This window comes from Bacillus sp. cl96 (assembly GCF_900100505.1).
In the GTDB taxonomy this organism is placed as follows: domain Bacteria; phylum Bacillota; class Bacilli; order Bacillales; family Bacillaceae_G; genus Bacillus_A; species Bacillus_A cereus.
The window spans coordinates 115,344-164,733 of sequence record NZ_FNDM01000002.1 but is presented as its reverse complement, the minus strand read 5'-3'; the positions used below and the strand labels follow the sequence as shown (position 1 = coordinate 164,733).

Below are 49,390 nucleotides of genomic sequence, written 5' to 3'. Positions count from 1 at the left end.
CAATATATCAACGATTTTTCAAATATATCTATCACAACTTACAATATATCAACGATTCAATAAAGGATATCGATTTAACGACAAAGATTGACAATAACATTCCTCCTTGTCATACAAGGAAACTCCTAAAACTGATTGGATATTTTTTACTAAAATGTCATTATAAACATATACCTTTAAAGGGAGATGGTTGCTATTTCATTAATAATCTTCAAAATAACTCTTGGCCTTCTCGTCCTAACTTTAGCTCTTTTCACCATTAACAGTCTAAAAAAGACATCCGCCTATAAATCAGATAAATATGATTATTGCTTACTAACCTTACTTACATTTGAACTAGTAGTGATGCAAATATTCATATTTCTTTAATACATATAAAAAAGCATATATCCAAAATGGATATATGCTTTTCTTTTATTCTTGCCCTACACGTTTCACTTCTACGTTTTTAATGCGTTCACGTACAACGTGACTTGCCATAATTAAGCCTGCCACAGATGGTACGAATGCATTTGATGAAGGCGGTAATTTCGCCTTACGAATTTTTGCATTCTCGTCTGGTACAATTTCTTTACGTACTTCTTCACGAATTACGATTGGGTTTTCGTCAGAGAAGACAACTTTTACACCTTTTTTAATACCCTCTTTACGAAGCTTCGTACGAATGACTTTCGCAATTGGATCTGTATGTGTTTTAGAGATGTCCGCAATACGGAAACGAGTTGGGTCCATTTTATTCGCTGCACCCATACTTGAGATAATTTTAATTTTACGACGTAAACATTGTTTAATTAAATGAATTTTGAACGTAATCGTATCAGATGCATCCACTACAAAGTCTAAACCGTACTTAAAGAACTCTTCATATGTTTCATCTGTATAAAACATTTCTAGTCCAATTACTTCACACTCTGGGTTAATGTCCGCGATACGCTCTTTCATTAATTCTACTTTTGAACGTCCTACAGTAGATACTAAAGCGTGAATTTGACGGTTTACGTTTGTAATATCTACAACGTCTTTATCAACTAATACGAGACGTCCTACGCCAGAACGTGCTAACGCTTCAGCTGCAAAAGAACCTACACCGCCAATTCCTAAAATACCGACTGTACTATTTTTTAATATTTCAAGTCCTTCTTTACCGAAGGCTAATTCATTACGTGAAAATTGATGTAACATTCAGCTCTACACTCCTATTACAAAAATGGTCTACCATGTATTCTAGCGTTTTTCCGACTATTTGTATAGAAAAAGTTATAGAATTCTTAAAAATACATATTTCGAGAATGAAAACATAGACCAGAATTTTATTTCTTCCTAAATACACGTTTAAAAAAGAGGATTTAGAGAACCGAGCAGATCGAGGCGCTGAAGCCAGGAGGAGCGCAGTGTAGAAACACTACTCGAGCACCGGACTGGCGAAGCAACGATGAGATGCGACAGTTATCTGAACCAGACTTTTTAAACTTCCTTTCAATACACGTTTAAAAAGGAGGATTTAGAGAACCGAGCAGATCGAGGCGCTGAAGCCAGGAGGAGCGCAGTGTAGAAACACTACTCGAGCACCGGACTGGCGAAGCAACGATGAGATGCGACAGTTATCTAAACCGGACTTTTTAAACAACCTCTCAAAAAAAGTCTAGACGGTTATAGTATAACCATCTAGACCCTATTCTTACTTCTCTTCTTTCAAGCTTAATTTTAAGTTCAGTTCTTCAAGCTGCGCTTCTGCAACTGGGCTTGGAGCTTCTGTTAATAAGCAGCTTGCGCTTGCTGTTTTCGGGAATGCAATTGTATCACGAAGGTTCGTACGGCCTGCAAGTAACATAACAAGACGATCTAAACCTAATGCGATTCCGCCGTGTGGTGGTGTACCGTATTCGAATGCTTCTAATAAGAATCCGAATTGCTCTTGCGCTTCTTCTTGTGAGAATCCAAGTGCTTTGAACATTTTTTCTTGTACGTCACGCTCGTAAATACGAAGTGATCCACCACCAAGCTCATAACCGTTTAATACAAGGTCATATGCTTGTGCACGTGCTTTTTCTGGTGCTGTTTCTAGTAACTCAACGTCTTCACGGAATGGCATTGTGAATGGGTGGTGAGCTGCGAAGTAACGATCTGCATCTTCATCGTACTCAAGTAGTGGCCAATCAGTTACCCATAGGAAGTTAAATTTACTTTCATCAATTAACTCAAGCTCTTTACCTAGACGTAAACGAAGTGCGCCTAAGCTATCTGCAACAACGCTCTTCTTATCTGCTACGAATAGTAATAAGTCGCCAGCAGTAGCTTCTAATGTGCTCATTAACACATTTGCATCTTCTTCACCGAAGAATTTCGCAATCGGTCCTTTTAGGCCGTCTTCTTCAACTTTAAGCCAAGCTAGACCTTTTGCACCGTATACTTTCACGAATTCAGTTAATGCATCGATGTCTTTACGAGAATATTTACTTGCAGCACCTTTTGCATTAATTGCTTTTACTTGTCCGCCGCTTTCTACAGCACTTGTAAACACTTTAAAGCCACAATCTGCTGCAAACTCAGATAAGTCTGTTAGTTCCATTTCAAAGCGTGTATCTGGCTTATCAGAACCGTAGCGAGCCATTGCATCAGCATATTTCATACGAGGGAATGGTGCACTCACTTCTACACCTTTTGCATCCTTCATAACTTTCGTCATCATACGCTCCATCATATCTAAAATTTCATCTTGTGTTAAGAATGAAGCTTCGATATCGATTTGCGTGAATTCTGGTTGACGATCCGCACGTAAATCTTCATCACGGAAACAACGTGCTACTTGATAGTAACGCTCAAATCCGCCGACCATAAGAAGCTGTTTAAATAACTGTGGTGACTGTGGTAATGCATAGAATTCACCATCATGTACACGACTTGGCACTAAATAGTCACGAGCTCCTTCTGGCGTGCTTTTCGTTAAAATTGGTGTTTCTACTTCTAAGAACTCTTCTGTATCTAAGAAGTTACGAATTGTTTTTGTTACATCGTGACGCATTTTGAATGTGTTGAACATTACAGGACGACGTAAGTCTAAATAACGATATTTTAAACGCACATCTTCTGATGCATCTGTATCATCAGCAATGATAATTGGCGTTGTTTTCGCTGCATTTAGTACATTTACTTTTGTTGCTTGTACTTCAATACGACCAGTTGCCATATTGTCATTAATTGCGCCTTCACCACGTTCAACAACTGTACCTTCTACGTGTAATACGTATTCGCTACGAATTGTTTCTGCTACTTCTAACGCTTCTTTTGATGTTTCTGGGTTAAATACAACTTGTACGATACCTGTACGGTCACGTAAATCGATAAAGATTAATCCACCTAAGTCACGGCGTTTTTGTACCCAACCTTTTAATTGAACTGTTTGTCCAACAGCTTCTACTGTTACTTTTCCACATGCATGTGTTCTTTCAGCCACTGTAAGTTCCCCCTATATTAATTTCTCTGCTACGTATGAAGCAAATACATCTAACGCTACTTCTTCTTGTTCACCTGTTGCCATATCTTTTAAGTTAATGATACCTTTATCTAGCTCATCTTCTCCTAATACAGCTACAAATTTCGCCTTTAGACGATCTGCTGATTTAAATTGTGCTTTCATTTTGCGATCTAAATAATCTTTTTCAACTGACAATCCAGCTTTACGAAGATCGAACGCAACTTTTGCAGCATGGTCTTTCGCTTTTTCGCCAAGCGCTACAACGTAACAATCAATGCTATGTTCAAGTGGTAATTCAATGTTTTCAGCTTTTAGCGCCATAATTAAACGTTCAATACTCATTGCAAAACCGATACCTGGCATTTCTGGTCCACCGATTTCTTGTACAAGTCCGTTATAACGGCCACCACCGCTTAATGTAGTGATCGCACCGAAACCTTCTGCCTCACTCATAATTTCAAAAACAGTGTGTTGATAGTAGTCTAAACCACGCACTAAGTTCGGATCTTTTTCAAATGGAACATCCATCATCGTTAATAGTTCTTGAACTTTGTCATAGTATACTGCTGAATCTTCGTTTAAGTATTCTGTAATAGATGGTGCTGTTCCCATTAATTCATGGTTACGGTCTTTCTTACAGTCTAAAATTCGAAGTGGGTTCTTTTCTAAGCGAGATTGACAGTCAGAACAGAATTCGCCGATACGTGGCTCAAAGTGTGCGATTAATGCATCACGGTGTGCTTGACGGCTCGCTGCGTCACCTAAACTGTTTAATACAACTTTAATATTTTTTAAGCCCATGCCGCGGTAAAATTCAACAGCAAGTGCAATTACTTCTGCATCAATTGCAGGGTCATTACTGCCGATTGCTTCGATACCGAATTGTACGAATTGACGATAGCGACCTGCTTGTGGTCTTTCATAACGGAACATTTGACCGATATAGTATAATTTCGTTGGTTGTGTCGCATCACCAAACATTTTATTTTCAACGTAAGAACGTACAACAGGTGCAGTACCTTCTGGACGTAATGTTAAGCTACGCTCTCCACGATCTTGGAATGAGTACATTTCTTTTTGTACGATATCTGTCGTATCACCAACACCGCGTAAAAATAGCTCAGTGTGTTCAAAAATTGGTGTACGAATTTCTTTATAATTGTAACGACGGCAAATTTCGCGTGCTTGCCCTTCGATATACTGCCATAACTCAACAGTGCCTGGAAGAATATCTTGCGTTCCGCGTGGGATTTGAATAGACATATTCAGTTCCTCCTCAAATTGTTTTAATCTTAATAAAAATAAAAAACTCCCGCCTCTACTGTTTTAAACAGTAGGGACGAGAGTATTATACCCGTGGTGCCACCCTAATTGAAGCACGTATGCTTCCACTTTTTTAATAACGCTTAAATATGCGTTCATCCCTACTAAGCATATATGCCGTTCAAGTTGAAACCTCTAGAGTGTCATTCAATCAGTCATCATGCAGAAATGTTTTCAGCCTAAGACATTCCTTCTCTTTCCATGTGTGTCTCATTTACTCTTCTCTATCAACGGTTATATTCATATGTAAATATAAAATTACTATACGTTTGTTAAGTAGGATTGTCAAGTGCTCTAAGAACGTTCAATCTGCTTCTTTAAACGCTTTACATCTTGAAGAGAAATCCCAAACTCCGAAGCAAGCTCCATTGAAGTATTGTTTTGCTCTTTTGAAATAAAATCATGAAAATTCACGTTAAACAGTTGATTTGCACCATTTGTAACAGAATGCCCTTTTTCATTCATACGCATACGTATATCCCTCACATTCAATATGGATGTTTTACTTTTTATTGTTCCATATTGATGAGAGAGTTATACATAACCGAAACTGCTATTGATTCCAAATAAATGAACAAAACATACAACAATGTATAAAAAAGAGAGGATTATATAACCCTCTCTTTTTTATGAACACTATTTACTTTCTACAATTAAGGTCACCGGACCATCATTGATTAAAGAAACGTCCATCATTGCTCCAAACTTCCCTGTTTCCACATGTAATCCTTGTTTACGAACTTCTTCATTAAAGAAATCGTATAAACGCTCTGCATAATCAGGTTTCGCAGCATCCATAAAGTTTGGACGTCTGCCCTTGCGGCAATCTCCGTATAATGTGAATTGCGAAATAGATAGAACTTGTCCTTCTACATCAAGTACAGAATGATTCATCTTTCCGCTCTCATCTTCAAAAATACGTAAGTTTGCAATTTTTTCCGCAATGTAAGTTGCATCTTTTTCTGTATCTTCGTGCGTAATGCCAACTAGTAATGTTAAACCGAACGGAATTTGTCCTACGATCTCACCGTCTACTGTGACAGACGCTTTCTTTGATCGTTGTAAAACAACTCTCATCTTTCTACACTCCCTATTAATGCATCATGCGTCGTACTGCATAAATTTCTGGAACGCGTTTAATGCGTTCTACTACTTTTTTCAAGTGTTGTAAGTTACGAATCGAGATTGACATATTAATTGTTGCCATCTTATTACGGTCACTTCTACCAGAAACAGCTGAAATGTATGTTTTCGTCTCTGTAACAGCTTGCAGTACTTCATTTAATAAACCGCGGCGATCGTAACCTGAAATTTCAATATCAACGTTATACTCAATTTCTTTTTCAGGGCTACCTTCCCACTCTACCTCTAATAATCGTTCTACAGCTTCTTCTGTATGAACATTTACACAATCACGGCGGTGAATTGATACACCTCGGCCTTTCGTAATATACCCAACGATATCATCGCCCGGAACTGGGTTACAGCATTTCGATAAACGGATTAATAAATTATCAGCACCGCTTACCTTTACACCAGAATCCCATTTTCGAATTTTCATCGGTTTACGGACTTCTTTAACTTCAACAATTTCTTCTTCTTCGCGTTGTTTGCGGAACTTGTCCGTTAGTCGCGTAACAATTTGCGAAGCTGTAATTCCGCTATATCCAACTGCTGCAAACATATCTTCTTCATTTGCAAAGTTAAATTTCTCAGCGACGCGTTTTAAGTTATCCGGCGCCAATACTTCTTTCATCTCATACTCTAGACCACGTACTTCCTTTTCAACAAGTTCACGGCCTTTTTCAATATTTTCGTCTCTACGTTGTTTCTTAAAGAATTGACGAATTTTATTTTTCGCATGAGATGTTTGAGCAAGTTTTACCCAATCCTGGCTTGGGCCATATGAATGTTTCGACGTTAAAATTTCAATGATGTCGCCTGTTTTTAATTTATAATCCAGCGTCACCATTTTCCCGTTTACTTTTGCACCAATTGTTTTATTCCCAATTTCCGAATGGACACGATACGCGAAATCAATCGGAACAGATCCAAGTGGTAATTCCATTACATCGCCTTTCGGTGTAAAGACGAATACCATGTCAGAGAATAAATCAATTTTTAATGACTCCATAAATTCTTCTGCATTAGAAGCTTCATTTTGCCATTCTAATATTTGACGGAACCATGTGAGTTTCTTCTCTAATGTACCTGTTGTTTCTGCTGTTTTTCCTTCTTTGTATGCCCAGTGTGCCGCGATCCCGAATTCTGCAATTTCGTGCATTTCTTTCGTACGAATTTGCACTTCAAGTGGATCACCATTCGGTCCAATTACAGTCGTATGAAGAGATTGATATAGATTTGCTTTTGGCATTGCAATATAATCTTTAAAACGACCTGGCATCGGCTTCCAGCACGTATGAATAATTCCAAGCACAGCATAACAATCTTTAATACTATTTACAACGACACGTACAGCTAATAAATCATAAATTTCATTGAACTGCTTATTTTGCAGTGCCATTTTACGATAAATACTGTAAATATGTTTCGGTCTTCCAGAAATCTCAGGTTGAATTGCAACTTCTTTTAATTTCTCACGAATACCAGTCATTACTTCGTCTAAATATTCTTCACGTTCTGCACGTTTACGCTTCATTAAATTTACAATACGATAATATTGTTGTGGATTTAAATAGCGAAGTGACGTATCCTCTAGCTCCCATTTAATAGTACTAATTCCGAGTCTATGTGCCAAAGGTGCAAAGATTTCTAACGTTTCATTCGCTATGCGACGCTGCTTCTCTTGAGGCAAATGTTTCAATGTACGCATGTTATGAAGACGATCAGCTAGTTTAATTAAAATAACTCGAATATCTTGAGCCATTGCAATAAACATTTTGCGATGGTTTTCTGCTTGTTGTTGTTCGTGAGATTTATATTTGATCTTCCCAAGCTTTGTAACGCCATCAACAAGCATAGCAATTTCTTTGTTAAATTCCCGTTCAATATCTTCTAATGTAATCTCTGTATCTTCCACTACATCATGTAAGAAACCTGCTGATACCGTAGCTGGATCCATGTGTAAATCAACTAAAATACCTGCAACTTGAATCGGATGAATAATATACGGTTCACCCGATTTTCTATATTGTTCGCTATGCGCATCACGTGCATATTCATAGGCACGTGCCACTAGCTCAATATCTTCATCCGCTAAATATTGACTTGCTTTCTCGAGTACCTGTTCAGCTGTTAGTACCTGCTCATTTGCCATCGAATCACCTTTTATTGAAAATTGACTTTATCTTTATTTAATAGAATAAATTATATTCTATCATTATAACCCAATGATTGTGAATTGTGAAAAGGAAAAGATTTTACTGACATTTCACCATAATTTTTTGTTCAATTATACAAAAGTACCCGCTCCTCTCCAAGAGATTCACGGGTACTTTTTATCACCGTAGTTTTACCTATATAGTGATTAGTATTTTTCTAATACTAATACATCGTAACCATCTAACATTTTACGACCATCTAAGTAAGTAAGTTCTACTAAGAATGCAATTCCTGCTACAACTCCGCCTAGCTCTTCAACTAACTTAATTGTCGCTTCGATTGTTCCACCTGTAGCTAATAGATCATCTGTAATTAATACGCGTTGACCTGGCTTAATTGCATCTTTATGGATTGTTAAAACGTCTTTACCATATTCTTTACCGTAGTCAACTGTAATTACTTCACGTGGTAATTTTCCTAATTTACGAACTGGCGCAAATCCTACTTCTAACGCATAAGAAACTGGGCAACCGATAATGAAACCACGAGCTTCTGGTCCTACTACAACATCGATATCTCTTTCTTTTGCGTACTCAACGATTGCATCTGTTGCTGCTTTGTATGCTTTACCGTCATTCATTAAAGGTGTAATGTCTTTAAACACAATACCTTCTTTCGGATAATCCGGTACAATTGCGATATGTTGCTTGAAATCCATATTTCTGAATCCTCCTCAGATCTAAAAGGTTTGTAAATACAAATCCTTTACCCTAACTGTTCTACTTCTTTATGATTACGAATCGTTTCAAACCATGTATATAGTTGCTGATATGTGCTATAAACCAATTCTTTTTCTAATTGTAAGTGGTTCATTTTCTCACGATATGTGTTCGATTCAATTAAATCACGCTTTTGTTTTTTGTCTGCCATAAAAATGACGCCATCTTTTATTGTAACAAATTCTAACTCAAAAAACACCTGTGTCATGAAATTTACTGTATCTTTTGACCAACCTTTATGACGACATAGTTGTTCTCCATATTGTCTTAAAGAAAATGGTGTTTTTTGGCTTAAGAAAGAATAGTACCATTTAAAGTGTTCTCTCGTCGGAACTGTACTAAATAAGTGGTTATTCTCTTGATAAAATAGCGTATAAATTCGCGCTGGGAATCCTACCTTAAATAGCTCACGTAATTCATCTGTTCCTTTTGGTAAATCAAGTAACACGATATATTGATCATCTAAATGCGTTACTTCTGAAGCATGCATGAGCTTTTCTTTATAGCTCTCTAAAGAAAATTTATTCAATACCTCTTCAGAAAAATACACCATTGTTATTTTTTCTTTCGGAAGTTCTGCTAAATTTGCTTCTGCATTACGCATACTACGCCAATCAAATAATTGCCACGCCTCTACAGCAATATCTTGTACCATTAGTTGTGGCTTCTTAAAGTTATTCCATTCATTAATAGACGCTTCTCCTATTACAGATACTTTTGCAACTGGAGAGATTTCTTTCGCATATGCACCAAAGCCAAATCCAATTGTATCCAGTGTTGCTTGTCCATCACGAAGAGCCATTTTTAAATGAGAGCCATCTGATCCGATTGCGCGAATGCTTTCTAACTCTGCATCTTTTACTGCAATACGTGGTTTCGGATTTCCAACACCAAACGGGGCTAGTTTTTGCATATCTTCAATTGCCGCTAGCGTTACATCCTCTACTTTACAAAAAACATCAACTGCTGTAATTGGAATAAAATCTTCTTCTGTTAAAATTGCATCTGCTTGTTCATTTAAGCGGCGACGTAATTCATCTACATCATTCATATGTAGCGTCATTCCCGCTGCCATCGGATGCCCTCCGAAGTGTGGTAATAACTCTCTACAATCTGATAAATTTGCAAACAAATCAAATCCTGCAATACTACGTGCTGAGCCTTTTGCTGTTTCTTTTATAGGATCAATGCTTAATACAATCGTCGGACGATAAAAACGTTCAACTAATTTCGAAGCAACAATTCCAATTACCCCTGGGTTCCAGCCTTCTTTCGCAAGTACTAATACTTTATTTTCTTCTGGTGGGAAGTTATTTTCCACTTCAGCGATAGCCTCTTCTGTAATTTGCTTTACAATATCTTTTCGCAGTTTGTTCAGCTCATCAATTTCTTCAGCTAGCTCTTTCGCTTCCTCTGGATCATCTGATAATAAAAGGTGTACAGCCGGCGCAGCATCTTCTAAACGCCCAACCGCATTAATACGAGGTGCAATTGAGAAACCAATACTCTCTTCGGTAATTTCACTTTGCGAAACGTTAGCAACTTTAAACAATGCCTTCAAACCAATATTTCTCGTCATACGCATATGTTTTAAACCGCGTTTCACTAGCAACCTATTTTCACCATGAAGTGATACTAAATCGGCTACTGTACCGATTACTGCGATCTCTAATAAATGTTCTGGTACACGGCCTAATAGTGCATGCGCAACTTTAAACGCAACACCTACACCAGCTAAATAGTGAAACGGATATACACCGCCATCTAATTTCGGATGTATAATCGCAAGTGCTTCTGGCAATTCTGGCGGTGGCTCATGGTGATCTGTAATAATTAGATCTATTCCAAGCTCTTTCGCTACATTCGCTTCATGTACCGCTGCAATACCAGTATCGACAGTAATAATTAGCGAGAACCCTGCGCTATGCGCCCAACGAAATGCTTCTTCGTTCGGTCCATACCCTTCTGTAAAACGATTTGGAATGTAAAATTCTACTTCTGCACCTAATTCTTGAAGAGCAAGATATAAAACTGTCGTACTACTTACTCCGTCCGCATCGTAATCACCAAATATTAATATTTGCTCTCCATTTTGAATCGCCTTATTTACACGTTCTACCGTTCTATCCATTCCTTCTAATAAAAATGGATCATGAAATTCTTGATTTTCTGTATTTAAAAAATCTAAAATCTTATCTTCTGTATCGAGTCCTCTACCGAGGAATAACGAAACGACAAGTGGCGATAACTGTAATTTACTTGCTAATTCACTCACTCGCTCGTCATTATATTCTTTTTCTTTCCAACGCGTCTTCGGTTGTAACACGAAATCACCCCTTAACCTGTTCATTATACAAGACAGATTAAGGGGTGACAATATAATGCAAACTACGATGCAATATCTATATACTAAAATGTTAATGATGTTTAATTTGGAGAATACGGATTTATATGTACGAATACATTTTGTACATTATCTTGTTTCATAAGTATTTCTTTCACATGTTTTCCAATACGGTGTCCTTCTTCTACAGTAATGTATGGATCTACGGACACTTTAATATCGACAATAACATAATGACCATGCTCCCGTGCATATAAAGAACCAATTTTTTTCACACCATCTACTTGAAGAACTGCTTCTCTAAGCGGAATAACATCCTCCTCATGAAGAACATGGTCAAGCGTTGCATGAATTGCTTCCGCTCCAATGCTCCATGCCATTTTTACAACAAGAAGTGAAACAACTAATCCCGCAATTGGATCAGCGTATACAAGCCAGTCTATACCAAGCTTACCACCTATTATAGCTGCACAAATACCGATTAAAGCTGCAATTGAAGAAAATACATCCGAACGGTGCTCATATGCATTTGCAATAATTGCATCACTGTTTACTCTTTTCCCTAATCGGAATTTATATTGAAACATTCCTTCTTTCACGACGATTGAAAGAACAACAGCAAATATCGTAATTCCTTTCGGCGGTTCTAGTTCTTGCGAAAAAGCTTTTATAGACGAAATCGCGATTTCAAGTCCCACAATAAATAATAATACCGCAACAATAATCGCTGAAATCGATTCCGCTTTACCATGACCATACGGATGATCCTCATCAGGTGGCTGCTTTGCCGCTCGCAATCCAAAAAGTACAGCTAGCGAACCTATTACATCTGATGCAGAATGCACGGCATCCGCTAATAGCGCTTTACTGTTCCCAATATAACCAATTACCGCCTTTACAATCGCTAATATAATATTACCAACGATCCCGACAATAGCACCAAACTCGGCCTGTTTAAAACGTTCATCTTTTTCCATAATTAAAATCCCTTCTTTTCTTAACCTATCTTTTTATTTTAACAAAAACAGCGATAACACCACCACTTTCTTCCATCTTCTTTCTGTTAAAAAGTTGCTATCTTATTGTATCCACAAACGAAAAAAGAGATGCCTCATAAAGAGACATCATCTTTTCTATACTTGCGGTTCAGATTCTACTTTCTCAACCTTCTTCTTGTTTTTTCCCTTTTTCAAACGACGGTTTTCAAGCATTAACCAAATTTGAGAGGCAACGAAAACAGAAGAGTACGTACCTACAATTAATCCAACAAGTAACGCAAACGAGAAGTTACGTAGTGACTCACTACCGAAGATAAGCAGTGCAATTACTGGGAATAACACTGTTAATACGGTGTTAATCGAACGACCAAGCGTTTGGCGAATACTTGCATTTACGATTTCTTCTAGATCTTTTATATCGCGCACTCGTTTTTTCTGTTTGTATAATTCACGGTTTCTATCAAATGTAACAATCGAGTCATTAATAGAATAACCGATGATTGTTAGTACTGCAGCAATAAACGTTAAGTCTACCTCTAGTTGGAAAATACTAAACATAACAATCATAACGAATGCGTCATGTAATAATGCAAGTACTGCAGATAACGCATACGTAAAGCGGAAACGAATACTTACGTATAAAATGATAACCGCAGAAGCAATCAGTACTGCGATAAATGCATTTCGTGCAATTTCTTTACCGATTGTCGGTGAAACTGTACTTACGTTTGGATCTGTACCATATTTATCGTGGAAGAATGTTTTTGTTTTCGCAATTTCATCTTTTGATAAAACACCTAATGTACGAACTGCGAAACCTTTATTGTCATCTCCAGTCGGTACAATATTTTCTTCCTTCACATCAATGTTCAATTCTTTAAAATCTTTATGAACATCAGACACAGTAACGGCTTGTTTTGATTGCAAGTCGATACGTGTACCACTCGCAAAGTCAATACCAAGATTCAATTTGAAAATTGGTAAGATAATTGCACCCGCAATTACAACTACAATCGAGAAGATAAGGAATTTATGACCGATATTTACGAAATTAATACGATCAAATCTCGTTGGCGGATGTACTACACCTTTTGTTAATGGAATAATATCCTTTTGTTTCACACCAAAATATCCTGGTTTTTTATCAAAGTAACGGCTCTTTACAAGTAGACCTAGTAAGAAACGAGTACCGAATACGTTCGTAATAAAACCAACTAAAATACTTACGATTAAACTTGTTGCAAATCCTTTTACAGAGCTATTACCATAAACGAATAACACACCAGCTGCTGCAAGAGTCGTAACGTTTGCATCTAGAATTGTTGCTAATGAACGATGGTTACCAGCACGGAATGCCGACATCATTGACTTACCAATTTTCAGCTCTTCTTTCAGTCTCTCGTACGTAATAATATTTGCATCAACTGCGATACCTACCCCGAGCACTAACGCTGCAATACCTGGCAACGTAAGAACTGCATGCATCCAGTTAAAGACAAGTAATGTAACGAAAATGTATAAACCTAACATAATAACCGCTACAAGTCCTGGTAAACGGTAGAATACAAGCATAAATAAGAAAATAAGAGCGATACCAATCGCACTAGCGAAAATCGTTTGCTCTAACGCTTGTTGACCAAATTTCGCTCCAACAGATGTTGAATACATTTCTTTTAAATCAACAGGAAGTGCACCTGCATTTAATAAAGATGAAAGTTGTTTCGCACTTTCAACTGTGAAGTTTCCACCTACGATAGATACTTCAGCTTGGTTAAATACTTGGTTTACTGTTGCTGCTGATAAGAACTTCGGATTCGGTTTTGCAGATTCTGCTTTGTACGAATCTTTTCCTTCTTCAAAATCAAGCCAAATTACCATTAAATTCGTTGGTGGTGGCATTTTTGAAATTTTTTCAGTTACTTCACGGAATTTTTCAGCGCTCTTTAGTGTAAGACCTACGCTCGCACGGCCTTGCTCATCAAATGTTTGCTTCGCTCCGCCGCCTTTTAAATCCGTTCCGTCCATAAGAAGATTATCATCTACATCACGGAATGTTAATTTCGCTTGTGTTGATAACATTTCACGTGCTTTTTGCTGATCTTGTACACCAGCAAGCTGTACACGAATTCGATCTTGCCCTTCGATTTGAATGTTCGGCTCACTTACACCGAGAACATTGACACGATTCTCAAGAGCACCTACTGTACTTACAAGTACGTCTCGATCGATTTTGTCACCTTTTTTGGCTGGTTTTACTTCATACAGAATTTCAAAACCACCGCGAAGGTCTAGTCCTAGACTAATTCCTTTTGCTATGTCTTTTCCTGCCGCACCAATTACTCCACCGATTAATAAAACGATGAGGAAAAAGGCGGCAATTCTCGTACCACGCTTTGCCATATGTACCCTCTTTCCGCTACTAACACTTTAAATAAATCTCTTACGATTCACTTTTACACGTGTGCATACGTCTAGTTAGTAGACTTCCTTTCTATAATTTTGCTAGCTCATCACTAGCTGTGCCGGTACGTTTTCACGATACCTGCACTTTCATTATTTGTTTTCTCTCTTCACTACCTCCTTTATATATGATCTTAGACATAATTATTTCCTGATTATCAATACCTATCATTATACTGCAAAAGGAAGAACAAACCAATTGCAGTCAGTTATTTATTTTCATATTCATCAAATGACCAAAGTGGCGCTTGATATGCTTCAACAGTTAAATATGTCATATATTCATTAGCACTTACTGTTAATACGTCATTAACTAATTCATACAATCTAACATCGCCGTCTATCTTCTTCCACTTTTTTACTTTAAGAAACTTCCAAATGTCATCATCTGTCACTCTGTCGTAGCCGAACATTTGAAACTCTTCTACTTTACTTTCTAAAACGACTTGTAACTGTCCGCGGTATGATTCTACCAAAGCCTCTCTATCTAACATCTATAACATCTCCTTCTTATTTCGCACGAAAAGTCGCTTTTATTCCCGCTCTAATGGACAGCAATAACTACTTTCAAGAGCACTATCATACTTCACTCTCTTAAATGCTTGTCATTCTTGTCTCGTACGTGCATATAAATTATTGTAAATCATTCCATTGATTTTGAGAAGGTAGGAGAAGAACATGACGAGACAAAGCTTTTTAAAAGGCGCATTTATTTTAATGATAGCCGGCTTTATTACAAAAATACTCGGCTTTATCAACCGCATAGTAATGGCACGTATTTTAGGAGAAGAAGGCGTTGGTCTTTATATGATGGCCGTTCCTACATTCATTTTAGCAATTACATTGACACAAATTGGTCTTCCTGTCGCAATCGCAAAATTTGTAGCAGAAGCGGAAGCTGTGAACGATAAACAAAGAGTTAAAAAAATATTAACCGTATCACTAGCTGTTACATCCGTTATTAGTATCATTTTAACAATCGGAATTATGTTCCTCACACCTATTTTAGCAAAAACATTATTAACCGACGAAAGAACCTACTATCCATTAATGGCCATTTTGCCCGTTGTTCCTGTTATTGCTGTTTCTTCTGTGTTGCGTGGTTACTTTCAAGGGAAACAAAACATGAAACCTAGCGCTTATGCGCAAGTTCTAGAACAAGTCGTCCGCATTACCATTATCGCTATATGCATTCAATTATTTTTACCTTACGGCATAGAATATGCTGCAGCCGGCGCTATGTTATCAGCTGTTCTCGGTGAAGTTGCATCCTTATTATTTTTACTCACGTTATTTCAGCGAGAAAAACATTTATCAATACGCTCTGGATTTTTCACTACTGTAAAGGAAAGCAAAGGGACATTTTATTCTCTGATGGATATTGCCCTTCCAACTACAGGAAGTCGTTTAATCGGCTCCGTTTCATATTTTTTTGAACCTATTGTCGTTATGCAAAGCTTAGCAATCGCTGGTGTCGCTGCTTCTGTTGCAACCCAGCAATACGGTATATTAAACGGTTATGCATTCCCGCTCCTATCACTACCTGCCTTTATTACATACGCTCTCTCTACAGCGCTCGTTCCTTCTATTAGTGAAGCAATGGCAAAAAGACAACATAAATTAGTAGAGCACCGTTTACAACAAGCACTTCGAATTTCATTAATTACCGGCGGATGGTCTGTCGTTATATTATACGTATTCGCTTCTCCTGTTTTAACTCTTATGTATGGATCAGACAGCGCAACAGCATTCATTCAACTTCTTGCGCCTTGCTTTTTATTTCATTATTTCCAAAGTCCACTTACCTCTGTTTTGCAAGCTTTAAACTTAGCAAGAGCCGCAATGATGAATACATTTATTGGTGCCATCGTGAAATTAATCGTTATTTTTGTACTAGCATCAAGGCCAGAGTTTCAAATGATGGGGGTTGCACTTGCTATTGCTGCAAATATTGTAACAGTAACATTTCTTCACTACGCTACTGTTTTAAAAAAGATTACATTTACCATTTACGCAAAAGACTATATTTTCGGCGGACTTGCCATCGGTATCGCAGGCGCCTTCGGTTTTTATCTTCATAAATATATTATTTTCTCTCATTCCCTTGGCATACAAACATTATGGGAAATCACTTTAACAACAATTGTTTATATCGTACTTCTCTTCACTTTCAAACTCATTCGAAAAGAAGAGTTAAGTCGTCTCCCTATCATTCGTAAGCTTTCATTTTTGAAATAAGGTGAAACTTTAATCAGTGGGGTAATCTCCACTGATTATTAGTTATACTAATCATCCTTACTCTTCCAAAGGATAAGTCTCTAATTTTCTTTTACATCAACAAAAAATTGTCCATTTTGAAAACTACAGTATAAAATTTGTGTTATATCGTTATAACCTAAGTTTTTTAATTTCTCAATAAGCCATTCATCTGTATGCTCAATCATTTGTAAATGACTAGATTGAATTTCTCCATCAATAATAAGAGGAAGCGTAAACTGCAATGTATCTTGTTTATTTTTTTGTTTTTGAAAGACAGATAACTTCCCAGACGGTTCCAAAATAGCATATTCTACATCCCGAATATCTCCAACTCCTTGTTCTCTTAATTGCATCATTAAATCATCAATATTATATCGTTGGTTTCTCATCTTTTTTTCATCAATCTTTCCCGCATTAATAATAATTGCTGGTTCACCTTCTATTAAATGCCGAAATCGTTGAAACTTTAATGAAATGACTGACAAAATGATTTGTATGCACATAAGAAAAGTCATCGGAACTAATTGATGCCAAAGTGATTTATCGGTATTTTCAATTGCTACTACAGCCATTTCTCCAAGCATAATAAATACGACTAAATCTAATACACTTAGCTCTCCTATCTCACGTTTACCCATAAGACGAAAAATAATTAAGATGATGATATACAAAAGCATTGTCCGTCCAATTACCGATATCCATTCCATTTCTACATCTCCTTTTTTACGTATAGACTCCCCTATAAAAAAGAAACTAGTCTAACTTGAGCAAAAGGAAAATATGCTTGTATTAAAAAGGGGGAATGCATAAATGGATGGAACGAAAAAATTATCAACTGCAATTGGCTTCGGTATTGTTACGCTACTAATTCTCGCATCTATTACTAGTATGATTATGGCTCTTTTATTAAAGTTTACGAATATAAATGAAGGGACATTAACCGTTACTATTTTTATACTCGCTCTTTTATCTATGCTTATGTCTGGATTTACTGCCGGCAAAAAGGCTCAAGGAAAAGGTTGGCTAGTAGGTTTCACAACAGGGCTCACGTTCACTATACTCGTCTTTCTAGTTAACTATTTAGGCTTTTCTCAAACCTTATCGAACTCACAATTACTATATCAATTAGCATTAATGGGGGCGAGTACACTCGGTGGTATTTTCGGTGTAAATATGTCAAAGCAAAGTAACTAAAAAAGGCCCTGCACATTTCATGCAGGGCCTTCCACATTAGTTTTTCACAACTTCACGAATCGCATTGCGATCGAAAGTTAAGTGTGAACCACCAGATTTAATAACGATTTTTGTCTCATCTACTGATTCGATTGTACCGTGTAAACCACCGATTGTTACGATAGCATCACCTTTTGCTAACTCACTTTGCATTTGAGCAACTGCTTTTTGACGTTTTTGTTGCGGGCGAATTAATAAGAAATAGAAAATCGCAAACATCGCAACGATCATAACGATATTCATCATACCTGCATTCATCTTTTGTTCCTCCTTTTAAATTATGTATTAGAAGTTTTTAGCATTCGGTTTATTAAAGCCATACTGTTCAAAGAACTCTTCGCGGAAATCGCCAAGACGGTCTTCACGAATAGCTTGTCTCACCTGCTCCATTAAGTTTAACAGAAAATGAAGGTTGTGATAAGACGTTAAACGAATTCCGAACGTTTCATCACATTTCATTAAGTGACGAATGTACGCACGTGAGTAGTTTTTACATGTGTAGCAATCACAGTTTGGATCAAGCGGACCGAAGTCTCTTGCGAATTTCGCATTTTTTACAACAAGGCGACCTTCACTTGTCATACATGTACCATTTCGAGCGATACGAGTTGGAAGTACACAGTCAAACATATCAATACCACGAATTGCGCCATCGATTAACGAGTCAGGAGAACCTACACCCATTAAGTAACGAGGCTTATTATCTGGAAGAAGTGGTGTTGTAAACTCAAGAACACGGTTCATAATATCTTTCGGTTCACCAACAGATAAACCACCTACAGCGTAACCAGGGAAGTCCATTGAAACAAGATCTTTCGCACTTTGACGACGAAGCTCTTCGTACTCCCCGCCCTGTACAATACCGAATAAACCTTGATCTTGCGGACGTTCATGCGCTTTTAAGCAACGTTCTGCCCAGCGGCTCGTACGCTCTACAGATTTCTTCATATATTCAAAAGTAGCTGGGAATGGTGGACACTCATCAAATGCCATCATAATATCTGAACCTAATGCATTTTGGATTTCCATCGCTTTTTCTGGTGATAAGAATAATTTATCTCCATTTAAGTGATTACGGAAGTGAACGCCTTCCTCTTCAATACGACGGAAGTCACTTAAACTGAATACTTGGAAACCACCAGAGTCTGTTAAGATTGCACGATCCCAGTTCATAAATTTATGCAAGCCGCCTGCTTCACGAATAATTTCATGACCTGGACGTAGCCATAAATGATACGTATTACTTAAAATAATGCCAGAATCCATTGCTTTTAATTCTTCTGGTGACATTGTCTTAACTGTTGCAAGTGTACCAACTGGCATAAATGTTGGTGTATCAAATGAACCGTGCGGCGTATGCACACGACCTAAACGGGCACCCGTTTGTTTACATGTCTTAATAAATTCATAACGAATTGCTGTCATAACTTACTCCTTTTATTTGTTTCTCATTTTAGCGTGAGATGCAACGAACATTGCATCACCGAAGCTAAAGAAACGATATTTTTCTTTTACTGCTTCATTATAAGCATGAAGTACATTATCTCTATTTGCAAATGCACTTACAAGCATAATTAATGTTGATTTCGGTAAATGGAAGTTTGTAATTAAACCATCAATTGCTTTAAATTCATATCCCGGATACATGAAAATATCTGTCCATCCAGAAGCGGCGCAGAGCTTACCGTCATGATCTGTTGCAATTGTTTCTAACGTACGAGTTGATGTCGTACCTACAGTAATAATACGTCCACCATTCTCTTTCACACGATTTAATAAATCCGCTGTCTCTTCAGACATATGATAATATTCTGCGTGCATATGGTGTTCTTCAATCGTGTCTGCAGAAACTGGTCTAAATGTTCCAAGTCCTACGTGAAGTGTAATGAATGCTAACTGAACGCCTTTTTGCTTTAACTTCTCAAGTAACTCTTCTGTAAAGTGAAGTCCCGCAGTCGGCGCTGCTGCTGAACCGATTTCTTTCGCATATACTGTTTGATAGCGATCGCGATCTTCCAGCGTCTCTTTAATATATGGAGGAAGCGGCATTTCCCCAAGTTCATCTAAAATTTCATAGAAGATGCCATCATATGAAAATTCAAGCTGGCGTCCACCTTGATCTGCAGTTCCTGTGCAAGTTGCTTTTAATTTCCCTTCGCCAAAAGAAATAACAGTTCCTTCTTTTACACGTTTCGCTGGCTTTACAAGCGTTTCCCACTTATCACCTTCTTCTTGTTTTAAAAGAAGTACTTCAATGTGCGCGCCTGTATCTTCTTTCACACCGTGCAAACGAGCAGGCATAACTTTCGTTTCATTTAAAACTAAGCAATCCCCCTCATGTAAGTAAGAAAGAATATCCGTAAAATGTTTATGCTCAATATCACCTGTTTCACGGTCTAACACCATTAATCTTGATGTTTCACGATCTTCTAACGGGACTTGTGCAATAAGTTCTTCTGGTAAATGAAAATCAAACAGATTTATATCCATAGCTATATCCACCTATTTCTTATTTAAATCGATTTATTATATACATAATAAAAGATAATACAATACTTAACACAATACATGTAATGATAGGAAAATAAAAGGTAACGTTTCCTTTTTTCACAAAAATATCGCCTGGAAGCCTTCCAATGAACTTCCAAGCTAATCCAACAACGATGAGTAAGATCCCGGCTGTAATAAGCAGCTTTGGCATCTCCGTCATACTTTTGGTATCTCCATTCCGAAATGTTCATACGCAAGCGGCGTTACAATTCGGCCCCTTGGCGTTCGTTGTAAAAAGCCAATTTGTAATAAATACGGCTCATACACATCTTCAATCGTATGAGATTCTTCTCCAATTGTTGCTGAAACCGTTTCTAATCCAACTGGACCGCCACGGAATTTCTCAATAATACCAAGCAGTAATTTATGATCAATATGATCTAGACCTAATTTATCTACTTGCAGCAATTCTAATGCCATTTGTGTAATTTCCATCGTAACCGTTCCGTTACCACGAACTTGCGCGAAATCACGTACACGTCTTAAAAGACGATTCGCAATACGAGGTGTACCACGAGCACGTCTTGCAATTTCTAATGCAGCTAACGAATCGATTTCAACTTCAAATACTTCTGCTGTACGTTCAACAATCGCAGAAAGCTGATCTACTGTGTAGTACTCTAACCTTGAAAGTACACCGAAGCGGTCACGAAGCGGTGCCGATAATGCTCCAGCACGTGTTGTTGCTCCAACTAATGTAAATGGCGGTAAATCTAGGCGTACAGAACGTGCTGAAGGCCCTTTTCCAATTACAATATCAAGGCAAAAGTCTTCCATCGCAGGATACAATACTTCTTCAATTGATCTATGCAAACGATGAATTTCATCAATAAATAATACATCCCCTGGCTGAAGCGCTGTTAATACAGCAGCTAAATCTCCTGGTCTTTCAATTGCGGGACCTGAAGTTGTTCTAACATTAACGCCCATCTCATTGGCAATAATATTCGCAAGCGTCGTTTTACCAAGACCTGGTGGTCCATATAAAAGCACGTGATCTAACGTTTCTTCACGCATTTTCGCCGCTTCAATAAATACTTCTAAATTATGTTTTGCTTTATCTTGGCCAATATACTGACGGAGCGTCTGTGGCCGTAATGAATATTCTAAATCCGCATCTTCATATGCAGATTCCCCTGAAAGGAGACGTTCGTCCATTATACTCACCTCTTACCATTTAGTAAAAGACTAAGTGCCTTTTTAATATACTGATCCGTCGTTAATGATTCTTTTAATAACTCTGGTACAACACGAGAAACTTCGCGTTCTGCGTATCCAAGTGCGCGGAGAGCTTCCAGTGCCTCATCAAGCTCAGCTGATGAACCTTTCTTCTCATCAAAACGTTCTGTGTCTGAGAATAAATCAACAAATGCATCTGGTACGACATCTGCTAGTTTTCCTTTTAAATCTAAAATCATTTGGCGTGCTGTTTTCTTTCCGACGCCTGGGAATTTCACTAAAAACTTCTCATCTTCATGCTCAATCGCTTGAACGACCTGTCCTGTTTGACCAGAAGCTAAAATTGCAAGAGCTCCTTTTGGCCCAATGCCAGACACGCCTAACAACTTTGTAAATAATAAACGCTCTTCACGTGTTTTAAACCCGTAAAGTGCCATAATATCTTCTCTCACATAATGATATGTATAGACACGGATTTCTTGCTTACTTCTTTGAAATACATACGGATTTGGTGTGAAAATTTGATAACCAATTCCATTATGATCAATTACGACATATTCCGGCCCTACATACTCCACGTAACCTGTAACATATTCAAACAAAATACGATCTCTCCCTCTTAAATCATGTATTCCATTTTAACATATTTAATGATAGAAAAGCGAGACTGCCCCAACAAATGTTCTCCACTTGAAACTTCTGTTATTTTCCATTGACAGAAAGGTTAAAGCACCTTAATATACAGAAGTCGATAATGATTATCAATACTAATTAAAGGGGTTACATCAGGATGAAACGTAAGCTATTTATTTTATTTACTATTATGCTCGTTGTTCTTTCTATCGTTGGCTGTTCTTCTCAAAAAGAAGAATCGAAGGCAAAAGAACAACCGAAAACAAAAGTTGTAAAACATGCTAAAGGTGAAGCTACAATTCCAGTAAATCCAAAGAGAATTGTTGACTTATCTGGATCAACAGAAGAACTATTACTTCTTGGACACAAACCTGTTGGTACAGCAAATACATATAAAGATAAAATCCAAAATCACTTAACAGACAAGTTAGATGGAGTAAAAGCAGTAGGTTGGTACTGGGCACCTAAAGTTGATTTAGAAGCTGTTACTGCTTTAAAACCAGACTTAATTATTTTAAACAACCGTCAATTAAAAATTTATGATCAACTAGAAAAGGTTGCACCTACAGTTGTTCTAGAAACAAACTTAGAAGACTGGCGTGGTAAGTTTAAAGAAGTAGGTAAGCTATTTGACGAAGAGAAGAAAGCAGACAAATGGATTGCAGACTACGATAAGAAAGCAGACTCTTTATCTAAAAAAATTAAAGAGAAAACAAAAGATGAGAACTTTATGTTCGTTGCAGTTACACCACAAAACTTCCGTGTATACGGTAGCTTCGGATACGGTGACATCATCTTTAATGACTTAAAACTTCCAGCAACAAAAGGTACGGATTTAAAACAAACGATGGCGCAAGTATCACTAGAAGGTCTAGTTGCATTCCAGCCTGACCAAATGTTTATTGTAAACTTCGGCGGCGAAGCTGATAAAGTTTACGAAGACTACAAAAACAGTGCCGTTTGGAAAGACAATAAAGCAGTTAAAAATAATCACGTATATGAAGTATCAAATGAAGTCTTCAATACGAAAGCATTCAATCCAATCGGAAAAGATATGCTAATTGATGAAATAGCAAAAGAAATTTTAGCTAAAAACAAATAAGAAAAAAAGCAGCTCACCATGAGCTGCTTTTTTTCTTACTTTGAACTGCGTATTGCTTCATTTTTTCAATCGTCTTCACAAAACCTTCTTTTGATTTAATACGAATGCCACGTTTCAATTTCGCACGTTCATAGCTCTCAAGCTTTTTCATATCAATTTGAAAGAAAGAATGGATCGCATTATCACTTTTCGGTACACCTTTGAAAATTTGTAATATCCCTTCCTCTGAAACACCAAAATACCCGCTCGTTTTCAATAACGGAGAAATATCATCCACTTTCTTTTGCAATACAATTTGTACATCATCACGATCAACGAGCTGCCATTCTTTATACTGCTGTAAAAACTTTTCTAAATCCGTCACTTTTTCTGTAAGTATTTCTTCGCTTACTTCGCCATCAACATACATACGCTCTAATAAAATTGTAACCTCAGGTTCTTTTTTCGTTACTTCTGGTACTGGCCCTTCCGCCTTCACATTCGTTCCATAAACGAAACAAAACATCATAACGAAAGCTTGCATCGCAATCAGTATCCATTTCATTTCCGTTCACCTCTTTTAGGCAAGATCATACTTTCATTAGTAGTTTTTCCGGAAATGGGGGTTTTATCCATATTACATTTCTTTCGAAAAATAAAAAATGCAGATAAGGGTTTACCTCATCTGCATGTATCATTTACTTTTATATAAAATGAAAGACGCCTGCAAAGCAGGCGTCTTGATGCGTTTACGGCGAGAGACCAGGCGACCACATTCGCGTGTTTAGCACTTAAGCATATCTCTCGTCTTACGTAAATTAGCTCATCGCTTTGCTAATATAACATTAATAAAGTATAAGTGCAACATGTTTATAAAAATATTTTATTTCCTCTTTCATCCAAATTATTTTATGTAAATTATAAATTGATAATTGCAATATATATATTACAATTAATGTGACAGCGAAATCATAATAAGCAGGGGATGAATATTATGAAAAAAATAAAGGATGAACGCCTCATTCTTCAAATGTTAAAAAACATACGTATTGTCTTTCTTTTTCAATACATTGGCGTAGTTGGAATTTTAGGCTATATCGGTTTCACTGAAGGCATTGATCAAATTACGAAATCTCCATTGTGGCTATTATTTATGTTTACAAGTATTTTACTTGCTTATTTACAGTTAAGTGTTTCAATCGATGTAGAAGAAGGCGAAAAGGAAATACAGTTAACTCCTTATTACAAACTTGTCTTCCACTCCCTTATTGTAGGAATCGTTACGGCTATTATTTATATTATTTTCAGTCCAGAAAGACCTCTATTTGAAGCTATTTCAACAGGTAGTATTCTTTTCATATGCTTTTTAGTTTCTTATTCCGTTAGTTATTTTATTAAAAAACGTCGCTTACAAGACAACGATGAATAAAGAGGAAGGGCTATCCCTTCCTCTTTTGTTTTGTTATCGCACTGTACCAGTTAAACCGTAACGAATGTCTCGGAACATATTCACTATGTCACGATTAAAATCGTTTGTAACTGTACCGTTACGTAGACGCGTACTCATTGCATCGACACGAGTAAACATATCATTTCTTACAGAAACATATACGTTTCTGTTTCCAACTTCATTTGCAACAGCTTGACGAATTTCGTTAGCCATCGCCGTTTCATTTGTCACTGTGTTACGTGGTTTTACCGCAATCGCTACATCGTTTCCATATACAACTGTAGACACACGGTCTACGTTATTCATACGTTTCACACGATTTGTTATTCTTTCAGCTGTTTTACCATCATTGTTAATGTATGAATTGTTCATTGTAATATTACGAGTTGGATGCGGATTAGCAATTTGTCCATTGTAATTTACATCTCGATAATAATTGTATCCTGTATCGTTACGACCATTTCTATATGTTACATAATCTGTATAACGATCATTACGTGTCACATTATCACGATACTGGTGTGTATCATTATAAGATGTACGCTCGTAATTGTAGTTACGTCCATCCATTGCATTGTTATCTTTCGGTGTACCACATGCAGCTAATGCACTGGTAACTAACAAAGAAGCAGCAATCACTTTTACTTTCGTATTCAATACAAAAACCCCCTCTGTTAGAATGAGCTTCTCTACTGAAAAGCTCCCTCTTATGATGAGTAACCGAGAAGGTTTTTACACTGTTAATATTTCACTGGGAATTTTCTAGCACTTCATAAAAAAACTTCATTTTCTTAATTAACAGGAATGTAAAAAAGGCGGGAATACTCCCGCCTTTTTAAACTTCTTCTTCGTCCTCTTCTTCTGAAACAGGCTCTCCAAATACATTCGGTGGATCTGGTTGATAATACATCGTTCCTGGCTGTGGTGCATATGCAGACTGAGTTGGTTGGTAATATAAAGGATTCGCATATTGCGGACCGCCTGGTTGTGGACTATATAGTCTACTTTCTCCTCCGCATCCACAATCTTCCTCACTCTGCACAAGCGGCGGCATATTATTATCCATTGGCATCATATTCGGGTTTGGCATAGACGTATATTGCGGTCCAAACGGCGCTCCTTGCTGATATGGCATTTGATATGGATTTGGTTGTTGATAATACGGATTCGGCGGCATCATGGGCTGTTGATACGGCATTTGATAGGGCATCATATTGGGTGGTTGATTGTTATCCATAATCGGCATCATATTCGGCATTTGATTGTTATCCATAATCGGCATTATATTCGGCATTTGATTGTTATCCATAATCGGCATCATATTCGGCATTTGATTGTTATCCATAATCGGCATCATATTCGGCATTTGATTGTTATCCATAATCGGCATTATATTCGGCGGCTGGTTGTTATCCATAATTGGCATTATATTCGGTGGCTGGTTGTTATCCATGATTGGCATTATATTCGGTGGCTGGCTGTTATCCATGATTGGCATTATATTCGGTGGCTGGTTGTTATCCATGATTGGCATTATATTCGGTGGTTGGTTGTTATCCATGATTGGCATTTGAATATTTGGCATTTGAATATTTGGCGGTATGACTTGTGGAATAACTACATTTTCTTTCGATACATTTGGCGATACTATATTCCCTACGTTTTCTTTTTTCACTTGCGGTGACACTATATTCCCTACATTTTCTTTTTTCACTTGCGGTGACACTATATTCCCTACATTTTCTTTTTTCACTTGCGGCGATACTATATTTCCTACATTTTCTTTCTTCACTTGCGGCGATACTATATTTCCTACATTTTCTTTCTTCACTTGCGGCGATACTATATTTCCTACATTTTCTTTCTTCACTTGCGGCGATACTATATTTCCTACATTTTCTTTCTTCACTTGCGGCGATACTATATTTCCTACATTTTCTTTCTTCACTTGCGGCGATACTATATTGTTTTTTTTCGTTTGCGGAGAAATGATATTGTTAGGTTTCATTTTACTAATTTGAGGAGCAATTAACTCGCTTCCTTTTTTTATTACATCTGAAATTTTATATTCTTTTTTCGGTTTTATTGGTGGTTGTGGCGGCTGCGGTAATACATTTACCGAAAACTTCGTGTTTTCTTTTTCCGCCGGTTTTTGTTTTTCTATCACAGGTGGTTTTTGAATAACAGACGGTTTTTCAACTGGTTTTTCTTTTTGAATTGGCTGTTCTTTTTGCACCTCTTTTTGCGGTTTCACCTGTACTTCTTTTTGTGGCTTTACCTGCATCTCCTTCTGTGGTTTCACCTGTACTTCTTTTTGCGGCTTTACCTGCATCTCCTTTTGCGGTTTTACTTGCACTTCTTTTTGTGTTTGTTGCATAGCTGGCTGCTGTGTAATTGGTGCTGATTGATACGTAACTTCTTCTTCATCTTCTATTCCAAGCGGAGTTGGTGTTGCTGCAAATTCTTTTTGCTGCACTTCTTTTACGTATTGCTTTGGAGGCGCTGAACCTGCTCCAGCCTGTTGTTTCATGTGAACACTCTTGGATGGCACTTTAATTTTCATACCTGGCATAATTAAATCTGGATTACTAAGTTGTGTATTTGTTTTTTTCAACGTGTCAAAATCCACTCCGTACTTTTTCGCAATTTTCCAAAGGGTATCCCCTTTTTGCACGATATGAATTTTCAAATTTTCCCCCTCCTGTATAACTTATCTATAAGTAACAAATCTCATGAAGTAACTCTTTCTAAATAACATTAACTTCTTTTCACTTTTATCACTTCTTCGATTTTCAATATCATTCGAAGCGGAATAAGCATAAAGAACCACAATGATTTCTTCAAAACAATGTATGCCCATTTCGTTCTCGTTATGATTATATGTATGAAAAAAAGCAACAGGAATACCGTTGCTTTACACACGCTCTAACATACGATTTAATGCAAGAACCGCTTCTGCCGTTACTTGTTTGTCTACGCTAATAACGTTAATTTCTTCTCCTCTTTCTATCGTTTCAAGTGTCCATAATAAGTGAGGCAGATCAATTCGGTTCATCGTTAAGCACGGACACATAAATGGATTAAGTGAAACAATTTCTTTATCTGGATGTTGCTGAATAATTCGGTTCACTAAATTCATTTCTGTACCAATCGCCCATTTGCTACCAGATGGCGCTGATTCAATCATATCAATAATATATTTCGTTGAGCCTGCATAATCTGAAGCAGCTACAACTTCATAACAACATTCTGGATGTACAATAATATTCATATCAGAATGATTTTTTCGTACGCTCTCAATGTTCTTCACTGTAAAATTTTGATGAACAGAACAATGCCCTTTCCATAAAATTACTTGAATTTCTTCTATATCCCCATCGTACTCTAATGAATCTGTGTGTGGGTCCCATACTGCCATTTTATCTAACGGGATACCTAAATCGTACGCTGTATTTCTCCCTAAATGTTGGTCTGGTAAAAAGACGAGACGTTCTTTTTGAGTAAACGCCCAAGATACCATTTGCTTTGCATTAGAAGATGTTACTGTTGCTCCTCCGTTACGACCACAAAACGCTTTAATTGCAGCTGTAGAGTTCACATATGTTAACGGAATCATCGTATCTCCAAATAATTTCGTGAGCTCTTTCCATGCTCTTTCTGTTTGTTCAATATCTGCCATATCCGCCATCGAACAACCTGCACGCATATCTGGTAAGATGACAACTTGATCATCTGTCGTTAACATATCTGCTGTTTCCGCCATAAAGTGCACCCCGCAAAACACAATATATTTTGCGTCTTTATTGCTCGCTGCAACTTGTGCAAGCTGAAGTGAATCCCCTGCTGCATCTGAAAATTGTACCACTTCATCTTTTTGATAATGATGCCCTGGAATGAATAACATTTTCCCCATTTTCTCTTTAATTTCACGAACACGCTTTTCCATATCTTCCGTTGACATCGTGTAATAACGCTCTGGTAACATCGTTTCAATTGGCTGTACTTGTTCTAAAATACTCATATACGTTTCTCCCCTCTAAGCCACTTTCCTTATCCTTCAATATTGAAACTAATATCAAGTGCTTTCACTGAATGTGTTAACGCTCCAAGTGAAATATAATCTACCCCTGTTTTTCCGTATTTCGGTAAATCTTCAATTGTGATGCCCCCTGAAGCTTCTGTAACGATAGCGCTTGGTACAATTTTTGAAAACTCCCGGATTTCATCTGGCGTACGATTATCGAACATAATAATATCAGCACCAGCAGCAACAGCCTCTCTCACCTGTTCCTCAGTTTCTGTTTCTACTTCTACTTTCACCATATGTCCTAACTTCTCTTTCACTGATGTAACAGCTTTTGTAATAGAACCAGCAAACGCAATATGATTGTCTTTAATCATGACACCATCATATAAACCGAAGCGATGATTAAATCCACCGCCGCACACGACTGCATGCTTATCAAACATACGTAGTCCTGGCATCGTTTTTCGCGTATCACAAATGCGAGTATGACTGCTATCTAAAGCAAGAACCGCTTTACGCGTCATCGTCGCTATTCCGCTCATACGCTGAATAACATTTAATATAACGCGCTCTGCTGTTAATAACGATGCAATTGGACCTTGCACAGTTGCAATGATTTCGCCTTTTTCTACAAGGTCCCCATCTTTTTTATGAAGCTCTACTTCAATTCTCTCATCAATTAATTTAAATCCTGATTCAATTACTAAACGTCCTGCAAAGACCCCTGTATCCTTCGCAAGAAACGTTCCTTTCGAAAGCAAGTTATCTGGAAAAATAAGCTGAGATGTTACATCTCTTTCCCCTATATCTTCTAAAAAAAATCGATTTAATGCTTCTTTAACTTTTATCGTGTTCATAAAGCCCCTCTTCCCCTCATTACACAAGTTGTCGTTTTCTCTTTACTCGAACAATCTCTTTCTTTCCTATATTTCTATCTGGATAATCACTCCGGTAATGCCCGCCAATACTTTCTTCTCTTTGCAAGGCTGACACAACTATAAGCTCACAAACCGTTAACATATTAATAAGCGTTATCTCTTCATTCGTAAGAACATCATGTTGTAATATCATATTTCGAACACCATACTTACTAAGCCATCTCTTCGCATAAGATAAACTTTGCTCTGTTCGCACAATCCCAACATATTTCATCATGCATTTTTGTATTTCTTCTTTCGTCGGTAAATGATTCAGAACGATAAACTTTGCTTCCTTTTCGGCTAGCATGTTCACCTTTTCTTTTGTCTCTCTAGATAAAATGTGTCGTCCGATTCTTTTTCCAAACACAAGACCTTCTAATAATGAATTACTCGCTAATCTATTTGCACCATGAACCCCGTTACAAGCTACTTCACCGACTGCGTATAAGTTCGGAATAGACGTCTCTCCATCACAGTTCGTTTTCACGCCGCCCATGTGAAAATGAGTACCAGGCACGACTGGAATAAGTTTTTTATTTATATCGACTCCATTTGTTTTACATATCGATGACACGGTCGGAAAGCGTTGTTCAAAGTTTTGAATCATTTCGATGTTTAAGTACACTTTTTCACCCGCAAGTAGCTGTTCATGAATAGCCCTTGCGACTACATCACGAGGCGCTAAATCCTGTTCGGAATGTATATCCATCATAAAACGCTGCCCTTTTCCATTTACAAGGACAGCTCCTTCTCCGCGAACAGCTTCGGACACAAGACCAGAACAACGCCCACCCGCGTATAACATCGTCGGATGAAATTGTATAAACTCTAAATCTACAAGCTCTCCGCCTGCACGGTACACCATTGCAAGTCCATCGCCTGTAATCGTCTCATCATTAGAAGTAAAGGCGTATAAACCGCCAATACCGCCTGAAGCTAACACCGTATAATCTGCATTGTAACGTTTCAATTCTCCTTTATTGTTGCGAGTTAAAGCCCCAACACATTTATCTTTTTCTATAATAAAATCGAGCACCATTTCCTGTTCCACTACCGTAACGTATGGAGCTACTTCTTGAATAAGATGCTCTAATAAATTCTTTCCTGTTGCATCGCCACCTGCATGTAAAATACGACGTTTTCGATGCGCTCCTTCTTTTCCAAGATGAGGACCTGTTTCATCTCCATCAAATTTCATTCCATTTTCAATAAGGTTATTAATTTCTTTCGGTCCTTCCTCGACTAAATAACGGACCACTTCTTCATTGTTATAATGACACCCTGCTACTAGCGTATCTTCAAAATGATCATTAGGATTGTCGTATGTAGCTACCGCTGCGGCAATTCCACCTTGAGCTAAATGTGTATTATTATTACGTTTCGTCTCCTTTGTGATAATAATCACATTCTTTTCGTGACAAATCTCTTTTGCAACACGAAGTGCCGCAACGCCACTTCCAATAATTAAGACATCTGCGCTTGGCATAATTGTTGCCTCCTACTTTACACTTTTCAACTGTCTTGACACCTATATTTACATAGTTTTAAAATAATGACAAGAGTTTTTTTTAATTCTTATTTTCACTACCATTTAAAAAGTAAAAGAAATGTAACTCTTACTAGAGAGAGGAACTTACATGATGATATATCTTGACTATGCAGCTACTACACCTATGAGCGAGGAAGCGTTACAAACATATATGAAAGCAGCATCGCAATACTTCGGAAATGAACAAAGTTTACATGATATTGGAGGAACGGCTTCTTCTTTATTACAAGTTTGCCGAAAAACATTTGCGGAAATGATTGGAGGAAAAGAACAAGGAGTATTTTTCACAAGTGGTGGATCGGAATCGAACTATCTTGCGATCCAATCACTTCTAAAGGCCCGAAATAAGAAGCATATTATTACGACACCTATGGAACATGCATCCATTCGAAGTTATTTTCAATCCCTAAAATCAAAAGGCTATACGATCACTGAAATTCCTGTTGATAAAAATGGACTCATTTGTTTAGTAGATTTAGAGGCAGCTATTACGGAAGATACTGTGCTAGCAAGTATACAGCATGGAAACTCTGAAATCGGAACCGTTCAAAACATTACAGAAATCGGGGCACTTTTAAAAAAATATAATGTTTTATTTCATACGGATTGTGTGCAAACGTTTGGTAAACTGCCTATCCATGTTTTTGAGATGGGGGTTGATAGTCTTTCTGTTTCAGCACATAAAATATACGGACCAAAAGGTGTCGGCGCTTGCTACATAAATCCGCAAACTCGCTGGGAACAAGTATTTCCAGGAACTTCTCACGAAAAAGGATTTCGCCCAGGTACAGTGAACGTTCCCGGCATCGCATCTTTTTTAACAGCTGCTGAAAATATATTAAAAACTCAATGGGAAGAAAGTTTACGTTTTAAAGAGTTACGATCCTACTTTTTAGAGCAAATACAAACACTTCCACTAGAAATTACAGTAGAAGGTCATTCTACTTCTTGTTTACCACATATTGTTGGGGTTACAATAAAAGGAATAGAAGGTCAATATACTATGCTAGAATGTAATCGCCATGGTATCGCCATTTCCACCGGAAGTGCTTGCCAAGTCGGCAAACAAGAACCTTCGAAAACTATGCTTGCAATTGGAAAAACGTATGAAGAGGCAAAACAATATGTCCGCTTCTCTTTCGGACAACAAACAACGAAAGATCAAATTGATACTACTATTCATGCACTACACACAATTGGAAATCAATTTTATAGAGGTGTTAAATCATAATGAAACAAAATGAACAAAAAAAGATTTTAGGTGAAGAAAGACGACAACTTATCCTCCAGTGGCTTCTTGCTGCAAATGAACCGTTATCGGGGAATGAACTATCGAAAAAGACGAACGTAAGTAGACAAGTTATCGTGCAAGATATTTCCTTGCTTAAAGCACGAAACGAACCAATTATTGCAACTGCTCAAGGCTATTTATATTTAAAGCCACAAGAGAAACAACAAACTTTTGAACGCGTAATCGTATGCCAACATAAACCAGCAGAAGTACGTCAGGAACTTACAATGCTTGTTGACCATGGCGTTACGATTAAAGACGTAAAAGTTGAGCATCCTGTATACGGTGACTTAACAGCCTCCATTATGGTAAGCAATCGCTTTGATGTAGAGCAATATTTACAAAAAATCGAAAACACAAATGCTTCCTATCTTTCACAACTAACAGATGGTATTCACTTACATACAATCGAGGCAGATTCTAAAGAAAAATTAGATGCTGCTTGTGAGGCGTTAGATAAAGCAGGATTTCTCGTTTATTAATGTAAAGCACAGAGTTTTTATCATTCTCTGTGCTTTTTTAATGCTATAATATTGTAATCAATCGTAAAGGAGATCAAATATGGGAATTGAACTCGTTCACTTTAGCATTGGCAAACCGAAACAAATGAAATATGGCGAAGATAAAGAAATGATTACCGGTATATGTAAAGAACTTACCGAAGAAGCTTTCCTATCAAAAGATGGCTTCCTTGGTGATGATGTAGCAGATTTAAAACACCACGGTGGACCTGATCGCGCAGTTTGTGTGTACTCACACGAGCATTACGCACTATGGGAAAAAGAATTTCAAACAACACTTCCAGCTTCCGCATTTGGCGAAAACATTACCGTAACAAATATGTTAGAGCATGACGTATGCATCGGAGATACATATCAACTAGGCGAAGCAATCATTCAAGTAACGCAAGCTCGCGTACCTTGTAGCACAATTTCAAAACGTCTTGGCATCCCTGGCATACTGCCGCGTATTGTAGCAACTGGATTTACTGGCTACCTATGCCGCGTTCTTCAAGAAGGTACTGTACGTAAAGATTCAAAAATTACATTACTAGAACGTCCATCAAGCAATGTTTCCGTTTTATTCTCTAACGAAATTTATTTTCATAATAGAAAAGATAAAGATGGCATCGAGAAGATTCTTGCTGTTCCAGAACTAGCTGATATTTGGCGTGGTCAATTAGAAGATCGTCTTGCGAAGTTAAAATAAAGAACCCACCTTCTGCAGGTGGGATTTTATTAATCTATTAAAAAATATATTAGGCAATGAAATGATATTGACGATTAGACAAACACCAACATTCCATCTACATCTTACAACCAATAAGAAGAATAACTCCCCAGCACAGTAACAGAAAAACCGAGTGCTTCAAGTTCCATCGTTACGCCTGGCAATAATACGTCATCGTATGCTTTATCGACATCGATTAAGAAAAAGTAATTTCCAAGACCTGTTTTCATCGGACGCGATTCGATTTTTGATAAGTTTAATTTTCTCCATGCGAAAGCTGATAACACTTGATATAGGGCACCTGCATAATCTGCAGGTAACGTTATCATAAGCGTCGTTTTCTCTCCGCGGTTCTCTCCGTTATTCGGGAGTACTGCTTTCTTTTTCTTATGGAGTACTAAGAAACGTGTATGATTATTTTTATGCGTATGAATACTACGTCTCACAATTGTTAATCCGTATTTTTCTGCAGCCGCTTCATTTGCAATAGCGGCAATTTTCTCTTCAGGATGTTCTTTCACATATTGTGCAGCAGCACTTGTAGATGTCATATCTCGAACAGTTACTCCTTTTAATTCTTCATTTAAAAATTTATGGCACTGTGCAATGGCATGCGGATGAGAATGCACTGCATATACTTCTTCCCACACTTCTGCATACTGAGGATGTACAAGTAAATGCTGCTGAATTGGTACTGTAATTTCTCCTACAATGGAAAGCGGCTGCTCATGTACAAGGTAATCAACCGTTATATTCACTGAACCTTCTATTGCATTTTCTAACGGTACAACTGCGAAGTCTACATTTTCATTTGCAGCTGCATCTATACAATCTGGAATCGTTCGATACGGTACATGCTCTGCTTCCGGAAAAAAACGACTCACCGCCATATTTGTAAATGTTGCTTCTGGTCCTAAATATCCTACTCGAATCATCGTCTTTTCCCCTCTTTTTCGTTTTCTTACTGTTATACCATACTTTTTTATATTCTTCTATGTAAATTTCGAATATTTAAAAAAGACTAGCATTCGCTAGTCTAAATGTTTCTTATACTCTCTTTGAGCGAAGAAGAAATAAATGATACATGCTGCGATATAAAACAGAATGAACAAACCTACTTTTCTTAATGATCCATCCATAAAAAGCGTATTATGAAACGTATATAATGCAACTGCACTATGCATACTCCCTACTATAATTGGCGCAAAAAATAGCATACATAATTGCCAACGAGAAATTTTCCATACTTCTTCCTTCGTCATTCCAAGTTTAGAGAGTGCACCATACTGCTTTCGGTCCGATGCAATATTATGGAACCATTTAAAATACACGATACTACATGAAGTGAGAAAGAATAATATACTAATAAATGAGCCTACAAATAGAGTAATATCGCCGACTTCTTTCATATTTACATACAACTCCATATTGCTTCGAAATGCATTATTATTATCTTGTTTTATATGTCTCCGTAAATCTTCATTTAATTTCTTCGTCTTTTCGATATTTGATAATGTGTAGCCTCTATATATCATTTTTTCAGAATCAGGAACCTGATTTGCTATACTGTCAAAGTCTTTATCATTCATAACGAAGAACAGACCATTAATGTACGAAGGATGATAGTTAAATTGAATCCCTTCTTTCTGGCCGTTAAATACGAATTGATATGGTTGATTCATTACTTGCAATTGAATCTCTTTTTGATTATATACATTCGAATTATTGTATTTATTATAATAAACGAGTGTCACTGTACCTTTTTTAGGACGATACGTTTTCTGTCTTTGTTTCCTTGCTTCTTGGTTATATTCACTTTCTTTTATAAGCGGTACTATTGTTGTTTCTCCCTTATTAGACTGAAAGGATGCATAAACTCCAACAAAACTCATATATTGAAAATCATCATACTCATAGTGATGCAGTAATTTTTCAACCGCACCTTCCTCAAAGACTTCATGAGTAGAAATACCTTTTTCTATGTACGAAAACGAGTGTACCCCTCCAGTTCGCCACATATCTTGCATGCTAGAAAAATATAAGAACACCGTACCTGTTGCTGTAACTACAAACGTCGTTGCCATAGACATCAGAAAGAAAAAGCGACTATTTTCCTTCATTCGATGTGACAATTGATTCACTATAAATAAATACGGATATGTATACATAATCTTTTTATTTCGCTTTATCATTTCTAACACTTGGGTAGCTCCATGTGTAAAAGAAAAGTACGTTCCAAAAAAGACAAGTATAGACACAGGGAAAAAGTATATTGCTATCGTAGTCATCGTCACTTGTAGCGCCAACGCATACCCGCCCACTAAACAAGCAAAACCGAATAAACAAAGCCACTTTGATGTTTTCTTCTCTTTTTTATCTGTTCGAAATTCTTTCAATAACCGAATGATTTTTATATTCCATATACGTAAAGCACTTATAAAAGATAACAAAATAAAAACGACCATATATGTAATAAATGTTACACCAATCGCCCTTACGTCAAATATCACAGGGAGTTCTTTCGGAAGCCCCAGTAACATACTAAATACCATAAAAAAGAGTTTTAAAAATATCATACCGAGCACAATACCGAAAATATTCGCGAAGACCCCGATTAAAATTTGTTCGGTCATAATCATTCCTATTACGTTAGATTTCGTTGCTCCCATTAACATATATAACCCTAATTCTTTCTTACGTGCTTCTATGAAAATAGAAGTAGAGTACAAAATAAATATGACGAAAAAAGAAATGATTATAACATTACATATGATAAGTCCCCAACGTACGTTTTGATACCACATCGTCTCTTGCATATACGGATGCACAATGACAGACATATATGCGTAAGAAGCAAATACTGCAAAACAACTACTTAAGAAAAACACTTTATAATTACGCCAATTTCCTTTTATATTTTGCAGCGCTAGTTGCCAAATGTTCATCTATCGTCCTCCTGTAACTTACTACATAGGCAAAAAGCTAGAGGTTCCCCTAGCTTTTTACGTGTTTTAAATATCCTCTTTGCGCGATCATAAAGTAAATGGCAGAAGCTAAAATGTATGCTCCAATTACAAGCGCACCTGATTTCCATAAATCAATATAAAGCATTTTCCCTAACGTATGAAGAGCAACTCCACTATGAATGGAACCGATTAAAATTGGGATAAAGAAGATAACTCCCATTTGTCGAATCGCAATTTTGCGAATTTCTTTATCTGTCATACCGATTCTCTTTAACGATTTAAATTGAATACGATCTTGTTCTTTATCGTTAAACCATTTAAAATATGTCATACTACAAGCGAAGAAGAAGAACAGTACCGCTACGAAGAAACCGATGAACATTGTAATTGCTCCACCTTCTCTTATATCCTTATACGCAAACACTGAATTTCTCAATTCTCCTTGCTTTTCTGGTGCAATTTCATTTTTCAAATCTAATACAAGATTTTCTGTATTTTTCCAATCCTCGATATAATAACCGTAATATTTCGTCTTTTCTTCATCTGGTACGAGTTTTGCATATTTCTCAAAATCTTGATCATTTACAATAAGATATTCACTATCATTAAAAACAGAATACTGCGTTGGATTATTTAATTGAACAGACTGCTTTTGCCCGTTAATTGTAAATTCATACGGTTTCGTACGATCTATCTTCATCAGTTCATTTGACATATCAACCATAACCATCGTTGCACTACCTGGTGCATTATGAACTTCTGTAGGTTGCTCTCTCTTTTGTTTGCGCACTTCTGCATTATATTCTTTTTCTGAAATAATCGTCATCGGTACTTCATGTTCACTATTAAACAACGTTATTTTCTGTGTTGCCGGTAGTTTAACGTAGGTTACTTTTCGCGCATCTTCAAACCCGTGTCTCTTCACAAGCTCCTGTACCTTTTCTTCATTAATAAGATTATGCGTATTTAACCCCTTTTCCTCATATGAAATAGCATGTGGTGTAAGTTCTACCGTTTTCGCACTCATATTTTCAAAATATACGTACAGTGTACCTACTGCTGAAGATACTACCGCCGTAATAATAGAAATTACAAATAGAAAACGAGCATTATCTTTCATTTTATAAATAAGATTGCTAAGAACAAACATATTTGGATACGTATAGAAAGATTGCTTTCTTTTTTGTAATGCTTTTAATACAACTGTACTACCTTGTGTAAATAATAAATACGTTCCGCCAATTGTCAGTCCTACCACCAGTAAAAAGAGGATGAGGAAATTCAGAAACGTTACTTGGAAGCTAAGTACATATGCAACAATAATACATCCTATACCAACTACACATAACCATGTAAATGCAAACGGCTCTACTTTTTGCTTTCTAGCTTCTCTTAATAAATCAATAATTTGCAAGCGTCCTACCGTCCAAACGCTAAACAATGATAGGATTAAAAATAGGATAAAGTATACGCCAGCTGTAATAAGAACTGCTTTACTATTCCAAACAAGTGGAAGTGTCTTATCTATTTTCAATAATACGCTTAACGCTTGGAAAAATAATTTTGAACAAAGCATTCCAACCCCAATACCAATTACAATTGCAATACTACCTAACATCAGTTGCTCTAATATAATCATTCGGCCGAGCTGCGATTTCGTTCCGCCTATTAATGTTAGTAGACCAAACTCTTTTTTTCTTGCTCGTAAAAACGTTGAATTTGCATATAAAATAAAGAGTGCCGAGAAGATGACCACAATATAATTCATCGATTCTAATCCTTTTGTGATCATCTTTCTCATACTAATATTACCGCTTACGACATCTGGATGATAAATAAAAGAAGCATACATGAAAAATACGACAATCGATAAACAACTACTTATAAGAAACGCTTTATAGTTACGCCAATTTCCTTTTACGTTATTAAGCGCGAGCTGGCGAAAGTTCATGATATTCTCCTCCTAGCATCGCAAGTACGTCCAGAATTTCTTGGAAAAAGGCTTGTTTCATTCTTCCTTTATGTATTTCCGAGAAAATTTCCCCATCGCGTATGAAAAGGATACGTTCACAATAACTAGCCGCTACTGGATCGTGCGTAACCATTGCAATCGTTACTTTCTTTTGCTCGTGTAAATCTTGCAGAGCGCCCATTAGCGATTTCGCTGACTTCGAGTCTAAGTTTCCAGTTGGCTCATCTGCTAAAATTAACGTCGGTTCATGAATGATTGCTCTCGCTGCTGCTGCACGTTGTTGTTGTCCCCCAGATACTTCGTATACTTTTTTATTTAATATTTCTTCAATATTTAAGAACTTTGCAATCTCAAGCACTTTTGCATCTATTTCATTTACAGATTTCTTCGCCATTACAAGAGGTAAAATAATATTTTCTTTAATCGATAGCGTATCAAGTAAATTAAAATCTTGAAAGATGAACCCTAAATGTGTACGGCGAAACTCCGCTAATTTTGCAGCACGCATTTGATTAATTTCTTCACCATTTACAAGCACATGACCTGAAGTTTGCTTATCAATTGTTGCTAATAAATTTAAAAGCGTCGTTTTCCCGCTTCCTGAAGGACCCATAATCCCTACAAATTCGCCTTCTTCTATTTTAAAATTTATATCGTTTAAAGCAGTCGTCGCTACTGAACCTTTTGATTGGTACACCTTCGTTAATCCTTTTACTTCAAGAACACTCATTTCTAATCCCCCTACGTGTTTTCTTCTTACATTTACTATAAGAAAAATAAGAAAAAGAAACGAGTGATTTCCCTTACAAAACGTTTTGTTATCTTACAGTTTTGTCATTTTTCTCATCAATGTATGATATTCTTCATCTTTTGCAAATTGGAACGTGAATGTTGTCCCTTCTCCTTCAGCCGATTGAACATACATTCCATGATGTAAATTATCGCAAATTTCCTTCGTAATATATAACCCCATTCCAGTCGCTTCTCTCGTTTTACGGCCATTTACCCCCGTAAAGAATGGATCAAATATACGCTTTACATCTTGCTCTGGAATACCGATTCCATTGTCCTTAATATGTAATAACACCTTTTGGTCTTTCTCTTCAATTTGAAATTGAATTTCTTTTTTCTCTGCCGCTGAAATTTTCGTATACTTAATTGCGTTTACAACAATTTGACCTATAGCAATACTTAGCCATTTTCTATCAGAGGCAACCATACAAGTATCTTCTTCAAACATAACTTTCGGAAATACAGACGATTGAATGAAGGATTTCCGATTTTCATTAATAATACCTCGCACGACATCTATAACATTTACTACTTCTACCTTATAATCTTTCGCAAACTGCTCTAGTCTTGCCATATGTAACGCTAAATCTAAACCATTTAGTATACGGTTATTTTCTTCACGAATACTTTCAACTGTTGCTCTTGCCTCACGATGCTCTTTGCCAAACTTTTGCAGCAATAATTCAATAACAGATACTGGTGTTTTCATTTGGTGAATCCATTGGTTCATAAATATCATTTGCTGTTGCTCTTTCGCATGCTGTTTATGAACTTCATTCATATATTGCTGTCTTAATAACGTAAAAGATTCAACGACCATTTCTTGCTCTGATGTATAAGATTCATCAATAAGTAAAGAGTCATGTAATGTATTTCCACCAGTAACATACTTTTCAATCCTCTTTAAAAACACAATCCGTTTTCGGTAATCGTAAATGAGGTATACAGTAAACACAACTGTTCCTAATAAAAGTCCATATAACCATGTACTCCAATCAATGGATCGCTTTTCTAAAAGACTTTGCAACTGTAAAACGAGCCCAAATAAACAAAGGCTAACAATATAAGAAAGAATTAAAGAAAAGCGGTCCATGAGGTAAATTTTAACCTTCATGCCCTTCGCCCCACTCCGTAAGAAGCGCATAACCATATCCACGTTTCGTTACAATTGCATTTTTAATGCCTAACTCCTCTAGTTTCTTCCTTACACGTTTTACATTTACGGTTAATGTATTATCATCCACAAATGCTACTTCATCCCATAGAGCTTCTAACAGTTCTTCGCGCGTTACATATTGATTCACCTGTTTCATTAAACACTCTAATAAGTAAAACTCATTTTTTGTCAGTTCAGTTTGTTGTCCTTGCCACTCAACAATATGCTGAGACGGGAATAACAACAGTCCATTTACACCTAAACAATCACTCTCAGCAGCAGAAGCATACTCTCCGTAACCACGGCGAAGCGCACTCTTCACCTTTGCCATTACGATATCTAAATGGAATGGCTTCGTAATATAATCATCGCCGCCATTTTCAATCGCCATTACTTGGTCCATTTCTCCTGTTCTTGCAGAAACAAAAATAATTGGCGCATTCGATACAGTACGAATTTGACGACACCAATAAAAACCGTCAAAGTACGGTAAATTAATATCAAGTAACACGAGATGAGGATTCACTTTTACAAACTCATCTTTTATTTGACGTAAATCACTTGCTCTAAATGATTGATATCCATATCTTTCTAAATGCTCTTCTAATATTCCCGCGATTTTCTCATCATCTTCTACAATTAATATTTTATACATGTTCGTTTTCTCCCCATAAAAAATTCTTCTAAAAACCACTCCCCTTTTTATTATAAATTGAAAATTTAATTAGTGGGGATTTTTTCCTATACAAATCCGATTTTTACGATATAAAAAAAGACTGCCGTATTTCGGCAGTCTTAATCGATAAATTCAAATTCATATTCAAGAATTTTTACAATATCTCCGTCTTTTGCACCACGTGCACGAAGCGCTTCATCAATACCCATTCCGCGCATTTGACGAGCGAAACGACGTACAGATTCATCACGTGAGAAGTCTGTCATCTTGAATGTTTTCTCGATATCGTAACCAGAGATAACAAACGTGCCATCACTTTCACGTGTAATTTCAAATTTAACACCTTCAGTATCAAATTTGTACATTACACTTGTATCAGACTCATCCGCAACTTCATGTATTGGGAATTCTGGTGTTGTTTCTATTAAGTTCGCTACTTCAAACAGTAAGTCACGAACACCTTGTCTTGTTACAGCTGAGATTGGGAAGATTTTTACTTCGTCTCCCACTTTCTCTTTAAATGCTTGTAAGTTTTCTTCTGCATCTGGCATATCCATTTTGTTTGCAACAACAACTTGCGGGCGCTCAGTTAAGCGAAGATTGTATTCTTTCAATTCATTATTAATCGTTACGTAATCTTCATATGGATCACGGCCTTCTAAACCAGACATATCAATAACATGCACGATTACACGTGTACGCTCAATATGACGTAAGAATTGGTGTCCAAGTCCGACGCCAGCATGTGCGCCTTCAATTAGTCCTGGAAGGTCAGCCATAACGAAGCTGCGGTTATCACCAGTTTCAACAACACCAAGATTCGGAACGATTGTTGTGAAGTGATACTCTGCAATTTTCGGACGCGCTGATGATACAACAGATAATAATGTAGATTTACCTACACTTGGGAATCCAACAAGTCCAACGTCTGCTAGTACTTTAAGTTCTAGAATAACATCACGCTCTTGACCTGGTTCCCCGTTCTCAGCGATTTCTGGCGCTGGGTTCGTAGCTGTTGCGAAACGTGAGTTACCACGGCCACCACGGCCACCTTTTGCAATTACAGCAGTTTGTCCATGCGTTACTAAATCGGCAAGAATTTGACCAGTTTTTTCATCTTTTACTACTGTTCCTGGCGGAACCTTTACAAGTAAATCTTCAGATTTACGTCCGTGCTGACCTTTACTCATTCCGTGCTGACCGCGATCAGCTTTGAAATGACGTTGGTAGCGGAAGTCCATTAATGTACGTAAGCCTTCCTCAACTACGAAAACAACATCTGCACCTTTACCTCCGTCGCCACCTGCTGGGCCACCTTTTGGTACATACTTCTCACGACGATACGCAACCATACCATTACCACCGTCGCCGCCTTTTACATATATCTTGACCTGATCTACAAACATTATTTCACCACACTTTTTTCAATTGGTTGTAATATAACTGAGACTTCTTCGTCTCGCACTGTATAAGAAATGGAATACCATTTATTGTTTTGGGTCGCAAGCCAATTCTGTAGTTCTTCTACACTCGTTAGCTTACCACGAAAATCAAAAAAGAAACGAGCATTATCCGCGTCACATTCAATTGTGATACAAACATAATTTTCAACATATACGTCTAAACTATGCTGAAGCATCGAGAAAAATTGATTCGTCCATGTACATACAGTCTCATCTAAGTGAGATAAGTTATGTAATTTCCCTAATACTTCGTACTCCAATAAGCACGGCTGCTGTTTCCAATTATATGTTAAAATCCACTCTGAAAATAAAGGCATTGATAGCCCCATCAGATTGGATTCTTGTCTCGCTTCTTGGACAAAACGATCGATGAGACTATGAATTTCTTCCACTTTTCCAAGGGAAAGGTTTCCTTTCACCATCTGCATACGATTGAGCCAATCATGTCTTGAATGGCGCAATGCATCTATAATTGTCCATTTTTCATTCATTTAGATACCCCTTAATATAGAAAAACTCTAACCTGCACTCAGGTTAGAGTTTTCCGTGAGTTCTTATGCTTCTTGAGCAACAGGATATACGCTCACTTGTTTGCGGTCACGACCAAGACGCTCAAAGCGTACTACGCCGTCAACTTTCGCGTATAAAGTGTCATCGCCACCACGACCAACGTTAACACCTGGATAAATTTTTGTACCGCGTTGACGGTAAAGAATTGAACCACCTGTAACCGTTTGACCATCTGCGCGTTTAGCACCAAGACGTTTTGACTGAGAGTCACGACCGTTCTTTGTACTACCTACACCTTTCTTAGATGCGAAAAACTGAAGATCTAATCTTAACATACGTTACACCTCCTGCACTTTTTCTATTAAACGGATATACTTTCCGTAATCAAGTTCGATCGTCTTAAGCGAAACAACTAATCCTTCTAAAAGCGTTTGTGCTTTTTCTGCTGCATGAACGTCTAAATCATTAGGCAATTCATACGTTAAGAATCCGCCATCACTTCCGAGTTCAATAGTTGCTTGCACATTACAAAGTTCTTCCACTGCATTTATAGAACCAAACACAACCGCTGTAGTTCCAGCACAGACAAGGTCTTGTCCATGTGGCGCATAATCGGCATGTCCAGTCATTTTAAATGATTGGATACTTCCTAATTTCGTGCGACTTATCGTAATTTTAATCATGTTAACCAGAATTAAGCGTTGATAGCTTCAACAACTAGCTTAGTGTAAGGTTGACGATGACCTTGTTTCTTACGATTGTTCTTTTTCGCTTTGTATTTGAAAACGATGATTTTCTTAGCGCGACCTTGTTTTTCAACTTTCGCAGTAACTGTTGCACCTTCTACAACTGGGCTACCAACTTTAACGTTTTCGCCACCAACGAAAAGAACTTTGTCAAAAGTAACAGTTTCACCAGCTTCAACATCTAATTTTTCAATGTAGATTGCTTGACCAGCTTCAACTTTAATTTGTTTTCCACCTGTTTCGATAATTGCGTACATACTTGCACCTCCTCTTAATTACTAAGACTCGCCAAAAACGAGGTAGACATAAATGCCTTTAGGGAACCTGTCTTGTGCGGTTGTAGCATATAGCCGTTTAGGTGCTATAAACTATAACATAAAGATGTTATCATGAATCATAGACGGTTGTCAATAAATGTTCTGCTAACTATTTTTTCCGTTCTACAATTTCTTTTTTACTTCCAAAACGAACGATAGCATACTTTTCGATAATATCATCTTTGAAATAAATTTCAAATGGAATATTTTTTTGTAATCCTTTTTGCAAAAACTGTTTTTGCAGTTCTTTAGGCGCAGCGATTAATACTGCTTCATCTTCTATATTGCCATATGTGATTAGTTCTCTCTCTAACTCATACGCAATTGTTTCATGCGACATCACATAACCCGTCGCTTTGCAAGGTACACACTCTTTTAATAATACGTCCCGTAAAGAATGCTTTTTACGTTTACGTGTCATTTCCAAAATCCCTAGCTCCGTAAAACCGAGCACCCTTGTATATGTTCGGTCATCTTGCATAGCAGCTATGAGACATTCTCTTACCTTTTCTTTATCTTCTCTTTTTTTCATATTAATAAAATCAATTAATATCATACCACCAATATCACGAAGTCTTAATTGGCGTGCAATTTCTTCAGCGGCTAGCTCATTTGTGCGAAGTACTGTATCTTGTAAATTTTGTTTTCCCGTAAACTTGCCCGTATTCACATCAATTACAGTCATCGTCTCCATTTGTTCTACAATTAAATAAGCACCATTTGGAAGCCAAACAATTTTTTGGAGTGCTTTCTCAATCTCACGCTCTATTCCAAAATGGTTAAACATCGAAGACTTTTCATTATAAAAAGATACTTTTTCTTTTCCAACTTTGTCTTCTAATTCCTTTACTATACTTCTTGTATCTACAACTACTTTTTCAATTGTTTCAATTGGGTTCTCTTGAAATACACGATCTAAAAAGGTCGCCGGTCGATGAAGTAATAACGGCACCTTTCCTTGACCCTCTTTTCTTTTTAACTCTTCATACAACTGTTGTAATCCTTGCATTTCAGCTTGTATTTCTTCAATTGCTCCTTTTTCAGAAGCAGAACGGAAAATGTACCCCCCCGTTCCCTCTATTTCAATTTGGAGTAACTGTTTTCTTCTTTTATTATTTTTTATTTTTCGAGAAACAGCGCGCATCTCATCAAACGGCATATAAACGACATATTTCCCGGTAAATTCTATATTCGCTGTCAATTTAGGCCCTTTCGTATCAATTGCCTCTTTCACAACTTGTACGAGTATCGCTTGCCCTTCATGTATACGATAAGAAGATGGTACATCATCGTATGAAAGGTAAGCATGTTTTTCTAAACCGATGTTTACAAAAGCTGCATTCATTCCAGCAATTGTTCTTACGACACGTCCAACATAAATATGCCCAACAATCTCTTGCTCTTCATTACGTTTCCATAAAAACTCAACAATCTTTTTCTTCTCTTCAATTGCAACGCGCTTTTCCGAACCAGCGTAATTCACATATAACGTTTTCAAAATTATTTCCTCACTTTATAATCTTCTTTGCTTTTACAATAATAAAAGGTTAGTGCTATCGTCAACACTAACCGATTAATTCTTCAACTGATGAAGTTGTTCGTTTTTCAGTAAAATATGCATAGAGCAATTCATTTTCATCCAATGTGTAATGCTCTTTATATTTTCCACGGACGATAATAGAATGCTTATATCCTCTACGAAATTTTGTGAAGATCGTATATAAACGATCTTCCGTTTGCACTTCAATAGGTGCAATCTTTTCGATTCCTCTTTTGTTTCCATAATAACGTTCTAATAAAAAACGCATAAATGCATACCGTCTTTGTTTCCACTCTTGATATAATGACACTGCTAAAAATATGAGTAGTACCCACATCATAATATTGTTACTATTCCAAAGTAACTGCCATCCTAATATTACACTAAAAAAAACACATGACAATTGCATCATCTTTTCATGTGCTTGTAAATAAGGGAAACGATATGATAATACATTAAACAATACTTTCCCGCCATCTAACGGCCAAATAGGAAGTAAATTGAATGCTAAAATAATTATATTATTCCACATGAAGAAATAATATAAATCTGCATTCAGCCAACCAGCTTTGAACAACATATAACCTACCAGCATCATCCAAACATGTTGAATCGGTCCTGCAATTACGACAACAAGTTCCTCTTTCAATGACTTATTACCATGTTCCTCAAGCTCGGCAACGCCACCAAACGGCAAAAGCTGAATTCTTTTTATACGCCAATTATAGTGTGCTGCTGCAAAAGCATGCCCAAGTTCATGAATAAGAACAATACAAAATAACAGTAGTAACTCTTTAAAACGCGCAGTAAAAATACCAATGACAATAATAACCCAAAATAATGGATGCACGGAAATTTTCGTTAAAACGTCCCTATATTTAATCAAATGATATCACCTGGATCGGATCAATAAATTTCTCATTCTTTTTTATCGCGAAATAAAACTTTCCATTTTTATCATTTGTATCATTACTCACCGTTCCAATTTTTTGTTTCTTTGAAACGTAATCATATAATTTCACTGACATATCGTTTAAGTTTGCATACCATGACTCTGTACCATCTGCATGTTGAATTTGAACTGTATTTCCAAGTTCCTCTTTCTTGCCTGCAAAAACAACTAACCCTTCATTTACTGACTCCACTTTTGCATTTGTAGCTGTTTGGACAAATACACCTTGGCCATTTTTTTGAAACCCTTGCATTACCTTTCCAGAAGCAGGAATTGCATAATCTTTTTGCTGAATACTTCCTTCTTTTTTCTCGTTCGGCGAATAGAATACAAGCGGTTTTCCAAATTGCTTTTCGTACCATTTCGCTACAGTAGCAAACTGAAATTCCTCTTTCATCACTTTTTCTGTAACAGCTTTAGCTCCATTGAATGAAGAAGGAGCATTCTTATATAAAATAGCAACCGAAAGAACTAATATTGCTGATAATAAAACTTTGAAGAAAAAGACTTCCTTTCGAAATAAAGGATGCATTTCCTTTTCTCCATCTTCAATAAATACTGCTTCACTATCAAAATTCCCTCCGTTAAAATACTGCTCTTCCTCCATCCTTTCTTGCTCGGCCTTCCTTTTTGCAATCCGCTTTTTAATTTCTTCTACGCGTCTATTCTTCATACTGTCTCCTTTCTTTCGTTAAGCTAATTTCATTAGAAACAGTTGTATACAGTTTGTACATATGTATGAGCTAAGAAAGAAAGATATTCGTGTGAAGAAAAAAGAAAGCACCTCGCATATGTGCGAAGTGCTCTTAACGGATTCCAAAGAAGTTTTTCACCTTTGCAAATACCGATACCTTTTCTTGTTCAAATGCTTGTAATGGTACATTCTCACCTAACAAGCGTCTTGCAATATTACGATAAGCCAACGCTGCTTTTCCGCTTGGTTGCAACGCCACAGGTTCACCTGTATTTGTAGCTCGAATAACTTCATCGTCATCTTCGACAACACCAAGAAGCTCGATTGACAATGTACGTACAATTTCATCAACATCTAACATATCCTGTTCATGAAGCATATGACTACGTACACGGTTAATAACAAGTTTGGGTGGTTCAATATCCTCTTTTTCTAAAAGCCCAATAATACGATCCGCATCGCGCATTGAGGATACTTCTGGAGTCGTAACAACGATTGCTTTATCCGCACCAGCTACCGCATTTTTAAATCCCTGCTCAATCCCCGCAGGACAATCGATTAATATGTAATCATAATCTTGACGTAATACTTGTATTAATTCATCCATTTGTTCAGGTGTTACCGCTGATTTATCACTCGTTTGTGCTGCAGGTAATAAATAAAGATCATCAAAACGTTTGTCTTTAATAAGAGCCTGAGGTAAACGGCAACGCCCTTCAACGACATCAACAAGATCAAATACAATACGATTTTCCAGCCCCATTACTACGTCTAAATTTCGAAGACCGATATCTGTGTCAATTAAGCACACTTTCTTTCCAGATAACGCTAGGGCCGTACCAATGTTCGCAGATGTAGTAGTTTTACCTACTCCGCCTTTTCCAGATGTAATTACTATTGCCTCTCCCACAGCTATACAATTCCCCTTTCTAACTTTGTTAAATTAGGTCTAAGATGAGTGAGAAGTTGCAGGCGATCGACAACAATGTGATTGTTCTCATTAATATACGCACATTCTGCCGCCTCCGCTCCGTCTTCTTTCTCTTCCGGAGCCCGCATTGCCACATCACTAATTCGAAGTTGCATCGGGTTCATAACAGATGCAGCGATTACAGCATCCGAATCCCCATAATACCCAGCATGTGCAATTCCTCTTAATGATCCTACGACAAAAATATTCCCCCCAGCGATAACCGTTCCGCCTGGATTAACATCTCCAATTAACAACAAATTTCCTTTTACATGTAAAACTTGTCCAGAGCGAACAATTTTGGAAATAGGGACAATTTCTGTTTCTTCTTTCCAAGCTATTGCTTCTGCTTTAGTGATAACATCACTTTCAATTGAATCCACAACAAGATTCTTTTTATTACGAATTAACGTACGAATCTCTTCTTGTTGGACTTCTGTTAAATAACGATTTCCTACTTTCACATGCACTTCAATTAAAGAGCGCCCATCACCATCGTAGTAATGTGTAGAAAGTTTTTCGTCTAATTCCATCAATAATTCTGAGAATGAACAACAATCATCTAAATGAAGC

The 49,390-nt window shown here is 37.1% G+C and carries 46 protein-coding genes, 1 pseudogene and 2 other annotated features (1 of these 49 running past the window's edge); of the genes and pseudogenes, 7 read left to right on the top strand and 40 right to left on the bottom strand.

Annotated elements, in window-relative coordinates; genetic code table 11:
* Positions 1–414: 414 nt before the first annotated feature.
* The 11 genes from BLT20_RS05165 to BLT20_RS05115 form a co-directional block, all read right to left on the bottom strand.
* Positions 415–1,182, bottom strand: a complete 768-nt coding sequence (locus BLT20_RS05165) for a tRNA threonylcarbamoyladenosine dehydratase (protein WP_000903179.1) — start codon at positions 1,180–1,182, stop codon at positions 415–417.
* Positions 1,183–1,678: 496 nt separating this feature from the next.
* Complete coding sequence (gene aspS, locus BLT20_RS05160) at positions 1,679–3,454, bottom strand: aspartate--tRNA ligase (RefSeq protein ID WP_000840891.1); 1,776 nt, start codon at positions 3,452–3,454, stop codon at positions 1,679–1,681.
* 12 nt (positions 3,455–3,466) lie between these two features.
* On the bottom strand, positions 3,467–4,738 hold the full coding sequence (gene hisS / locus BLT20_RS05155; RefSeq protein WP_000027084.1) for a histidine--tRNA ligase: 1,272 nt from the start codon (positions 4,736–4,738) through the stop codon (positions 3,467–3,469).
* Positions 4,739–4,807: 69 nt separating this feature from the next.
* Positions 4,808–5,038: a binding site (T-box leader), on the bottom strand.
* A 54-nt stretch (positions 5,039–5,092) separates the two neighbouring features.
* Positions 5,093–5,269: a hypothetical protein gene (locus tag BLT20_RS30495; RefSeq protein ID WP_001242605.1), complete on the bottom strand. Its 177-nt coding sequence runs from the start codon at positions 5,267–5,269 to the stop codon at positions 5,093–5,095.
* A 165-nt stretch (positions 5,270–5,434) separates the two neighbouring features.
* Complete coding sequence (locus BLT20_RS05145; RefSeq protein WP_001266965.1) at positions 5,435–5,875, bottom strand: D-tyrosyl-tRNA(Tyr) deacylase; 441 nt, start codon at positions 5,873–5,875, stop codon at positions 5,435–5,437.
* Between the two features lie 16 nt (positions 5,876–5,891).
* Complete coding sequence (gene relA / locus BLT20_RS05140; protein ID WP_073339384.1) at positions 5,892–8,075, bottom strand: GTP diphosphokinase; 2,184 nt, start codon at positions 8,073–8,075, stop codon at positions 5,892–5,894.
* 210 nt (positions 8,076–8,285) lie between these two features.
* On the bottom strand, positions 8,286–8,798 hold the full coding sequence (locus BLT20_RS05135) for an adenine phosphoribosyltransferase (RefSeq protein ID WP_000346215.1): 513 nt from the start codon (positions 8,796–8,798) through the stop codon (positions 8,286–8,288).
* A 47-nt stretch (positions 8,799–8,845) separates the two neighbouring features.
* On the bottom strand, positions 8,846–11,185 hold the full coding sequence (recJ, locus tag BLT20_RS05130; protein ID WP_000941229.1) for a single-stranded-DNA-specific exonuclease RecJ: 2,340 nt from the start codon (positions 11,183–11,185) through the stop codon (positions 8,846–8,848).
* Between the two features lie 101 nt (positions 11,186–11,286).
* Positions 11,287–12,180: a cation diffusion facilitator family transporter gene (locus BLT20_RS05125; protein WP_000409743.1), complete on the bottom strand. Its 894-nt coding sequence runs from the start codon at positions 12,178–12,180 to the stop codon at positions 11,287–11,289.
* 156 nt (positions 12,181–12,336) lie between these two features.
* Positions 12,337–14,601, bottom strand: coding sequence for a protein translocase subunit SecDF (gene secDF, locus BLT20_RS05120; protein WP_001119066.1), 2,265 nt, complete (start codon positions 14,599–14,601; stop codon positions 12,337–12,339).
* 269 nt (positions 14,602–14,870) lie between these two features.
* Complete coding sequence (locus BLT20_RS05115; RefSeq protein WP_000886976.1) at positions 14,871–15,155, bottom strand: post-transcriptional regulator; 285 nt, start codon at positions 15,153–15,155, stop codon at positions 14,871–14,873.
* A 184-nt stretch (positions 15,156–15,339) separates the two neighbouring features.
* Between BLT20_RS05115 and spoVB the strand changes: the two genes are divergently transcribed.
* On the top strand, positions 15,340–16,899 hold the full coding sequence (spoVB, locus tag BLT20_RS05110; RefSeq protein WP_000198301.1) for a stage V sporulation protein B: 1,560 nt from the start codon (positions 15,340–15,342) through the stop codon (positions 16,897–16,899).
* Between the two features lie 80 nt (positions 16,900–16,979).
* Here spoVB and BLT20_RS05105 read toward each other — a convergent pair whose 3' ends face one another.
* Positions 16,980–17,627, bottom strand: coding sequence for a DUF421 domain-containing protein (locus BLT20_RS05105; protein WP_000454838.1), 648 nt, complete (start codon positions 17,625–17,627; stop codon positions 16,980–16,982).
* Positions 17,628–17,730: 103 nt separating this feature from the next.
* Between BLT20_RS05105 and BLT20_RS05100 the strand changes: the two genes are divergently transcribed.
* Positions 17,731–18,114, top strand: a complete 384-nt coding sequence (locus tag BLT20_RS05100; RefSeq protein WP_000349148.1) for a TIGR04086 family membrane protein — start codon at positions 17,731–17,733, stop codon at positions 18,112–18,114.
* Positions 18,115–18,150: 36 nt separating this feature from the next.
* Here the strand turns inward: BLT20_RS05100 and yajC are convergent, their stop codons facing one another.
* From yajC to ruvA, 6 genes are read right to left on the bottom strand one after another with little or no spacing between them, the layout of a single operon-like run.
* Positions 18,151–18,411, bottom strand: a complete 261-nt coding sequence (gene yajC / locus BLT20_RS05095) for a preprotein translocase subunit YajC (protein WP_000991115.1) — start codon at positions 18,409–18,411, stop codon at positions 18,151–18,153.
* Between the two features lie 27 nt (positions 18,412–18,438).
* Positions 18,439–19,578 carry a tRNA guanosine(34) transglycosylase Tgt gene (tgt, locus tag BLT20_RS05090; RefSeq protein ID WP_000125365.1) on the bottom strand — a complete coding sequence of 380 codons (1,140 nt, stop codon included), beginning with the start codon at positions 19,576–19,578 and terminating at the stop codon, positions 18,439–18,441.
* Between the two features lie 12 nt (positions 19,579–19,590).
* Entirely contained in the window at positions 19,591–20,643 is a 1,053-nt protein-coding gene (queA, locus tag BLT20_RS05085; RefSeq protein WP_000354018.1) for a tRNA preQ1(34) S-adenosylmethionine ribosyltransferase-isomerase QueA, read from the bottom strand.
* 19 nt (positions 20,644–20,662) lie between these two features.
* Positions 20,663–20,863, bottom strand: a complete 201-nt coding sequence (locus BLT20_RS05080) for a DUF2905 domain-containing protein (RefSeq protein ID WP_000138162.1) — start codon at positions 20,861–20,863, stop codon at positions 20,663–20,665.
* The gene (gene ruvB, locus BLT20_RS05075) at positions 20,860–21,861 is read right to left on the bottom strand and encodes a Holliday junction branch migration DNA helicase RuvB (RefSeq protein WP_000344449.1); all 1,002 of its coding nucleotides are present in this window, start codon (positions 21,859–21,861) and stop codon (positions 20,860–20,862) included. Before ruvB ends, BLT20_RS05080 begins: the two co-directional genes overlap by 4 nt.
* Positions 21,862–21,866: 5 nt before the next feature.
* On the bottom strand, positions 21,867–22,484 hold the full coding sequence (gene ruvA, locus BLT20_RS05070; RefSeq protein ID WP_000464511.1) for a Holliday junction DNA helicase RuvA: 618 nt from the start codon (positions 22,482–22,484) through the stop codon (positions 21,867–21,869).
* A 188-nt stretch (positions 22,485–22,672) separates the two neighbouring features.
* Between ruvA and BLT20_RS05065 the strand changes: the two genes are divergently transcribed.
* A complete protein-coding gene (locus tag BLT20_RS05065; protein ID WP_000823606.1) occupies positions 22,673–23,617 on the top strand; it encodes an iron-hydroxamate ABC transporter substrate-binding protein in 945 nt (314 codons plus the stop codon).
* A gap of 13 nt (positions 23,618–23,630) precedes the next feature.
* On the opposite strand, the gene BLT20_RS05060 is transcribed toward BLT20_RS05065, so the two are convergent.
* Positions 23,631–24,161, bottom strand: a complete 531-nt coding sequence (locus BLT20_RS05060; RefSeq protein ID WP_000871192.1) for a BofC C-terminal domain-containing protein — start codon at positions 24,159–24,161, stop codon at positions 23,631–23,633.
* Positions 24,162–24,590: 429 nt separating this feature from the next.
* Between BLT20_RS05060 and BLT20_RS05055 the strand changes: the two genes are divergently transcribed.
* Complete coding sequence (locus tag BLT20_RS05055; protein ID WP_000721223.1) at positions 24,591–25,025, top strand: hypothetical protein; 435 nt, start codon at positions 24,591–24,593, stop codon at positions 25,023–25,025.
* 33 nt (positions 25,026–25,058) lie between these two features.
* On the opposite strand, the gene BLT20_RS05050 is transcribed toward BLT20_RS05055, so the two are convergent.
* The 5 genes and pseudogenes from BLT20_RS05050 to nadB all read right to left on the bottom strand — a co-directional run bounded on the left by BLT20_RS05050 (position 25,059) and on the right by nadB (position 31,479).
* Positions 25,059–25,703, bottom strand: a complete 645-nt coding sequence (locus BLT20_RS05050; protein WP_001093536.1) for a YhcN/YlaJ family sporulation lipoprotein — start codon at positions 25,701–25,703, stop codon at positions 25,059–25,061.
* Positions 25,704–27,578: 1,875 nt separating this feature from the next.
* Positions 27,579–27,735: pseudogene (gene safA, locus BLT20_RS31300) on the bottom strand (SafA/ExsA family spore coat assembly protein); the annotation flags it as partial.
* 225 nt (positions 27,736–27,960) lie between these two features.
* Positions 27,961–29,067, bottom strand: a complete 1,107-nt coding sequence (nadA, locus tag BLT20_RS05040; RefSeq protein ID WP_000025339.1) for a quinolinate synthase NadA — start codon at positions 29,065–29,067, stop codon at positions 27,961–27,963.
* Positions 29,068–29,096: 29 nt separating this feature from the next.
* Positions 29,097–29,930 (bottom strand): carboxylating nicotinate-nucleotide diphosphorylase, encoded by an 834-nt coding sequence (gene nadC / locus BLT20_RS05035; protein WP_001092227.1) that lies wholly within the window; start codon positions 29,928–29,930, stop codon positions 29,097–29,099.
* A 19-nt stretch (positions 29,931–29,949) separates the two neighbouring features.
* A complete protein-coding gene (gene nadB, locus BLT20_RS05030) occupies positions 29,950–31,479 on the bottom strand; it encodes an L-aspartate oxidase (protein ID WP_001138533.1) in 1,530 nt (509 codons plus the stop codon).
* A gap of 151 nt (positions 31,480–31,630) precedes the next feature.
* On the opposite strand from nadB, the gene BLT20_RS05025 reads away from it, so the two are divergent.
* From BLT20_RS05025 to BLT20_RS05015, 3 genes are all read left to right on the top strand, one after another.
* A complete protein-coding gene (locus BLT20_RS05025; protein WP_000973770.1) occupies positions 31,631–32,773 on the top strand; it encodes an IscS subfamily cysteine desulfurase in 1,143 nt (380 codons plus the stop codon).
* Positions 32,773–33,315: a transcription repressor NadR gene (locus BLT20_RS05020; protein ID WP_000812275.1), complete on the top strand. Its 543-nt coding sequence runs from the start codon at positions 32,773–32,775 to the stop codon at positions 33,313–33,315. Before BLT20_RS05025 ends, BLT20_RS05020 begins: the two co-directional genes overlap by 1 nt.
* 79 nt (positions 33,316–33,394) lie before the next feature.
* On the top strand, positions 33,395–34,042 hold the full coding sequence (locus tag BLT20_RS05015; protein WP_000510677.1) for an MOSC domain-containing protein: 648 nt from the start codon (positions 33,395–33,397) through the stop codon (positions 34,040–34,042).
* Between the two features lie 104 nt (positions 34,043–34,146).
* On the opposite strand, the gene pheA is transcribed toward BLT20_RS05015, so the two are convergent.
* From pheA to minC, 16 genes are all read right to left on the bottom strand, one after another.
* Positions 34,147–34,998 carry a prephenate dehydratase gene (gene pheA / locus BLT20_RS05010; RefSeq protein ID WP_000621705.1) on the bottom strand — a complete coding sequence of 284 codons (852 nt, stop codon included), beginning with the start codon at positions 34,996–34,998 and terminating at the stop codon, positions 34,147–34,149.
* A 96-nt stretch (positions 34,999–35,094) separates the two neighbouring features.
* Complete coding sequence (locus tag BLT20_RS05005) at positions 35,095–37,008, bottom strand: ABC transporter permease (protein WP_001028684.1); 1,914 nt, start codon at positions 37,006–37,008, stop codon at positions 35,095–35,097.
* Positions 37,009–37,057: 49 nt separating this feature from the next.
* On the bottom strand, positions 37,058–38,980 hold the full coding sequence (locus BLT20_RS05000; protein WP_001011411.1) for an ABC transporter permease: 1,923 nt from the start codon (positions 38,978–38,980) through the stop codon (positions 37,058–37,060).
* Entirely contained in the window at positions 38,955–39,731 is a 777-nt protein-coding gene (locus tag BLT20_RS04995; RefSeq protein WP_000114528.1) for an ABC transporter ATP-binding protein, read from the bottom strand. Before BLT20_RS04995 ends, BLT20_RS05000 begins: the two co-directional genes overlap by 26 nt.
* Before the next feature lie 93 nt (positions 39,732–39,824).
* Positions 39,825–40,907, bottom strand: coding sequence for a HAMP domain-containing histidine kinase (locus BLT20_RS04990; RefSeq protein WP_000865179.1), 1,083 nt, complete (start codon positions 40,905–40,907; stop codon positions 39,825–39,827).
* Positions 40,897–41,604, bottom strand: coding sequence for a response regulator transcription factor (locus BLT20_RS04985; RefSeq protein ID WP_000276723.1), 708 nt, complete (start codon positions 41,602–41,604; stop codon positions 40,897–40,899). Before BLT20_RS04985 ends, BLT20_RS04990 begins: the two co-directional genes overlap by 11 nt.
* Positions 41,605–41,744: 140 nt before the next feature.
* Positions 41,745–43,031, bottom strand: coding sequence for a GTPase ObgE (obgE, locus tag BLT20_RS04980; RefSeq protein WP_000497128.1), 1,287 nt, complete (start codon positions 43,029–43,031; stop codon positions 41,745–41,747).
* A complete protein-coding gene (locus BLT20_RS04975; RefSeq protein ID WP_001003584.1) occupies positions 43,031–43,579 on the bottom strand; it encodes a sporulation initiation phosphotransferase B in 549 nt (182 codons plus the stop codon). Before BLT20_RS04975 ends, obgE begins: the two co-directional genes overlap by 1 nt.
* 63 nt (positions 43,580–43,642) lie before the next feature.
* Positions 43,643–43,933 carry a 50S ribosomal protein L27 gene (gene rpmA / locus BLT20_RS04970; protein WP_000944958.1) on the bottom strand — a complete coding sequence of 97 codons (291 nt, stop codon included), beginning with the start codon at positions 43,931–43,933 and terminating at the stop codon, positions 43,643–43,645.
* Positions 43,934–43,936: 3 nt separating this feature from the next.
* Positions 43,937–44,281: a ribosomal-processing cysteine protease Prp gene (locus tag BLT20_RS04965; RefSeq protein ID WP_001973720.1), complete on the bottom strand. Its 345-nt coding sequence runs from the start codon at positions 44,279–44,281 to the stop codon at positions 43,937–43,939.
* An 11-nt stretch (positions 44,282–44,292) separates the two neighbouring features.
* Entirely contained in the window at positions 44,293–44,601 is a 309-nt protein-coding gene (gene rplU / locus BLT20_RS04960) for a 50S ribosomal protein L21 (protein WP_000270907.1), read from the bottom strand.
* A gap of 14 nt (positions 44,602–44,615) precedes the next feature.
* Positions 44,616–44,693, bottom strand: a sequence feature (ribosomal protein L21 leader region).
* Positions 44,694–44,770: 77 nt separating this feature from the next.
* On the bottom strand, positions 44,771–46,159 hold the full coding sequence (locus BLT20_RS04955) for an Rne/Rng family ribonuclease (protein WP_000855484.1): 1,389 nt from the start codon (positions 46,157–46,159) through the stop codon (positions 44,771–44,773).
* Between the two features lie 67 nt (positions 46,160–46,226).
* Complete coding sequence (gene spoIVFB, locus BLT20_RS04950; protein WP_000599058.1) at positions 46,227–47,087, bottom strand: stage IV sporulation intramembrane metalloprotease SpoIVFB; 861 nt, start codon at positions 47,085–47,087, stop codon at positions 46,227–46,229.
* Positions 47,080–47,826, bottom strand: a complete 747-nt coding sequence (gene spoIVFA / locus BLT20_RS04945; RefSeq protein ID WP_000797471.1) for a stage IV sporulation protein SpoIVFA — start codon at positions 47,824–47,826, stop codon at positions 47,080–47,082. The genes spoIVFB and spoIVFA overlap by 8 nt, the downstream gene beginning before the upstream one ends.
* 133 nt (positions 47,827–47,959) lie before the next feature.
* Positions 47,960–48,757, bottom strand: coding sequence for a septum site-determining protein MinD (gene minD / locus BLT20_RS04940; RefSeq protein ID WP_000503309.1), 798 nt, complete (start codon positions 48,755–48,757; stop codon positions 47,960–47,962).
* Positions 48,758–48,759: 2 nt separating this feature from the next.
* Positions 48,760–49,390: the 3' portion of a septum site-determining protein MinC gene (gene minC, locus BLT20_RS04935; protein ID WP_000391521.1), read on the bottom strand. It continues 56 nt past the right edge of the window; only the last 631 of its 687 coding nucleotides appear in the window; its start codon lies off the right edge, out of view — the gene reads right to left on this strand; its stop codon occupies positions 48,760–48,762.

Coding starts and splice junctions, on each gene's coding strand:
- BLT20_RS05165 (WP_000903179.1), bottom strand. CDS start 1,182: ATGTTACATCAATTTTCACGTAATGAATTAGCCTTCGGTAAAGAAGGA.
- hisS (WP_000027084.1), bottom strand. CDS start 4,738: ATGTCTATTCAAATCCCACGCGGAACGCAAGATATTCTTCCAGGCACT.
- BLT20_RS30495 (WP_001242605.1), bottom strand. CDS start 5,269: ATGCGTATGAATGAAAAAGGGCATTCTGTTACAAATGGTGCAAATCAA.
- BLT20_RS05145 (WP_001266965.1), bottom strand. CDS start 5,875: ATGAGAGTTGTTTTACAACGATCAAAGAAAGCGTCTGTCACAGTAGAC.
- relA (WP_073339384.1), bottom strand. CDS start 8,075: ATGGCAAATGAGCAGGTACTAACAGCTGAACAGGTACTCGAGAAAGCA.
- BLT20_RS05135 (WP_000346215.1), bottom strand. CDS start 8,798: ATGGATTTCAAGCAACATATCGCAATTGTACCGGATTATCCGAAAGAA.
- BLT20_RS05125 (WP_000409743.1), bottom strand. CDS start 12,180: ATGGAAAAAGATGAACGTTTTAAACAGGCCGAGTTTGGTGCTATTGTC.
- secDF (WP_001119066.1), bottom strand. CDS start 14,601: ATGGCAAAGCGTGGTACGAGAATTGCCGCCTTTTTCCTCATCGTTTTA.
- BLT20_RS05115 (WP_000886976.1), bottom strand. CDS start 15,155: ATGTTAGATAGAGAGGCTTTGGTAGAATCATACCGCGGACAGTTACAA.
- spoVB (WP_000198301.1), top strand. CDS start 15,340: ATGACGAGACAAAGCTTTTTAAAAGGCGCATTTATTTTAATGATAGCC.
- BLT20_RS05105 (WP_000454838.1), bottom strand. CDS start 17,627: ATGGAATGGATATCGGTAATTGGACGGACAATGCTTTTGTATATCATC.
- BLT20_RS05100 (WP_000349148.1), top strand. CDS start 17,731: ATGGATGGAACGAAAAAATTATCAACTGCAATTGGCTTCGGTATTGTT.
- yajC (WP_000991115.1), bottom strand. CDS start 18,411: ATGAATGCAGGTATGATGAATATCGTTATGATCGTTGCGATGTTTGCG.
- tgt (WP_000125365.1), bottom strand. CDS start 19,578: ATGACAGCAATTCGTTATGAATTTATTAAGACATGTAAACAAACGGGT.
- queA (WP_000354018.1), bottom strand. CDS start 20,643: ATGGATATAAATCTGTTTGATTTTCATTTACCAGAAGAACTTATTGCA.
- BLT20_RS05080 (WP_000138162.1), bottom strand. CDS start 20,863: ATGACGGAGATGCCAAAGCTGCTTATTACAGCCGGGATCTTACTCATC.
- ruvB (WP_000344449.1), bottom strand. CDS start 21,861: ATGGACGAACGTCTCCTTTCAGGGGAATCTGCATATGAAGATGCGGAT.
- BLT20_RS05065 (WP_000823606.1), top strand. CDS start 22,673: ATGAAACGTAAGCTATTTATTTTATTTACTATTATGCTCGTTGTTCTT.
- BLT20_RS05060 (WP_000871192.1), bottom strand. CDS start 24,161: ATGAAATGGATACTGATTGCGATGCAAGCTTTCGTTATGATGTTTTGT.
- BLT20_RS05055 (WP_000721223.1), top strand. CDS start 24,591: ATGAAAAAAATAAAGGATGAACGCCTCATTCTTCAAATGTTAAAAAAC.
- nadA (WP_000025339.1), bottom strand. CDS start 29,067: ATGAGTATTTTAGAACAAGTACAGCCAATTGAAACGATGTTACCAGAG.
- nadC (WP_001092227.1), bottom strand. CDS start 29,930: ATGAACACGATAAAAGTTAAAGAAGCATTAAATCGATTTTTTTTAGAA.
- nadB (WP_001138533.1), bottom strand. CDS start 31,479: ATGCCAAGCGCAGATGTCTTAATTATTGGAAGTGGCGTTGCGGCACTT.
- BLT20_RS05025 (WP_000973770.1), top strand. CDS start 31,631: ATGATGATATATCTTGACTATGCAGCTACTACACCTATGAGCGAGGAA.
- BLT20_RS05020 (WP_000812275.1), top strand. CDS start 32,773: ATGAAACAAAATGAACAAAAAAAGATTTTAGGTGAAGAAAGACGACAA.
- BLT20_RS05015 (WP_000510677.1), top strand. CDS start 33,395: ATGGGAATTGAACTCGTTCACTTTAGCATTGGCAAACCGAAACAAATG.
- pheA (WP_000621705.1), bottom strand. CDS start 34,998: ATGATTCGAGTAGGATATTTAGGACCAGAAGCAACATTTACAAATATG.
- BLT20_RS05005 (WP_001028684.1), bottom strand. CDS start 37,008: ATGAACATTTGGCAACTAGCGCTGCAAAATATAAAAGGAAATTGGCGT.
- BLT20_RS05000 (WP_001011411.1), bottom strand. CDS start 38,980: ATGAACTTTCGCCAGCTCGCGCTTAATAACGTAAAAGGAAATTGGCGT.
- BLT20_RS04995 (WP_000114528.1), bottom strand. CDS start 39,731: ATGAGTGTTCTTGAAGTAAAAGGATTAACGAAGGTGTACCAATCAAAA.
- BLT20_RS04990 (WP_000865179.1), bottom strand. CDS start 40,907: ATGAAGGTTAAAATTTACCTCATGGACCGCTTTTCTTTAATTCTTTCT.
- BLT20_RS04985 (WP_000276723.1), bottom strand. CDS start 41,604: ATGTATAAAATATTAATTGTAGAAGATGATGAGAAAATCGCGGGAATA.
- obgE (WP_000497128.1), bottom strand. CDS start 43,031: ATGTTTGTAGATCAGGTCAAGATATATGTAAAAGGCGGCGACGGTGGT.
- BLT20_RS04975 (WP_001003584.1), bottom strand. CDS start 43,579: ATGAATGAAAAATGGACAATTATAGATGCATTGCGCCATTCAAGACAT.
- rpmA (WP_000944958.1), bottom strand. CDS start 43,933: ATGTTAAGATTAGATCTTCAGTTTTTCGCATCTAAGAAAGGTGTAGGT.
- BLT20_RS04965 (WP_001973720.1), bottom strand. CDS start 44,281: ATGATTAAAATTACGATAAGTCGCACGAAATTAGGAAGTATCCAATCA.
- rplU (WP_000270907.1), bottom strand. CDS start 44,601: ATGTACGCAATTATCGAAACAGGTGGAAAACAAATTAAAGTTGAAGCT.
- spoIVFA (WP_000797471.1), bottom strand. CDS start 47,826: ATGAAGAATAGACGCGTAGAAGAAATTAAAAAGCGGATTGCAAAAAGG.